This window comes from Frankia sp. CeD (genome assembly GCF_000732115.1).
Lineage (GTDB): Bacteria > Actinomycetota > Actinomycetes > Frankiales > Frankiaceae > Frankia > Frankia casuarinae.
Genome location: NZ_JPGU01000001.1, coordinates 319,914 through 377,584, shown reverse-complemented (window position 1 = coordinate 377,584; position 57,671 = coordinate 319,914). Strand labels below are relative to the sequence as shown.

44 protein-coding genes and 1 pseudogene (1 of these 45 only partly in view) are annotated in these 57,671 nt (G+C 69.8%); 21 read left to right on the top strand and 24 right to left on the bottom strand.

The annotated features are described in order from the left end of the window. Nucleotides 1-685, bottom strand: the beginning of a protein-coding gene (locus CED_RS01455) for a serine/threonine-protein kinase (protein ID WP_035908363.1). 1,529 nt of this gene lie to the left of the window's left edge; only the first 685 of its 2,214 coding nucleotides appear in the window; the start codon lies at nucleotides 683-685; the stop codon falls past the left edge of the window. Between the two features lie 76 nt (nucleotides 686-761). Between CED_RS01455 and CED_RS01450 the strand changes: the two genes are divergently transcribed. From CED_RS01450 to CED_RS01435, 4 genes are all read left to right on the top strand, one after another. Continuing rightward, nucleotides 762-1,241 carry a cytidine deaminase gene (locus CED_RS01450; protein WP_011435137.1) on the top strand — a complete coding sequence of 160 codons (480 nt, stop codon included), beginning with the start codon at nucleotides 762-764 and terminating at the stop codon, nucleotides 1,239-1,241. Then, entirely contained in the window at nucleotides 1,238-2,542 is a 1,305-nt protein-coding gene (locus CED_RS01445) for a thymidine phosphorylase (RefSeq protein WP_011435138.1), read from the top strand. Before CED_RS01450 ends, CED_RS01445 begins: the two co-directional genes overlap by 4 nt. 87 nt (nucleotides 2,543-2,629) lie before the next feature. Then, the gene (locus CED_RS01440; protein WP_011435139.1) at nucleotides 2,630-3,730 is read left to right on the top strand and encodes an adenosine deaminase; all 1,101 of its coding nucleotides are present in this window, start codon (nucleotides 2,630-2,632) and stop codon (nucleotides 3,728-3,730) included. 197 nt (nucleotides 3,731-3,927) lie between these two features. After that, nucleotides 3,928-4,497, top strand: a complete 570-nt coding sequence (locus CED_RS01435) for a DNA-3-methyladenine glycosylase I (protein WP_083503379.1) — start codon at nucleotides 3,928-3,930, stop codon at nucleotides 4,495-4,497. 102 nt (nucleotides 4,498-4,599) lie between these two features. Here CED_RS01435 and deoC read toward each other — a convergent pair whose 3' ends face one another. Then, nucleotides 4,600-5,379 carry a deoxyribose-phosphate aldolase gene (gene deoC, locus CED_RS01430; RefSeq protein ID WP_108913196.1) on the bottom strand — a complete coding sequence of 260 codons (780 nt, stop codon included), beginning with the start codon at nucleotides 5,377-5,379 and terminating at the stop codon, nucleotides 4,600-4,602. Nucleotides 5,380-5,419: 40 nt separating this feature from the next. Between deoC and upp the strand changes: the two genes are divergently transcribed. Then, nucleotides 5,420-6,058: a uracil phosphoribosyltransferase gene (gene upp / locus CED_RS01425; RefSeq protein ID WP_011435142.1), complete on the top strand. Its 639-nt coding sequence runs from the start codon at nucleotides 5,420-5,422 to the stop codon at nucleotides 6,056-6,058. Here upp and CED_RS01420 read toward each other — a convergent pair. Beyond that, nucleotides 6,004-8,064, bottom strand: a complete 2,061-nt coding sequence (locus CED_RS01420) for a phospho-sugar mutase (RefSeq protein WP_035908233.1) — start codon at nucleotides 8,062-8,064, stop codon at nucleotides 6,004-6,006. The genes upp and CED_RS01420 overlap by 55 nt on opposite strands. Nucleotides 8,065-8,082: 18 nt before the next feature. After that, a complete protein-coding gene (locus CED_RS01415) occupies nucleotides 8,083-8,895 on the bottom strand; it encodes a purine-nucleoside phosphorylase (protein WP_023839882.1) in 813 nt (270 codons plus the stop codon). A gap of 39 nt (nucleotides 8,896-8,934) precedes the next feature. On the opposite strand from CED_RS01415, the gene CED_RS01410 reads away from it, so the two are divergent. The 4 genes from CED_RS01410 (at nucleotide 8,935) to CED_RS01395 (ending at nucleotide 14,031) form a co-directional block, all read left to right on the top strand. Beyond that, complete coding sequence (locus CED_RS01410) at nucleotides 8,935-9,321, top strand: hypothetical protein (RefSeq protein WP_023839883.1); 387 nt, start codon at nucleotides 8,935-8,937, stop codon at nucleotides 9,319-9,321. A gap of 190 nt (nucleotides 9,322-9,511) precedes the next feature. Continuing rightward, entirely contained in the window at nucleotides 9,512-11,368 is a 1,857-nt protein-coding gene (aspS, locus tag CED_RS01405; RefSeq protein ID WP_051868617.1) for an aspartate--tRNA ligase, read from the top strand. 221 nt (nucleotides 11,369-11,589) lie between these two features. Then, nucleotides 11,590-12,738, top strand: a complete 1,149-nt coding sequence (locus CED_RS01400) for a glutamate--cysteine ligase (RefSeq protein ID WP_035908232.1) — start codon at nucleotides 11,590-11,592, stop codon at nucleotides 12,736-12,738. 75 nt (nucleotides 12,739-12,813) lie between these two features. Beyond that, on the top strand, nucleotides 12,814-14,031 hold the full coding sequence (locus CED_RS01395; protein WP_035908358.1) for an amidohydrolase: 1,218 nt from the start codon (nucleotides 12,814-12,816) through the stop codon (nucleotides 14,029-14,031). A 124-nt stretch (nucleotides 14,032-14,155) separates the two neighbouring features. Here CED_RS01395 and CED_RS01390 read toward each other — a convergent pair whose 3' ends face one another. After that, a complete protein-coding gene (locus CED_RS01390) occupies nucleotides 14,156-14,596 on the bottom strand; it encodes a gamma-glutamylcyclotransferase (RefSeq protein ID WP_035908230.1) in 441 nt (146 codons plus the stop codon). A gap of 193 nt (nucleotides 14,597-14,789) precedes the next feature. On the opposite strand from CED_RS01390, the gene CED_RS01385 reads away from it, so the two are divergent. Next, nucleotides 14,790-16,271, top strand: a complete 1,482-nt coding sequence (locus tag CED_RS01385; RefSeq protein WP_011435149.1) for an NAD(P)H-quinone dehydrogenase — start codon at nucleotides 14,790-14,792, stop codon at nucleotides 16,269-16,271. 190 nt (nucleotides 16,272-16,461) lie between these two features. Here CED_RS01385 and CED_RS01380 read toward each other — a convergent pair whose 3' ends face one another. The 4 genes from CED_RS01380 to CED_RS01365 all read right to left on the bottom strand — a co-directional run bounded on the left by CED_RS01380 (nucleotide 16,462) and on the right by CED_RS01365 (nucleotide 20,790). Continuing rightward, nucleotides 16,462-16,872 carry a DUF5313 family protein gene (locus CED_RS01380; protein WP_011435150.1) on the bottom strand — a complete coding sequence of 137 codons (411 nt, stop codon included), beginning with the start codon at nucleotides 16,870-16,872 and terminating at the stop codon, nucleotides 16,462-16,464. Between the two features lie 71 nt (nucleotides 16,873-16,943). Then, nucleotides 16,944-18,701, bottom strand: coding sequence for a biotin carboxylase N-terminal domain-containing protein (locus CED_RS01375; RefSeq protein ID WP_035908355.1), 1,758 nt, complete (start codon nucleotides 18,699-18,701; stop codon nucleotides 16,944-16,946). A gap of 116 nt (nucleotides 18,702-18,817) precedes the next feature. Next, the gene (locus CED_RS22035; protein WP_084588374.1) at nucleotides 18,818-19,069 is read right to left on the bottom strand and encodes an acyl-CoA carboxylase subunit epsilon; all 252 of its coding nucleotides are present in this window, start codon (nucleotides 19,067-19,069) and stop codon (nucleotides 18,818-18,820) included. A 125-nt stretch (nucleotides 19,070-19,194) separates the two neighbouring features. Further along, complete coding sequence (locus CED_RS01365; RefSeq protein ID WP_035908229.1) at nucleotides 19,195-20,790, bottom strand: acyl-CoA carboxylase subunit beta; 1,596 nt, start codon at nucleotides 20,788-20,790, stop codon at nucleotides 19,195-19,197. A gap of 201 nt (nucleotides 20,791-20,991) precedes the next feature. Here CED_RS01365 and CED_RS01360 point away from each other — a divergent pair, with 201 nt between their 5' ends. Then, nucleotides 20,992-21,924, top strand: coding sequence for a biotin--[acetyl-CoA-carboxylase] ligase (locus CED_RS01360; RefSeq protein ID WP_035908227.1), 933 nt, complete (start codon nucleotides 20,992-20,994; stop codon nucleotides 21,922-21,924). Between the two features lie 49 nt (nucleotides 21,925-21,973). Beyond that, a complete protein-coding gene (locus CED_RS01355; RefSeq protein ID WP_035908226.1) occupies nucleotides 21,974-22,483 on the top strand; it encodes a PH domain-containing protein in 510 nt (169 codons plus the stop codon). Nucleotides 22,484-22,521: 38 nt separating this feature from the next. Here the strand turns inward: CED_RS01355 and CED_RS25965 are convergent, their stop codons facing one another. Then, nucleotides 22,522-23,235: a hypothetical protein gene (locus CED_RS25965; RefSeq protein WP_011435156.1), complete on the bottom strand. Its 714-nt coding sequence runs from the start codon at nucleotides 23,233-23,235 to the stop codon at nucleotides 22,522-22,524. A gap of 2,169 nt (nucleotides 23,236-25,404) precedes the next feature. Further along, nucleotides 25,405-25,857: a hypothetical protein gene (locus CED_RS22030; RefSeq protein WP_049760828.1), complete on the bottom strand. Its 453-nt coding sequence runs from the start codon at nucleotides 25,855-25,857 to the stop codon at nucleotides 25,405-25,407. 327 nt (nucleotides 25,858-26,184) lie between these two features. Between CED_RS22030 and CED_RS24575 the strand changes: the two genes are divergently transcribed. Next, entirely contained in the window at nucleotides 26,185-26,676 is a 492-nt protein-coding gene (locus CED_RS24575) for a hypothetical protein (protein ID WP_235186849.1), read from the top strand. A 216-nt stretch (nucleotides 26,677-26,892) separates the two neighbouring features. Here the strand turns inward: CED_RS24575 and CED_RS01335 are convergent, their stop codons facing one another. Then, complete coding sequence (locus CED_RS01335; RefSeq protein WP_035908225.1) at nucleotides 26,893-27,489, bottom strand: TetR/AcrR family transcriptional regulator; 597 nt, start codon at nucleotides 27,487-27,489, stop codon at nucleotides 26,893-26,895. Nucleotides 27,490-27,847: 358 nt separating this feature from the next. After that, on the bottom strand, nucleotides 27,848-28,420 hold the full coding sequence (locus CED_RS01330) for a GtrA family protein (protein ID WP_011435160.1): 573 nt from the start codon (nucleotides 28,418-28,420) through the stop codon (nucleotides 27,848-27,850). Between the two features lie 335 nt (nucleotides 28,421-28,755). Between CED_RS01330 and CED_RS01325 the strand changes: the two genes are divergently transcribed. After that, nucleotides 28,756-29,373, top strand: coding sequence for a carbonic anhydrase (locus CED_RS01325; RefSeq protein ID WP_011435161.1), 618 nt, complete (start codon nucleotides 28,756-28,758; stop codon nucleotides 29,371-29,373). Nucleotides 29,374-29,451: 78 nt separating this feature from the next. Here the strand turns inward: CED_RS01325 and CED_RS01320 are convergent, their stop codons facing one another. The 4 genes from CED_RS01320 to CED_RS01305 form a co-directional block, all read right to left on the bottom strand. After that, complete coding sequence (locus tag CED_RS01320; RefSeq protein ID WP_035908223.1) at nucleotides 29,452-30,786, bottom strand: UDP-glucose/GDP-mannose dehydrogenase family protein; 1,335 nt, start codon at nucleotides 30,784-30,786, stop codon at nucleotides 29,452-29,454. Nucleotides 30,787-30,945: 159 nt separating this feature from the next. Then, nucleotides 30,946-31,851 carry a TIGR03089 family protein gene (locus CED_RS01315; protein ID WP_011435163.1) on the bottom strand — a complete coding sequence of 302 codons (906 nt, stop codon included), beginning with the start codon at nucleotides 31,849-31,851 and terminating at the stop codon, nucleotides 30,946-30,948. Then, entirely contained in the window at nucleotides 31,848-33,428 is a 1,581-nt protein-coding gene (locus CED_RS01310) for an LCP family protein (RefSeq protein WP_035908349.1), read from the bottom strand. The genes CED_RS01315 and CED_RS01310 overlap by 4 nt, the downstream gene beginning before the upstream one ends. 275 nt (nucleotides 33,429-33,703) lie before the next feature. Then, nucleotides 33,704-35,389, bottom strand: a complete 1,686-nt coding sequence (locus CED_RS01305; RefSeq protein ID WP_035908222.1) for an LCP family protein — start codon at nucleotides 35,387-35,389, stop codon at nucleotides 33,704-33,706. 284 nt (nucleotides 35,390-35,673) lie between these two features. Between CED_RS01305 and CED_RS01300 the strand changes: the two genes are divergently transcribed. Next, nucleotides 35,674-36,750 carry a glucose-1-phosphate thymidylyltransferase gene (locus CED_RS01300; RefSeq protein WP_035908221.1) on the top strand — a complete coding sequence of 359 codons (1,077 nt, stop codon included), beginning with the start codon at nucleotides 35,674-35,676 and terminating at the stop codon, nucleotides 36,748-36,750. Here CED_RS01300 and CED_RS01295 read toward each other — a convergent pair. Continuing rightward, nucleotides 36,734-38,563 carry a DUF2142 domain-containing protein gene (locus CED_RS01295; RefSeq protein WP_035908347.1) on the bottom strand — a complete coding sequence of 610 codons (1,830 nt, stop codon included), beginning with the start codon at nucleotides 38,561-38,563 and terminating at the stop codon, nucleotides 36,734-36,736. The two genes, CED_RS01300 and CED_RS01295, sit on opposite strands and share 17 nt — an antisense overlap. Before the next feature lie 305 nt (nucleotides 38,564-38,868). Between CED_RS01295 and rfbD the strand changes: the two genes are divergently transcribed. The 4 genes and pseudogenes from rfbD (at nucleotide 38,869) to CED_RS01275 (ending at nucleotide 44,178) form a co-directional block, all read left to right on the top strand. Continuing rightward, on the top strand, nucleotides 38,869-39,765 hold the full coding sequence (rfbD, locus tag CED_RS01290; protein WP_011435168.1) for a dTDP-4-dehydrorhamnose reductase: 897 nt from the start codon (nucleotides 38,869-38,871) through the stop codon (nucleotides 39,763-39,765). Between the two features lie 297 nt (nucleotides 39,766-40,062). Further along, nucleotides 40,063-40,923: a TetR family transcriptional regulator gene (locus tag CED_RS01285; protein WP_051868613.1), complete on the top strand. Its 861-nt coding sequence runs from the start codon at nucleotides 40,063-40,065 to the stop codon at nucleotides 40,921-40,923. A gap of 49 nt (nucleotides 40,924-40,972) precedes the next feature. Continuing rightward, entirely contained in the window at nucleotides 40,973-42,667 is a 1,695-nt protein-coding gene (locus tag CED_RS01280) for an MDR family MFS transporter (protein ID WP_035908220.1), read from the top strand. 98 nt (nucleotides 42,668-42,765) lie between these two features. Beyond that, nucleotides 42,766-44,178 (top strand): annotated as a pseudogene (locus CED_RS01275) (hypothetical protein). Between the two features lie 1,821 nt (nucleotides 44,179-45,999). On the opposite strand, the gene CED_RS22015 reads toward CED_RS01275, so the two are convergent. The 5 genes from CED_RS22015 to CED_RS01250 all read right to left on the bottom strand — a co-directional run bounded on the left by CED_RS22015 (nucleotide 46,000) and on the right by CED_RS01250 (nucleotide 52,626). Next, nucleotides 46,000-47,226 carry a glycosyltransferase family 1 protein gene (locus CED_RS22015; RefSeq protein WP_084680652.1) on the bottom strand — a complete coding sequence of 409 codons (1,227 nt, stop codon included), beginning with the start codon at nucleotides 47,224-47,226 and terminating at the stop codon, nucleotides 46,000-46,002. A 45-nt stretch (nucleotides 47,227-47,271) separates the two neighbouring features. Further along, nucleotides 47,272-48,876, bottom strand: coding sequence for a glycosyltransferase (locus CED_RS01265; RefSeq protein WP_035908218.1), 1,605 nt, complete (start codon nucleotides 48,874-48,876; stop codon nucleotides 47,272-47,274). Beyond that, nucleotides 48,873-50,291, bottom strand: a complete 1,419-nt coding sequence (locus CED_RS01260; RefSeq protein WP_035908217.1) for a glycosyltransferase family 2 protein — start codon at nucleotides 50,289-50,291, stop codon at nucleotides 48,873-48,875. Before CED_RS01260 ends, CED_RS01265 begins: the two co-directional genes overlap by 4 nt. Beyond that, nucleotides 50,288-51,727 carry an ABC transporter ATP-binding protein gene (locus tag CED_RS01255; protein WP_369807762.1) on the bottom strand — a complete coding sequence of 480 codons (1,440 nt, stop codon included), beginning with the start codon at nucleotides 51,725-51,727 and terminating at the stop codon, nucleotides 50,288-50,290. Before CED_RS01255 ends, CED_RS01260 begins: the two co-directional genes overlap by 4 nt. After that, the gene (locus tag CED_RS01250; RefSeq protein ID WP_035908216.1) at nucleotides 51,670-52,626 is read right to left on the bottom strand and encodes an ABC transporter permease; all 957 of its coding nucleotides are present in this window, start codon (nucleotides 52,624-52,626) and stop codon (nucleotides 51,670-51,672) included. Before CED_RS01250 ends, CED_RS01255 begins: the two co-directional genes overlap by 58 nt. A gap of 514 nt (nucleotides 52,627-53,140) precedes the next feature. Here CED_RS01250 and CED_RS01245 point away from each other — a divergent pair. Both CED_RS01245 and CED_RS01240 read left to right on the top strand, forming a co-directional pair. Further along, on the top strand, nucleotides 53,141-55,729 hold the full coding sequence (locus CED_RS01245) for a haloacid dehalogenase (protein WP_035908215.1): 2,589 nt from the start codon (nucleotides 53,141-53,143) through the stop codon (nucleotides 55,727-55,729). Then, nucleotides 55,726-57,156, top strand: a complete 1,431-nt coding sequence (locus CED_RS01240) for a class I SAM-dependent methyltransferase (RefSeq protein ID WP_035730760.1) — start codon at nucleotides 55,726-55,728, stop codon at nucleotides 57,154-57,156. The genes CED_RS01245 and CED_RS01240 overlap by 4 nt, the downstream gene beginning before the upstream one ends. On the opposite strand, the gene CED_RS24945 is transcribed toward CED_RS01240, so the two are convergent. Further along, on the bottom strand, nucleotides 57,138-57,671 hold a 534-nt coding region (locus CED_RS24945; protein ID WP_035908214.1), incomplete at its 5' end, for a WD40 repeat domain-containing protein. The two genes, CED_RS01240 and CED_RS24945, sit on opposite strands and share 19 nt — an antisense overlap.

Genomic DNA, 57,671 nt, shown 5'->3' with positions numbered 1-57,671 from the left:
CACCGCCGGTGAAGGGCGGGTAACCTTCGACGGTGGTGAACAGCGTGGCGCCCAGTCCCCACCGGTCACCCGCGGCGCTGCCGGCATCGCCACGGGCGCGTTCCGGCGGCAGGTAGGCGGGGGAGCCCATCACCATCCCGGTGCTGGTAAGCCGGGGATCCCCCTGGCTGACCGCGATGCCGAAGTCGGTCAGCCGGGCCCGGCCGTCCGCGGTCACCAGCACGTTGCTCGGCTTGACGTCGCGGTGCACCACGCCGAGCCGGTGCGCGGCCTCCAGGGCGTAGGCGAGGCTGATGCCGATCCGGCACGTCTCCTCGACCGGCAGCGGTCCGCGATCGTTGATGATTGTGGCGAGGGACCGGCCGTCAACGTATTCCATGATGATCCAGGGCAGCTCGCCATCGTCGATGACGTCGAGGACGGCGACGGCACCGGGATGATGCAGCCGACCGGCGGCGCGCGCCTCGCGCAGGACCCGCTCGCGGGTCAGGCCGCGTTCGTCCGCGTTCTCCCCGAGCGGCAGCCGTACTTCCTTGACTGCAACCACGCGCTGGAGCAGCTCGTCGGTGGCCCGGTGCACGACGCCGAATCCGCCGCGTCCGATGACCCCGTCGAGCCGGTACCGTCCCCCGACGAGGGTCACCGCCCTGGCCGAACCCGGATTGTCCGGGGACTCGCCTGCCATCCCGTCGTCCCTTCCGATCGCCGGTGGGGCCCGCGTCCATGGGATCACATCGTGGCCGGATCGTGGGGGGTCGGGCATGCTGGCGACAGCGACCGAACGGACCACGGACATGGGGTGGAGTGTGAACGACAAAGACTGGGAGCGGTTGCGGAACGCTGCTGTCCGTGTCGCACAGAGTGCCTACGCGCCCTACTCGGGTCTGCGGGTTGGTGCTGCCGCACTGGTCGTGGATCTGCCGGACGCCGCCGGACGTACCACCGGTGACGACCCGTGGATCGTCGTCGGCTGCAATGTCGAGAACGCGTCCTACGGCCTCGGGCTGTGCGCCGAATGCGGTCTCGTCTCGGCGCTGCACGCCAGAGGCGGTGGTCGGCTGCTGGCGTTCGCTTGCGTCGACTCCGACGGTGCGCCGTTGGCGCCCTGCGGACGGTGCCGTCAGCTGCTCTACGAGCACGGCGGGCCGGATCTGCTCGTCGCCATGGGCGACGGCGTGCGCACCATCGCGGACCTGCTCCCCGCAGCGTTCGGACCGCACGATCTGCCGGGTGTCGCGTGAGCGGAAGCTTCGACGTCGTCGATCTGATCCGGGCCAAGCGGGACGGTCGACCCGTCGATCCCCGGGCCGTCGACTGGCTCGTCGACGCCTACACCCGGGGTCTGGTTGCCGACGAGCAGATGTCGGCGTACCTGATGGCGGTGGTGTGGCGCGGGATGACTCCCGCCGAGCTGGACCGCTGGACCGCCGCAATGATCGACAGTGGGGAGCGCCTGGATCTGACCGGTGTGGGACGTCCCACCGTCGACAAACACTCCACCGGAGGGGTCGGCGACAAGGTCTCGCTCGTGCTGGTGCCGCTGGTCGCCGCCTGTGGGGCCGCGGTCCCACAGCTCGCCGGGCGGGGGCTCGGTCACACCGGTGGAACGCTGGACAAGATGGAGGCGATCCCCGGCTGGCGGGCGGATCTGTCGGCCGCCCGGATGCGTGAGCTCCTCGCCGAGGTGGGTGCGGTGATCGCCGCCGCGGGTGCCGGCCTCGCCCCGGCCGACCGCCGGCTCTACGCGCTGCGGGACGTCACCGGAACCGTCGAGTCGATCCCGCTCATCGCATCGTCGATCATGAGCAAGAAGATCGCCGAGGGCACGTCGGCGCTGGTCCTGGACGTCAAGGTCGGCTCCGGGGCCTTCATGACGTCGGTGGATGAGGCCCGTGAGCTCGCCCGGACGATGGTTCGGATCGGCGTTGCCGCCGGGGTCCGCACCGAGGCCCTGCTGACCGGGATGGACCATCCCCTCGGCCGGACCGCCGGGCATGCGCTGGAGGTGGCCGAGGCCGTGGAGACCCTCCGTGGTGGTGGGCCGGCGGATCTGGTGGAGGTCACCGTCGCGCTGGCCAGGGTGATGATCGACCTCGTCGCCGCCGAACTCGGCCACCGGTCCGGTGCTCTTCATGATCCCGCGCAGGTACTGGCTGCCGGGGACGCTTTTGCGGTGTGGCGGGCGATGGTCGCGGCCCAGGGCGGCGATCCGGACGCGCCGCTTCCGGCGGCGAGCCATGTCGAGACCGTCCCCGCGCCGGCGACCGGCCATCTCCACCGCCTGGACGCCCGAGCGGTCGGCCTGGCGGCCTGGCGGCTTGGCGCGGGCCGGGTCCGCAAGGAGGACGCGGTCTCCGCGACGGCGGGCGTGCGGTGGCGGGTGGGAATCGGTGACCCGGTCACGGCCGGCGAGCCGTTGCTGGAACTGCACACCGATGACCCGGCCAGCGTCGAGCGGGCCCGGGAGGCCCTGGCGGGAGCGGTGGAGGTCGCCGCGACGCCGCCCCCGAGCACACCGCTTGTCCTCGATCACATCAGCTGAACCGGTCCCGGCGGTCCGGGTCGTCATCGTGCCGTCGCTGTTCTGTCGTACCCGTGGCCTACCGTCGAGACGATGACGGAGGACATGATGACGAACGACGCACGGTCCCCGACGATCACGGTCGAGGATATCCGCCGGGTACCGAAGGTACTGCTTCATGATCATCTTGATGGCGGGCTCCGGCCGGCCACGGTGGTAGAGCTCGCCGACGAGACCGGTTACCGCGATCTGCCGACCACGGACGTCCACGCCCTGAGCACCTGGTTCCGTGGCGGCGCGCACAGCGGTTCGCTCGTCCGCTACCTGGAGACGTTCCGGCACACGGTGGGGGTGATGCAGACCCAGGATGCGATCATGCGGGTGGCGCGGGAGTGCGCGGAGGATCTCGCGGCCGACGGCGTCGTCTACGCCGAGGTACGGTTCGCACCCGAGCTGCACCTCGAGCGCGGGCTGTCCCTGGACGCGGTGGTCGAGGCCGTGCTTGACGGGTTCCGAGCCGGTTCGGCCGGCACACCGCTGCACCTTCGCGCCCTGCTCACCGCGATGCGCCATCAGGCCCGTTCGCTGGAGATCGCGCAGCTCGCGGTCCGGTGGCGCGATGCCGGCGTGGTCGGGTTCGACATCGCGGGCGCCGAGGCGGGTAATCCGCCCACCCGTCACCTGGATGCCTTCCAATACATCCAGCGGGCGAACGGCCACTTCACGATCCATGCGGGCGAGGCGTTCGGCCTGCCGTCGATCTGGGAGGCCGTGCAGTGGTGCAACGCCGATCGGCTGGGGCACGCAGTGCGCATCGTCGATGACATCACGGTCGATCCGGACGGTAAGGCGATCCTCGGTGATCTCGCGAACTACGTGCGCGACGTCCGGGTGCCGCTGGAGATGTGTCCCTCGTCGAACGTGCACACCGGAGCCGCGCCAAGCATCGAGCGGCACCCCATCGGGCTGCTTCGCCGGCTGCAGTTCCGGGTCACGGTCAACACGGACAACAGGCTGATGAGCGGCGTGTCGCTGTCGAGTGAGTTCGCGACCCTCGTGGACGTCAACGGCTACGGCTGGTCCGACATCCGCTGGCTTACCCTCAACGCGATGAAGTCCGCCTTCCTGCCCTTCGACCGGCGGCTCGATTTCATCAACGACGTCATCAAGCCGGGCTATGCGGAGCTCGTCTCCGCGGAGTCAGCCTGATGAGCGGTGGTCCGCTGAGCGGTGGTCCGCTGAGCGGCGGTCCGCCGGGCGCTGAACCCGATCTGCTCGGTAGCGGGATCTCCGGGTCCGGGACGTCCGGGCCGGTGAGGCCCGCCTCGGATGTCCCGGTGAGGCCCGCCTCGGATGTCCCGGTGAGGCCCGCCTCGGATGTCCCGGTGAGGCCCGCCTCGGATGTCGTGGTGGGAGCCGATGGTTGCCCGCGATGCCCGTGGGGTCTGTCCACGCCGGAGTACGTCGCCTACCACGACTACGAGTGGGGGCGTCCGGTCAGGGACACGGTCGGTCTGTTCGAGCGGCTGACCCTGGAGGCGTTCCAGTCCGGCCTGTCGTGGTTGACGATCCTGCGCAAGCGGTCGGCGTTCCGGGCGGCGTTCGCCGGATTCGACCCGGCAGCCGTGGCCGCGTTCGGTTCCGCGGATGTCGACCGGTTGCTCGCCGACGCCGGCATCGTCCGAAACCGTCGCAAGATCGAGGCGACGATCGTCAACGCCCGCGCCGTCCTTACGCTCGACCATCCTCTGGAGGAGCTGATCTGGTCGTTCCAGCCGGAGCCGACGGGGCGGGCGGCGCCGGCCACCCTCGCCGACGTGCCGGCGAAGACCCCCGAGTCGGTGGCGCTCGCCAAGGGGCTGCGCGCGGCCGGGTTCGTCTTCGTCGGTCCGACCACCGCCTATGCTCTGATGCAGGCCTGCGGGCTCGTTGATGATCATCTGTCTGGCTGCTGGGTGGCGGGGGGCGTGGGCTAGCCGTCAGATCTCGGCTGTGGCCGTCGGCGGCGGTTCAGTCCGTGGCCGTGAACCGGCCGGATGGGCTGGGTGGAGCTCCGGCGGATCATCCGGGGAAGCCGGTCACCTGGGAAAGCCGGCGAGCACATCCGCGGAGGCGGACAGCCCGAGCCGGGTCGCGCCGGCCTCGATCATCTCGATCGCCTTCTCGGTGGTGCGGATGCCGCCCGAGGCTTTGATGCCGAGCCGGCCACCCACGGCCGCCGCCATCGCCCGCACTGCGCGCACGCTGGCCCCGCCGGCCGGGTGGAAACCGGTGGAGGTCTTGACGAACTCGGCGCCGCCGGCCTCCGCTGCCCGGCAGGCGGCGCCGATGCTCTCGTCCGGCAGCAGGGCCGTCTCCAGGATGACCTTGAGCACGACGTCCGGCGGCACCGACAGCCGGACCTCGGTGATTTCGGTCTCGATCGCTCGCCAGTTCTCGTCCATCGCGTTGGCGATGTCGATGACCATGTCGATCTCCGTGGCGCCGTCCGCGACCGCCCGCCGCGCCTCCTCGGCCTTGATGACGGTCAGGTGCGTGCCGTGCGGAAAGCCGATGACAGAGGCGACGCCGAAGGCCGGCCTGACCTCACCGCGGTCCCGTCGGGTACTCGCGGCGGCCAGGTAGACATGGGTCGGCGCCACACAGACGGCACCGACACCCAGCTTGGCAGCCTCCCCGCACAGCGCGAGTATCTCCTCGCCGGTGGCGGACGGCTGTAGCAGTGTGTGGTCGACCATCCGGGCCACCTCGGCGCGCCGCAGGGTGGGGCGAGCGCCGGCGGCCGGTCGGGAGGGGGACTTCTCGGGTTCCTCGCCGGGACGGTCCGATCCTGCCGGAGCCGTTGTCATACGTTGCATCATTGCCGATCGCCCGGCTTCGCGTACGAGGAGTCCTTCCGTGCAGCTGCACATCGTCGACCATCCCCTCGCGGCCTCGTCGCTGACCGTCCTGCGGGACGAGCGCACGCCCCGGTCCCGGTTCCGGCCCGTCCTGTACGACCTGGCGATGATGCTCGTGTACGAGGCGACCCGTACGCTGCCGACGATGCCGGTCGCCGTCACGACTCCGCTGGCCACGACCTCCGGGGTGCGGCTGGCCGCGGAGCCGGTCGTCGTCCCGGTGCTGCGGGCCGGGCTCGGCATGCTGCCGGCGGCGCTCAACCTGCTTCCCGACGCCCACACCGCGTTCATCGGGCTCTCCCGCGACGAGACGACCTTCGAACCCACGGTCTACCTGGAGGCGGTGCCCAGCGATCTGGCCGGCCGCCCGGTGCTGCTGCTCGACCCGATGCTCGCCACCGGCGGTTCGGCCCTGCACTGTCTGCGGCTGCTCGCCGACCGCGGGGCGCGGGGCGTCACCGTGGTCTCCGTGGTGGCAGCACCGGAGGGCCTTGCGGCGCTGGAATCCGGTGGCCCTGCGGTCGGCACGGCGGACCTGACCGTTGTGACCGCCGTGGTCGACGAGAGATTGAACGAGACGGCCTATATTGTGCCCGGGCTCGGCGACGCGGGTGATCGGATCTTCGGCGAGATGTGATCTCCGTCGCGTCCGTCGAGCAGATTGCCCGCGGCCGTATGCAGGTGGAGCAGGCGTGCCGCGGCCTGGTCCCGAGCCGCGGGCACCGCGTCAACGGCATGCCCCGGCACCGGCTCCACGGTCTCGAGGTACACCNTCAGTTTGGGTTCGGTCCCGCTCGGGCGGAAGATCACCCGGTCCTCGTCGAGGAACAGCATGAGCACGTCGGCGGGTGGCAGAACCGGATGCGCCGCGTCGGCGCGGTCCACGGGGCGTGCGGGTCGAGGGGGAATGCCTCCCGCCGGTGCGTCCCCGTCCCGCGGACCGGCCAGCAGGTCACGGACCGCGGTGACGGGACGCCCGGCGAGGCTGGTCGGCGGCTGGGCCCGCAGGCGGTGCATCGTCTCGTCGATCTGGGTGACGTCGTCGAAGCGCGCCGAGCGTTGCCCCGTGAGATGGACACCGAGTCGTGCGGACAACTCGTCGAGCAGGTCTGGCAAGGTCCGGCCTCGTTGCTTCGCCCGCGCGGCGACCAGGGCGATGGCGAGGGCGGCGGTGATGCCGTCCTTGTCGCGGACCAGCTCCGGGGCGACGGCGTAGCCGAGTGCCTCCTCGTAGCCGAAGACCAGCCGCGCGTCCGCACGCATGATCCACTTGAATCCGGTCAGCGTCTCGGCGTAAGGAACGCCGACCTCGGCGGCCAGCGCACGCAGACCGGAGGAGCTGACGATGGTGGTCGCCACCGGACCGGGGCAGGAGTGCAGGACATGATCGGCGAGAAGCAGACCGACCTCGTCGCCGCTGAGTACCCGCCCTCCGACGGCGACGGCGCACCGGTCGGCGTCGGGATCGTTGGCGAGTACCAGATCGGCGTCGATGCGCTCGCCGAGCGCCAGAACCCGGTCCATCGCCCCCGCCTCCTCGGGGTTCGGCCACTGGACTGTCGGAAACTCCGGATCGGGTTCGGCCTGCTCGTGGACGACCCTGGGTGCGGCGAGACCCGCGGCGGTGAACACGGCGCCGAGAACGCCTGCGCCGACACCGTGCAACGGGGTGTACGCAACGGTCAGGGCCGTCGGGTCTGTGGTCACGTCTGTGCGTAGGTCGGTGGCTGTGGCTGTGGCTGTGGCTGTGGCGGTGGCTGCCCNGCCNGCCNTGGNCGCCGCGTGTATGTAGTCGTCGACGACATCCGCATCGAGCCTCCGCCAGGTCTCGGCGAGTGGGATCGCCCGGGCGGGGCCGGCAGCCGCGATCATTCCTTCGATCTCACGGTCCGCCGGAGCCACGAGCTGCGCTCCCCTCGCGGCGTCAGAGGAAGCATCACCCAGGTAGACCTTGTAGCCGTTGTCGGTGGCCGGATTGTGGCTGGCCGTGACCATCACGCCGGCGTCCGCGCCCAGCCTGCGCACGGCGAAGGCCAGCACCGGAGTGGGTAGCGGCCCGGGGAGTACCAGCGCCCGCAATCCGGCACCGGCGAACACCCGGGCGCTGTCGAGGGCGAACGCCTCGCTGCGATGCCGGGCGTCGTAGCCGACGACGACGGTCGCCGTCGAGGAATTCGGGGCCGCGGCCGAGCCCGGTGCGGCGTTCATGGAGCTCCCGGCCGTGGCCGGATCCGGCTTCGGTGCCGCCGGTGCTGGTGGTGCCGGTGCTGGTGGTGCCCTGCTCGTGAGCCAGGTGGCGAGTCCGGCGGCGGCGCGGCGCACCACGGCAGTGTTCATGCCGGCTGGACCGGCGCGCAGTGGCCCGCGCAACCCGGCTGTGCCGAACCGCAGCGGTCCGTGGAAACGTGTGGTCAGTTCCGCGAGCAGCGTGGCATCGTGACCCGCGCCGTCGCGCAGCCGGGCCAGTTCGGCCCGGTCGGCGGGATCCGGATCATCGTTCAGCCAGGCCTCGACCTGCTCGGCGAGCGGGCTGGGCAGGGACGTCGGGCTGGGCAGGGACGTCGGGCTGGGCAGGGACGTCGGGCTGGGCAGGGACGTCGGGCCGGGCAGGGACGTCGGGCCGGGTCGGGACGCGGATGGCATCGCGATTCCGCCGCGGTCCTACAGCCGGGTGACGATGTCGGCGAGCAGGATACCCAGGCGTTCCGCGGCGGCGGCTCCCGCGGTCAGCACCTCGAGATGATCCAGCGGCTTGCCGCTCATCCCCGCCGCGAGGTTGGTGACCAGGGACAGGGCCAGCACCTCCGCTCCGGCGGCCCGCGCCGCGATCGTCTCGTGCACGGTCGACATGCCGACCAGGTCGGCTCCCAGGAGCCGCAGCATGCGGATCTCCGCGGGTGTCTCGAAGTGCGGACCGGGCAGTCCCGCATACACCCCTTCGGTCAGGGTGGGATCGACCTCGCGGGCAAGCGTCCGTAGCCGGGGGGAATAGGCGTCGGTCAGGTCGGTGAACGCCGGGCCGACCAGGGGCGAGCGGCCGGTCAGGTTCAGATGGTCAGCGACGAGGACGGGCTGGCCGACGTACATGTCCGCGCGCAGACCGCCGGCGGCGTTCGTCAGTATGACGGTCGACGCGCCGGCCGCACAGGCCAGGCGGACCGCGTGGACCACCCGGGACAGGTCATGGCCCTCGTACGGATGCACGCGACCCAGATAGATCAACAGGCGACGGTCGCCGAGCTGGACGGAGCGTGCGGTCGGCTTGTGCCCGGGAACGTCGGTGTTGGAGGGGAAGCCGCCGAGTTGGGTAAACGTGACCTCGGTGACGTCGGTCGCCTGCCGGGACAGTACATCGGCGGCCGGGGGCCAGCCCGATCCCAGCACAATCGCGATGTCGTGCCGGTCGGCTCCGGTCAGCTCGGCCAGGGTGGCGGCCGAGGCCGCCGCATTCGGTTCGTCCGCCTGTGCCCTCACCCGGCGACTGTACGGGGTGTGTGGAGGACACTGACGCCCGTGCCCCTGATACCGTCCCACCGTCGTCTCCCGGCAGTGCCCCTGGAGTCCGGCGAGTTCACCGAGGTCGTGCTGCGCGGTCGGCTCACCGACCCGAGCGGACCCGGACGGTTCACNGCGAAGGTCGAATCCTTCGTCGGACACCGGTTCGGGGCCTCGCGCTGGATCGTGCTGACCGATCGGCGGCTGCTGGTCCTCGCCCCCTTCCCGCGGGAGGGCGACTGGTTCGACGTCGTCTTCGACCGTCGTGAGGTGACGGCGTCCCGAGGCGTCAAGCACGGAGATGTGATCACCGTCGAGCTCACCACTCCCCGCGGCCGTCAGGTTCTGCGCATCCCGGCCCGGCTACGCGGGGAGGCGAGCCGTTTCATCCGCGCGCTGCGCTAACAGTGAACGATCTCGCCGTGCGGCCTGTGCGGCCTGTGTGGCCCGTGCGGCCGCCGGGAGCGGCGGTCTCGCGGTTACCGGCCGATAGGGTCAGGACTGGATCCCGCGACGGGCGCGGTGACATCGCCACACATCTGGCGAGAAAAGTACCCGGCGGGCCGGACCAGACTGCGATGGGAACAACGGATCGATGACTACGACCCAGTCGACCACCGGCGAGCTACCGATCCCGGTGGCGGGGGCCGCCACCTCGGGCGGGCGGCAGCGCACGGCCATGCGCACACATATGTGCGGTGATCTGCGATCGGATCACGTTGACCAGACCGTGACGGTGTGTGGCTGGGTGGCGCATCGCCGTCAGCATGGCCAGTCGCTGACCTTCGTCGACCTGCGTGACCATTCCGGGATCATTCAGGCGGTCGTCGACGGCTCGGTCGACGTCCGGACCGAGTACGTATTGCGGATCACCGGTACCGTCGCCGTCCGCCCGGAGGGGACCGCGAACCCCGCCCTGGCCACGGGCGAGGTCGAACTACGCGACTGCGAGGTGCAGGTGCTCTCGGTCGCGACACCGCCGCCGTTCCCGCTGGACGATCGAGCCGACTCCGTCGATGAGGCCACTCGTCTCGCCTACCGCTATCTCGATCTGCGCCGTGACCGGATGCAGCGCAACCTGCGGATCCGCTCGGCGGTTCTTGCGGCGATGCGCTCGGCGCTTGCCCCGCTGGACTTCGTCGAGGTCGAGACGCCGCTGCTGATGCCCTCGACCCCGGAGGGAGCACGGGAGTTCATCGTTCCGTCGCGCCAGTTCCCAGGCAGTTTTTACGCCCTCCCGCAGTCACCCCAGCTTTTCAAGCAGCTGCTCATGGTGGGTGGGACGGATCGCTATTTCCAGTTCGCCCGGTGCCTGCGCGACGAGGACCTACGGGCCGACCGGCAGTACGAGTTCACCCAGCTCGACCTCGAGATGAGCTTCGTGGACCAGGACGACGTGCTCGACGTGACGTCGGCGGCGGTTTTGGCCGCGGCCCGGGCGGTGACCGGCGGCCCCGTGCCGCCGATCGAGCGGATGTCCTGGCACGAGGCGATGAACCGCTTCGGGGTCGACAAGCCGGACCTGCGGTTCGGCATGGAACTCGTAGAGCTGACCGCGGTCTTCGCGGGTAGCGGTTTCAAGGCGTTCGCCGGGGCCGAGGCCGTCAAGGGAATCCGCGTACCCGGCGGATCGGCCTCGCACAACCGGCGCAAGCTCGACGATCTCACCGCGCGGGCGAAGGGACTGGGCGCGAAGGGCCTGGTCTGGATGCGGGTCGGTCCCGGCGGTGAACTGGAGTCCCCGGTGGCGAAGTTTCTCTCCGCCGAGGAACTCGCCGGCATCGTCGCGGCAACCGCGGCGGTGGCGGGAGACCTTCTTCTCCTGGTCGCCGACGAGTGGGCGACCACCTGCGAGGTACTCNGCCAGCTTCGCAACGATCTGGGCCGCCCACCGGCCGGCGAAGGTCCGTTGCGGTTCGTGTGGGTCGTCGACTTCCCGCTGTTCGNCGGGGTGGACCCTGGCACCGGACGGCCGAAGCCGGGGCATCACCCCTTCACCCGTCCGCACCCCGACGATGTGGACAAGCTGGAGACCGATCCGCTCGCGGTGCGTAGCCGGGCGTACGATCTGGTGCTCAACGGCTGGGAACTCGGATCCGGTTCGATCCGGATCCATGAGAGCGGTCTCCAGCAGCGCATCTTCGGGATCCTCGGAATCTCGCCGGCGGAGGCGAAGGCTCGATTCGGCTTCTTCCTCACCCCTTTTGGCTACGGGGCACCACCGCACGGCGGATTCGCGGTGGGGATCGACCGGTTGGTGGCGATCCTCGCCGGTGAGGAGAACATCCGGGAGGTCATCGCCTTTCCCAAGACCCAGTCGGGACTCGACCCGTTGACGGGCGCCCCGACGCCCGTGACCGATCGTCAGCTGCGTGAGCTGGGGGTGCGGGTGGTCACGGCACCGGCACCGGCACCGGCACCGGGACAGGGGCAGGGCCCGGTAGCCGTCTGAGTGCGTCGGGCCTGGCCGATGAGCGGTGCGGTGGTCGGGGCCGGGCATTGCCGCGACCAGGCCTTTGGCCAGCTTCCCCGGTGGGGTGGTGGGGTAGGAACGGGCCGAATGGGGTAGTCNCCTTCTGCTGCCCGTGAGCCGAGCCGGTGGGTGACGGCTGTCTGGTGCTGTTACCGACCCCGAGCTGTTACCGACCCCGAGACCCGACCCCAGGAGGCCAGGTGCAGATCCCTTTCTCGTCGTCGTCGAGCACCAGTCTCGGCATCGAATGGGAGCTGCAGCTCGTCGACCAGCAATCGCGCGAACTTCGCGGCGAGGCCAGCGGGATTCTTCACGAGCTGCGGGCGAAGGTCGGGGAGTGCGAGGCGGCCAAGGCCAAGCACGAGCTGTTCGAGTCGACCATCGAGGTCATCACCGGGGTCTGCGACTCGGTGGAGGAAGCGACCGCGGACCTGTCTGGAACCGTCTCGCTGCTGCGCGATCTGGCGGAACGGCGCGGGATCGGGCTGATGTGCAGCGGCACGCACCCAGCCAGTGACTATATGGGACAGCGCATCACCGAGGATCATCGCTATTTCCGGTTGGTCAGCCAGATGCAGTGGTTGGCCCGGCGGCTGCTCATCTTCGGCGTCCACGTACATGTCGGAGTGCGGTCTGCGGACAAGGCCATGCCGATCGTGAACGCTCTGATGGCCTATGTCCCACATTTTCTCGCCTTGTCGGCGTCGTCGCCCTACTGGCTGGGCGGAGACACCGGGCTGGCCTCATCGCGATCACAGGTCTTCGCGAGCCTGCCCACCGCGGGGCTGCCGTACCCGTTGGAGGACTGGCCGGGTTTCGAGTCGTTCATGGAGACACTGATTGTCTCCGGCACCATCGAGACGATCCGCGAGGTCTGGTGGGACATCCGTCCACATCCCAACTTCGGCACCGTGGAACTGCGGGTCTGCGATGGTCTGCCGTCCCTGATGGAGGTGGGGGCGGTTGCGGCTCTCGCGCAGTGCCTGGTTGACCGCATGAACACCCAGATCGATCGTGGGTATCGTCTCCCGACCCCGCAACGATGGCTCGTGCAGGAGAACAAGTGGCGGGCGGCCCGGNACGGTCTGGACGCGCAGATCATCGTCGATGGTCGGGGCGGNATCCGGCCGGNCCGGGATGACATCACCGATCTCGTGGAGGATCTGCTTCCGGTCGCCCACCGTCTCGGTTGTTCATCCGAGCNCTCCGACACGCTGACCATCCTGCGGACGGGCGCGAGCTATATCCGGCAGCGGGACGCCGCCCGGCGGGCCGGTGGAGATCTCACCCGGGTCGTCGATACCCTTCTCGAAGAGATGAACACCGGCCGTCCGGTAGTCGACGGCTAGACACGCCGGCGAATACCCCGAACCGCCTGCGTTCAGGGCCCGCGTGGCGTGTGCAGGGAGGAGCCCGGCCGGCAGATGAAGGTTGACGAGACCGCGGCGGTCGCCGGGTGGGTGGCCGCGCACGAATCCGAGCTGATCGCGTTGCGTCGCGATCTCCACGCTCACCCGGAGCTCGGCCGGCAGGAGCACCGCACCGCCGAGCAGGTCGAGGCGCGGCTTCGGGCCGCGGGACTGTCGCCGCAGCGCCTGCCGGACCTTCCTGGCCTGTGGTGTGACATCGGTGCCGGCGTCGATCATGATCCAGGCGCTCCCGTGATCATGCTGCGGGCCGACATGGACGCTCTTCCGCTCTCGGATATCAAGGACGTGCCGTACCGCTCCACCGTTCCGGGTGTGGCTCACGCCTGCGGACATGACGTACACACGACCGTGGCGCTCGGCGCCGGACTCGCGCTTGCCGAGGTCGCACGCGTGTCCACGCTGCCCGGGACCGTGCGCCTGGTGTTCCAGCCCGCGGAGGAGCTCATGCCGGGCGGCGCGTTGGACATCATCGACGCGGGCGTGCTGAAGCCGGTGACCACGGCGATCGCGCTGCACTGCGATCCGGCGCTCGACCTGGGCATGATCGGTCTGCGGACGGGTCCGATCACCTCTGCCGCCGATGCCGTCGAAATCACGCTGGCCGGGCCCGGCGGTCACACCTCCCGGCCACAGAACACAGTCGACCTGGNGTACGCGCTCGTCCGCCTTGCGGCCGATCTCCCTGCCGCGTTGGGGCGACTGGTCGATCCCAGGTCGGCGCTCTCCCTGGTCTGGGGTCAGGTGCAGGCGGGAACCGTTGCCAACGCCATCCCTCGTACCGGTCAGCTTCGAGGCACGGTCCGCACCCTGTCCCGGGAGACCTGGGAGAGCGTGCCGGCGCTGGTCACTCAGGTTGCCGAGCAGCTCGTCGCACCGTACGGAGCACAGATCGTGGTCGACTACCGCCGTGGCGTGCCGCCCGTGGTGAACAGCGTGGATGTCGTCGAGGTCCTTCGGACCGTCGTCGACCGCGTGTTTGGTCATGGGGCCTCCACCATGGTGGCNCAATCGCTTGGTGGCGAGGACTTCGGTTGGTATCTGAACCACGTGCCGGGGGCCTTGGCCCGATTGGGCACTCGGACACCCGGCGGCCACACCTACGACCTTCACCAGGGCAGCTTCGACGTGGACGAGAGGGCGATCGGTGTGGGCGTGAAGCTGCTTGCCGGCGCGGCTCTCGATCTGCTGACCCATACGCCCCCGGCGCCGTGACGCTACGTCCGCCTCTGTCCGGATCCGCGGCCGCGCCTCATGGTGTGATGCGTCACGCTGCCGTGATGCGTCACGCTGCCGTGATGCGTCACGCTGCCGTGATGCGTCACGCTGCCGTGATGCGTCATGCGGTCGGTCGCGAACGGAGTTCGGCCACGTAATCGGCGGGTGCCCCGGCCTTCTCCGCGGAATCGGCGATCATCTCGAGGTACCGGCGCGACGGGAGTCCTCCCTCGTAGGCGTCGAGAACATAGGCCCAGGCGAGGGCCTCCCCATCAAGGGTGGAGACCCGCACCCGGATGCGGGTGTACAGGCCGGTGTCCGCGCCCTCCCAGACGTCGAGCCGTTCCAGGTCGTAACGGTCGAGGTCGTACAGAAGGACGTACGCGTGAGCACCCGGAGCCTCGACGATGGTCGGCAAGGCTCCATCCCAACCGACGTTTTCACCGCCGAACGTGAGACGCCAGCCATTGATCCATCCAGTGCCGGTCACGGGCGAGTGCGGGGCCCGCTCCTTCATCTGCGCCGGGTCGAGGTTGCCGGCGTAAGCCGCGTACAAGGTCATTGTGATCTCTCGGAGGGTTACGGTGCGTGATTGTAACTGTAATTTCCGCTCATGAAAGGAGGAAGATGGCCCTACCTGACATCGCCGATGTCGGACTCCGTCTGCGATCCTACGGAGCCTCCCGCACCGGCAGGAGAGCGGCCGCGGCGGCGGGGCAAGATGATAAGGAAGCGATACCGGATCGGGAGGGCACGTGACTCGCATCGTCATTCTTGGTGGAGGGCCCGGAGGCTACGAGGCGGCTCTCGTCGGCGCCTCACTCGGCGCGACGGTCACCGTCATCGACTCGGAGGGGGTCGGTGGTGCCTGTGTGCTCACCGACTGCGTTCCCTCCAAAACCTTGATCGCAACTTCGGAGACCATGACGAACCTCGCTCTAGCTCCCGGCCTGGGTGTCCGCCCGCATAGTCTTGGCTCTGGGCCGGAACCGGCGTTGCCCCCCGTGGCCTGGGGGATCAGTACCGGCACGGACTCGGGCACCCGGCCGCTCACGCCCCCGGAGGTCGTCAATGTGGATGCGGAGCAGGTGTACGAACGGGTCCGTGATCTAGCCAAGGCCCAGTCCCTGGACATCGAGCGCCGGCTCGAGCGCGAGAAGGTCGATGTCGTGCACGCCTCTGGGCGCCTCGTCGGGCCGCACGCAGTCGAGACCAGCACCGGTGAAACCTTCGTCGGTGATGTGATTTTGATCGCGACCGGCGCCTCACCACGCGACCTCCCCACGGCCCGGCCAGATGGTGAGCGGATTCTCACCTGGCGCCACCTCTACGACCTCAAGGAGATACCCGAACATCTGGTCGTCGTCGGTTCCGGCGTCACCGGAGCCGAGTTCGCCAGCGCGTATCGGGCGCTTGGCGCCGAGGTCACGCTGGTTTCCTCGCGCGAACGCGTGCTGCCGGGGGAGGACCCGGATGCCGCCCGGGTCATCGAGGATGTGTTCGTGCGGCGTGGGATCGAGGTGCTCAACCGATCGAGGGCGGCGTCGGTACGGCGCATCGGGGACGGTGTGATCGTCGAGCTGACCGACGGCCGGACCGTTACGGGAAGCCACGCTCTGATGGCGGTTGGTTCGGTACCACGCACCAAGGGCCTGGGACTGACTGACGTGGGGGTACGGCTTGGGCCTGGTGGGCATGTGAACGTGGACCGGATGTCGCGGACCTCGGTGCCGGGTGTCTACGCGGCCGGTGACTGCACCGGAGTCCTCCCGCTCGCATCGGTCGCCGCGATGCAGGGGCGTATCGCCATGTGGCACGCCCTCGGCGAGGCCGTCACACCCTTGCGGCTCGGGACGGTGTCGTCCAACATCTTCACCGAGCCGGAAATCGCCACCGTCGGAGTCACGCAGGTGATGAAGGACACCGGGGCAGTCGCAGCCGAGGTGACCACAGTTCCACTCTCGCGGAATCCGCGGGCGAAGATGATGGGTATTGAGGACGGCTTCGTGAAACTGTTCTGCCGTCCGGGGAGTGGAAGTGTGCTTGGCGGTGTCATTGTCGCGCCGCGTGCATCCGAACTCATCCTCTCTATCTCGCTCGCGGTCGAACACGGTCTGACCGTCGATCAAATCGCACATACGTTCTCGATCTACCCGTCGCTCTCCGGATCGATCACCGAGGCGGCTCGCGTCCTGCGTACGCGCGACTTCTTCGCGGGATTCGACAACCCAGAGTGAGCAGGGGCCCGGCAGGGCCGCGCGCGGCACCTCCTGCCATCTTGGGCTGCCGTGTTGGGCCGCGGACGGCAGTCGCCGCTGCCGGGCGCTGCCCGCAGACGCAGACGAGTGGCGCGGGCACCGACCCGTCCCGACTCTCATGACGAAGGTCGGCGCGGCGAGTACTGCCGACGCCTGCCTGTGGAGAAGGCTACGAGTTGTCCCCGTCTCCCTCGTCCTCATCGTCGCTCGTGGGGAAAATTGGAGGAAAGCCATGCTGTTCCAGCCGGCGGTTCCGGAAGAACCCGCTGGTGGCGAAGCCGAGCCCGATCCCAGAAATCAGAAGAAACGCGACGACGATGGCTCGGACTTCGAGCTCACCGGGCAGCAGGGCAAAGATCAGCGCGAAGGGCAACATCAGCAGGAAGGGCCGTGTCGCCTGGCGCAGCCTCCAGCCGGGGCCGGTGAGGTCATGCGAGACCCAGTCGTTGTAGGCCGGAGGAAGGGTCCCCCCAAGCAGGTAGTGCACTCGCCCGGTCAGCGGTGGTCGCTGAACGACCGGGCGGGCCACCGCCAGCTTCCGGTCCTGGCCGCTCACCGTCGGGCTGTCGTTACCGTCCATACCTCGCAGCCTATGAAGTCTGCGGTGGAGAGGNGGCAGTCGACGGTGGGCAGGTCGAGCTTCAGTGTGCTCTAGTCTTTGATCTCACAGAGCACGGTGCCGCTGGTGACAACGGCGCCGACGGTCGCAGCCAGTCCGGTGACCGTGCCATCCCGATGCGCGTTGATCGGCTGTTCCATCTTCATCGCTTCCAGAACAATGATCAGATCACCCGCGGAAACGGTGTCGCCGTCGTTGACCGCNACCTTCACGATGGTGCCCTGCATGGGACTGGCCAGGGCGTCGCCCGTGACCCTGGCCGCCGCCGTGCCGCGAGCGCGCCGCTTGGGCGCCGCTCCCCGGGAAGCGGCGACGGGGGCAGAACCGAATCCGGCGGGTAGCACGACTTCGAGGCGTTTGCCGCTCACCTCGACAACCACGGTCTCCCGCGGCTCGGGGGTGGTGTCGGCCTCAGTCCCTCCCGCGAAGGCCGGGATGGTGTTGTCGAACTCGGTTTCGATCCAGCGGTTGTGGATACGGAAAGGCTCTGCGGCGTCCTCCGGGGCGAAGGCGGGATCCCGTACGACCGCGCGGTGGAACGGCAGCGCCGTCGCCATTCCCTCGATGACCATCTCATCGAGGGCACGCCGAGCCCGCTGCAGAGCTTCCTGCCGGGTTGCTCCGGTGATGATGAGCTTTGCGAGCAGGGAGTCGAAGGCGCCGCCGATGACGCTGCCGCTTTCGATGCCGGTATCGAGCCGGACGCCGGGGCCGGCCGGCGCGATCAGCTTGGTGACCGTGCCGGGTGCGGGAAGGAAGTTACGGCCGGGATCCTCACCGTTGATGCGGAATTCGATGGAGTGACCGCGAGGAGCCGGATCGGTGAAGTCGAGTGCCTCACCCTCGGCGATACGGAACTGGGCACGAACCAGGTCCACTCCGGAGACCTCTTCGGTCACCGGATGCTCGACCTGGAGGCGGGTGTTGACTTCAAGGAAGCTGATCATGCCATCGCGGGCGACGAGGAACTCGACGGTCCCGGCCCCGACATAGCCGGCTTTCTTGCAGATCGCCCTCGAGGCGTCGTACAGCGAGTGGAGCTGAGCCTCCGAGAGAAACGGTGCCGGCGCCTCCTCCACGAGCTTCTGGTAACGGCGCTGGAGTGAGCAGTCGCGGGTACCGACCACGACGACGTTGCCGTGCGTATCCGCCAGGATCTGGGTCTCGACGTNGCGCGGCTGGTCCAGATACCGCTCGACGAAGCATTCCCCGCGACCGAACGCCGCGACCGCCTCCCGGACGGCACTGTCAAACAGTTCGGGGAGCTCCTCCGCGGTCCAAGCGACCTTCAGTCCGCGCCCTCCGCCACCAAAAGCGGCCTTGATGGCAACCGGAAGGCCGTACTGCCCGGCGAAGGTGACAACCTCATCGACGCCGGCCACGGGGTCTGCGGTGCCGGGCGCGAGCGGCGCGCCGACCGCTAGTGCAATATGCCGGGCCGCGGTCTTGTCTCCGAGACGGCGGATGGCCTCCGGCGGCGGGCCGATCCAGGTGAGGCCTGCGGAGATCACGGCCTCCGCGAAGTCCGCATTCTCCGAGAGAAAACCGTATCCCGGGTGGACGGCGNCGGCCCCGGAGGACTCGCAGGCATCGAGAATTTTGTCGATGCGCAGGTACGAATCACCAGGGGTCGCGCCTNCCAACGCAAATGCCTCGTCAGCAACGCGTACGTGCAGGGCATTGATATCTGGTTCCGCGTAGACTGCGACGCTGGTGTATCCGGCGTCGCGGCAGGCGCGGGCCACTCGAACCGCGATTTCTCCCCGATTGGCGATGAGGATCTTACGCACGTCGCTCCCGTCCTCGTCCGGCCTGCCTGCGTGTAGGTGAGTCGGGCCGCACATTTTGCTGTCATTGTACCCAGATGTGATGCTGCAGACATCCCGACGTCATGTCTATCGGTTGATCACCAGTCGGCTCGAGTGCGCGCACCCGGCGTCATCCCGGACCTTTGCCACGCCCCCGGTCCGGTGGTGAGACTGCCACGGAGCGCCAGCGTCGGGCTGGCCCAGGACGAACGGCGGGNGGCCGGNGCCGACGAGGGAACGGCGCGAGCCGTCAGGAGCGCCACCACGGCGGCGATCTCCTCCGGCGTCGCCTCACCGCGGATCAGCTGCAGCCGAGGCTGACTCGCCCGCCTGTCATCGTCCTGAACCACGTTTTTCTCCTCGGTACCTCGAGTAGCTGGTGCGTCGTACGTATGCCGTCCGTGGGCCCGCGGCCCGGGAGATCTCCGCCGCGGGCGGATTCCCCTTCCGGCGAGCCGGCGACGGCAGATCCCGCCTATAGCGGGATGTTGCCGTGCTTCTTCGGTGGCAGGGATTCACGCTTGGTACGCAGCAGACGCAGTGCTCGAATGAGCTCGCGCCGCGTTTCCGACGGGCTGATGACCGCGTCGAGATAGCCCCGTTCCGCCGCGATGTAAGGGGTCGCGAAGTGATCGGTGTAGTCTTGGATCAGCTCGGCCCGACGAGTCTCCGGTGACTCGGACCTGGCTAGATCCCGTCGATAGATGATGTTGACGGCACCCCGGGCGCCCATCACCGCGATCTCGGCGGTTGGCCAGGCAAGGTTGATGTCCGCCCGCAGGNGCTTGGACCCCATGACGTCGTAGGCACCGCCGTAGGCCTTCCGAGTGATCACCGTCACTTTCGGTACGGTGGCCTCTGCGTAGGCGTAGATCAGCTTGGCGCCACGGCGAATGATGCCGTTCCACTCCTGGGAGGTGCCGGGAAGGAAGCCGGGGACGTCGACCAGAGTCAGCACCGGGATGTTGAATGCGTCGCAGGTCCGGACGAACCGGGCGGCCTTCTCGCTGGCGTCGATGTCGAGGGTGCCGGCGAACTGCATCGGCTGGTTGGCGACCACCCCGATAGAACGTCCATCCACCCGGCCGAATCCGACGATCATGTTCTGGGCGAACTGAGCGTGGACCTCGAGAAAGTCACCCTCGTCGAGGACCCGCTCGATGATCTGGTGCATGTCGTACGGAGTGTTCGGGGAGTCGGGGATGAACGTGTCGAGATCCGGGTCGATCTCGGCGTCCAGATCGTCCACGGCGTCGTAGCTCGGGGCGTCGTCGAGATTGTTCGACGGAAGGAACGACAGCAGCGCACGGGCGAGTTCGAGGCACTCCGTCTCGTCGGCCGACTGGAAGTGCGCGACACCGCTGCGGGAGTTGTGGGTGTGTGCGCCACCCAGTTCCTCCATGCCCACGTCCTCGCCGGTGACCTCCTTGATCACGTCGGGGCCGGTGATGAACATGTGGCTGGTCTGGTCGACCATCAGGGTAAAGTCGGTGATCGCCGGGGAGTACACGGCGCCACCGGCGCATGGCCCCATGATCAGTGAGAGCTGTGGGACGACGCCGGAGGCCATCACGTTGCGGTAGAAGATTTCGCCGTACAGACCGAGGGAGACGACACCCTCCTGGATACGCGCTCCGCCGGAGTCGTTGATGCCCACGACGGGGCAGCCCGTCTTCAACGCAAGATCCATGATTTTGACGATCTTCTCACCGAAGACCTCACCCAGGCTGCCACCGAAAACGGTGAAGTCCTGGCTGAACACGCAGACCTGCCGGCCGTCGACAGTCCCGTACCCGGTCACCACGCCGTCGCCGTACGGCCGGTTGGCCTGGACGCCGAAGTCGTGCGCGCGATGGCGGGCGAAGGCGTCGGTCTCGACGAACGACCCGGGGTCGAGGAAGGCCTCGACCCGTTCGCGGGCTGTCATCTTGCCCTTGGCATGCTGCGCGTCGACCGCTCGCTGGGACCCGGCGTGGACGGCATCATCGTTCACGCGCCGCAGGTGGGCGAGTCGGCCTGCGGTGGTGTGCGGGTCGGGAGCGGAATCCTCTGCGGACGCGGGAAGAGCCATAACCGGCAGCGTACGACCCCCGTGGGTCCACGCGTGTGATTGATGTGCAGCGGATCTCACCGGATAGGCGAGATTCGTGGGCCTCCGGCGAGTTGACCGTATCCCGGATCAGCTCGCCGATCGTCCGCCGATCGTCCGCCGATCGTCCGCCGATCGTCCGAGTCGCCGACGGGTGACCGGACGGTCTGGCAGGGTGGACCGGTGCCACCCTCGAAGGAGCCCGCACCCGCGGGACCCTCTCCCGAGCAGCCCGCGTCCGGCAAGCTCCCGTCCGGCAAGCCCTCGCCGGCGTCCCCTCGGGCCCGCCCTGCCGGAGAGGGGCGATTCTCGTCCGTCGGAACACGTGAACCGCTGGACGCCGCACGCCTCGCGGCCCGTGCCGCCGCGGTCGGTCTCGACCTGACGGTGGTAGAGGAGACCGACTCGACCAACGCCGCGCTGGCGCGCATCGCCCGGGGCGAAGACACCGCCCGGGGCGAAGACACCGCCCGCGGCCGGGGACGGGTTCTCGTCGCCGAACGGCAGACGGCGGGTCGTGGTCGGCTCGACCGATCATGGGAGTCTCGCCCTGGTGCCGGGTTGACGGTCTCGCTGCTGCTGCAACCCCGGCTACCGATGTCACTGTTCGGCTGGCTGCCCATGGTGGTCGGAACCTCGCTTCTGGCGACGCTACGCGAGGTGGCGGCGGTTCCCGCAGTCCTGAAATGGCCCAATGACGTTCTCGTTGACGATGCGAAGCTCGCCGGCATCCTGGTCGAGGTCGTCCAGGTCCCACTATCGTCACCCTCGGTGATTATCGGTTTTGGGTTGAATGTCATGGCGGAGCGTGACGAGCTCCCGGAGCGGTCGACAAGCCTGCTGCTCAGCGGCGCGCTTCCGGCGGCTCTGGACCGGACCGAGCTGCTCGGGGTGGTACTCGCGGATCTCGTCGGGGCGATCACTGGCTGGGAGGCCGACCCGCAAGCGGCTCGCGCGGAGTACCTACGGGTGTGCGCGACGATCGGCAGGCGGGTGCGCGTCGAGCTGCCGGACGGTTCGGCGGNGCTCGGGACCGCCACCGACGTTGACCCCGACGGCCGGCTCGTCGTCAACGGGCGACCCTACAGCGCCGCCGACATCGTTCACCTGCGGTGACGAGGGACCCGGCAGTGATCTGTCCGCCCGAGATGCGACGATCGTTGCCGTGGCGTTTCCCGACGATATCCTCACCCAGGACGAAGAGGTTGTCCTTCATGTGCACCCGCACTGGGTCAGCCTGGTAGTCCCGGCGTTCTGGACGGTTGCCGCCCTCCTTTTCGCCGTGCTGGGGGTTTTCTTCGCACCCGGAGGGGTGTTGCAGAAGCNCATCCAGTATCTCGTGCTTCTGGTCGCCTTCGGTGCGATCGGTTACCTGAGTGTGATGCCATGGTTACGTCGGATGACGACCCATTACGTCGTGACGAACCATCGACTGGTGATCCGCGAAGGGGTCGTCACGCGGGTCGGGCGTGACGTCCCGCTCGCCTGGTTGGTTGGCGCGACGGTGCAGCAGAACGTCATCGACCGGCTTCTGGGCTCGGGTGAGCTGATCATTGAGGCGGTGGGGCAGCGGGGCCGGGTCAGCCTGTCGTGTATGCCGCACGCCGAGCGGGTGCAGGAAACCCTCGCCGATCTCTCCGCGCCCTACCAGTCACGGGGCTATCCGGGGGCCTGACGCCGGGACGGCCGGAGGCGGTAAGCACGGCAGATCCGTCACACCGGATCGAACTCCCGCCACCATGCGAGCAATTTGTCGGCCTGCGGATCCTCCGTGGCGAAGCCGAGACGCTCGTCGTCAACCGTCCAGAACACCGAGAACCGGCCGGGTCTTGCATCGCACAGGAAGGTGCCACGGCGTCGGGAGCCGCGTGCCCAGCGTTCGATGCCGGTCTGTCCCTGATAACAGTCGCCGACGTCGGCGAGGGCTGCGGACCGGCGGGCGATGTCGCGGGTCAGGGCCGAGGCGTCCCGGTAACGCAGGACGAGGATTCGAGCGGGGGCTGGAGCGTCGGTCGCCACCCCNGGGACGCAGCTGAGGGCCGCCTCCACGCCATCGGGTACCGCCTGTCCCTCGCTGGGCGGCGCACTCGTGCATTCGTCGACCGCGAACGGCTTGAGCGAGGACCGCAGCCGGGCCTCGGCGGCGTCGAGCGTCGGGCCCGGCGACGGTCCGACGCCGGGCCCTCCGGAGGCCACGGTGCCTGCGGTGCCCGTCGTGCCGGACGCCGACGGGTGGCGACCGGCGGGGCTGTCGCTCGGATCGTGGGTCACGGCGAGTCCGATGGTGATGCCACTCGCGATCAGAGCCGCGATGATCAGGACGATCGCGGTGAGGGGTCCACGACGCCACCACGAGCCGGTTCCACCGGATGGATCCTCGTCACCGTCGGCCGGATTCCGCGGGAATCCGTCTTCGGAACCGTTCACAGGTATCCGGCCTCCCGAGGAAGGTCAGCTCAATGGCGGAGTGGATCGAACGACTTCCACCATCTGTTGAGGTTACCCGGATCTTGATCATCCGCGGAGAACGCGATTCGATAGTCGTCGTAGGTCCAGAACTCGTAGAAACGCTTCGCGAAGAAGTAGCACAGCCGGGTGCCACCGGTCGACTCGGCCGGCGAGCTCCACTGCTCCGAGCTCTGCTGGCCATCGTCGCAGTTCCCCTCGTCATAGTAGTACGTTTCACGGGNGCCGATCTGCCGGTCCATGGCGGACTGACTCGGGAAGTGGAAGGCGGTGACCTCGATGCCGCTGGAATCCTTGCAGACGAGGGCGGCGTCGGCGTAGGCGCTGTCACGGTGTGCGGGGACGGCGCATCCCGTCATGACGACCGGGTTCAGTAGTGAGCGGAGGATCTCCTGTGGATTGCCGGCCGGCTGNCCNCCGCNCCCCGACGCTTCGATGGTCGATGTTCTGGCGACGGATTGTCCGCTCGTCGTGTCGGCGCCGTCCCCGCCGGTGAAGACGACGACTCCGAGCAGGATCACCAGGGTCAGGAGGAGACCGCCGCCCGCGAACAGCAGGCGTCGATCCACGCTGACCTCGTGCCGGGAGGCCGTGCCGCGCTTGGCCATGGGGGCCAGGGGGGCCACGGCGCGCTCGGTGAGCCCGGGTCCGGCCGCGCCGGCGGGGATTCCCGTCGGGTGGACGGGCGGCTCCGGCGGAAGTCCCGGCAACAGCCCCGGTAACGACGAGGGCCGTCTGGAATCCGCAGGCGCGCCGAGCCGCACGGCGGTGGCCGTGTCGACCGAGGGGGCGGACGTGCCGAGGAGATTGACGGGCGCCGACGCTGGAAAGCCGCCGGTCGGGACAGGCGTCCCGCCCGTCAACGGGTGGTCGGCGGGTGATACGGGAAGCGGAGATGCGCCGGATGTGACCGGAGTTCCGCTCACCGAAGGGAATCCGTTCGGCGGGTTGACACCGATTGTCGCTCCGGGAGTTGGCGCCGGATAACCGATGGGCGGTGCGGACGGCTCGGCCTGCGCGTCAACGCCGTTCGTGGACCTGCCCCGGGCCTCGAAGGCTCCGAGGAAGGCCGTGTCACCGTTCGTGCCGAGCCCGGTGCCGGTTTCGGCCGCGAGGGTTCCGGGCTGGTTCGCGAGGGTTCCGGGCTGGTTAGGGTCGCCGCCCTGGATGCCGGGCCGTCCGGTGGGCGGGGTCAGGCGATAGGTGAGGTCGCCGTCGTCCGGCCACGGTGACGATGGGGTGTGGTGTGGGGACATCGACACTCCGGAGGACGTCTGAGGTCCCGAAGGCAGGGGGGGGCCGAAGGCCACCGGGGAGTCAGAGCTGCCGGATCTGGTTGGCGAGCCGTAGTAGAGCGGACCGGGCGGGCCGGCCATGCCTGTGGGTGGCCCGGGGGGGCCCGGGGGGCCGGGAGGTCCCTGCGTCCCCGACCGAGCCGGCAGGCCAGGCGGTCCCTGCCCGCCCGGACCAGGCTGGTCCGCCCGGGCGGACCAGGCGGGGGGGCCGGTGGGCGGGGCGGAGCCGGGCGGGGCGAGAGATTCGGGTGGCCCGGGGGGAGCGGGAGGCCATGACGGAGTGGAGGGCGCGGGCGGCCCCGGCAGGCCACCCGGACCGGGCAGTCCCCCGAAGCGGGGGGGAACCGTGGGAACCGCGGGAACCGGCGGGCCCGGTGGCAGAACCGGGCCTTGCGGTATGGAACCCGGCGGCGGTCCCGAGCCCAGGGCCGACGGCGGTGGGACCGGATTCGTGTATGGCGGAGGCGACAAGGCATGCCCCGGCTCCACCCCTGGTCCCCGGTGCAGTGGATACAGGATGGTCCGGTCAGGCCCGTCCGGGTCTGCATCGGGGCCGCTCCCTGGCCGCGGCAAGTCCGGCGGTGGCTCGGACACCTGCGACGCTTCGTTGTCGCCTTGGCCGGGGCTGGGCACGGTTCCTCCCGAGATGGGTGACAGGTGCGACCCCAGCGTAGGCCCCTCACCACCCGGATATGGGCGATGTCAGGCTACTGCGTCACAAATACTGCTCTATCACCACCCGCCCGGCCGAAGGCAAGCAGGCAAGATCGAATTCACAGCAAACGGCGCCCCGCCGTGTGGACGTGGCCGCGTCCCGGCGGCGTCCACCGCGACGTCAGGCCTTGGGCACCGGATCGAAATTACTCCACCATTCGTACAGGGCCGCCCCGTCGGGGCCGGTCGCCATGAAGGAGACCAACGTGGAGTTGTAGGACCAGAAGATGAAATGATCACCGTCACGTACGTTGCAGACGGCCGTGCCCTGGGTCGCACCCTCGTGGAAGTTCCAGGTAAAGACCTCGTCGCCGCCCTGCTCGCATTTGCCTCCGGTGGTGGTGACCAGGGACTTGCGCACCTCGACGTCGCTGTTCAGATCACTGGTGGTCGCGTAGGAGTAGGCGGCTACCACCTTCCCATCATCCGAGTTGCAGAACAACGACGCCTTGATGTGGCCGCCCTCGGCTTCGCTGTTGGGCTCGCAGTCCATCATCACGGACGAGTCGAGCTTGGCCAGCAGGGCGTGCTGCGCCGAGGTGAACTGCGCCGAGGGACTCACACTCGGACTCACACTCGGACTCGGACTCGGACTCGGACTCGGACTTGGCGAGGGCGATGACGATGGGCTTGTCGAGGTCGGCGAGGCGCTGGGGCTTTCGGACGCGGCCACCGTGCCCGGGTTGTCGGAACCTCCGGAGAGGAGCGCAACCGAAACAACGATCAGGAGGAGTGTCGCCGCCACCGCGGCAGCGATGATGGTGTTACGCCGACGTTGAGAGCCGCCGGGCCGGGGGGGCGCCCCCGGCGGCGGATAGCCTCCGTAACCGTCCGCCGCGGGGTAGCCCTGCTGCTGATAGCCCTGTTGGTAACCCGGCTGATAGTTCTGCTGATATGCCTGTTGCGGATAACTCTCCGTGGGATAGCCGCCGACGGGATAATCCTGGCCGTAGCCCTCGCCGGGTGGGTAGCCCCCACTGGGTGGGTGGACCGCCGTCGGGGGGTACTGATCGGTGCCGCGGTACGGATTCTGTGCGTACTGGTGCTGGGGGTGCTGGTGCTGGGGGTACTGGTGCTGGGGGTGCTGGTGCTGGGGGTGCTGGTGCTGGGGGTACTGGTGCTGGGGGTGCTGGTGCTGGGGGTGCTGGTGCTGGGCGTACGGATTCTGTGCGTACTGGTGCTGGGGGTGCTGGTGCTGGGAGTACTGTGCCGTGGGCGGGTAGCCGCCGGGCTGGTTGACGCCGGGTGCGCTGTCGCCGATCAGGTGGGTCTCGTCTTCGTCGCCGAACGGTGCCGAGCCCGCGGAGTACGGCGAGGCGGAATAGGAACCACCAGCGTTGCCGTCAACCCCTTGGGTCTGGGCGTCCGGGTCCTGGGGGCCTGGGCCCGGTGACTGCATGACGTCCTCCTGCGCTGCGCGAAGAGCGGCCCCTGCCCGCACTCGTGATCTTGCTGATCCCGCCGTGGTGCCGGGCGGTTCTCGCAACCGTCCATCTGTGTTAGAGCGGGACGGATCGCCCCGTTCGGCCCAGGTCGGGCTCGATGCTCGATGTTAGGAGCTTTGTGTTCGGAGGGGGATCCCGGGTCGTCTTGGAGACAAGGTGTCGGATCAGGCCGCGTAACGGATCACGATGTCGTCGACGATCATCTCCAGGAACGTCTGATCGACCGGGTCTCCGGTCAGCAGCACCCGTTGGAGGATGACGGCGGTTCCGAGTTCTATGAGTACCGTGCGGTCGNCGTCCGGGCGGACCTCGCCGCGGGCGATCCCGCGTTCGATGATGGCTTCCGAGCTCGCCTGGCGTTGCATCCAGAGGCCGCGGCGCAGGGCGTCGCGCAGACCGGGATTGCGCGGCATCTCCGAGATCAGTTCCGCGAGGATCCGTCCCCGATCGCCGCGGATCGCGTCATGGAACGAGGTCAGGAACTCAAGGATGTCCAGGCGGAGGGAGCCGTTGTCGGGTGCCGGCATCCGCTGCTCGGTGAAGGCGTTGACCGCGTCCATCACCAGGGCGAGCTTTGACGGCCAGCGCCGGTAGATGGTGGCCTTGCCGGCTCGCGCCCGGGTGGCCACCCGGTCCATCGTCACACCGTCGTATCCGACCTCGGCCAGAAGGTCCAGGGTGGCGGTGCGGATCGCCTGGTCCCGGCTCTCGTCGCGAGGTCGGCCGCCGGGGTGCGACGACGCGAGCGAGAACGGGGTCACGACACACCCTCCAGGTTGCTGCGGACTGGACGGCGCTCCACGCGGCGTTCCCGGTAGCCGATGTGTCTCGCTGGATGGAGGGCTGTGGGCGCGCGGCGCCAGCCTGGCCCGCCGAGCGTAGCCCACCGGCGAAGGTTCGGGAACCGTTCGGTATCGGAACTGGGTTGTTCCCGACTTGTCCGCCGGGGACGGTGAGAGGGCGGAACGTCCTGTTCCGCTGTCGTGCCGTGTCGGCGGGCGTGTTGGGCGTCCGGGGTGGCGGCGATGCGCGGTGCGCCTGAAACGGCCGGTCCGGTGCCGGAGCAGGTGGCGGAATGCGCGCCGGGCCGGGGTGTCGGGCCGGTGGCCGCTGGTGCGGTCAGATCCGGCCCGCATGCTCCGGGATGTGCCGACGACCGTCCTGACGGGCTCCGCAGCTCGTGGCGGCCTTGGGGTGGTCCGGGTGGAGGAAGACCCACTTCTTGTAGGCCCAGAACCGGAATACGGTGCCCAGCCCGGTGCCGATGATGTTACCGAACAGGTTGAACGCAAGTACGCCCTTGAGATCGAGTACATAGCGTGCGAACCCGAGGCAGCCGAGCGCGATCAGCAACCCGACCGTATTCAGGATCACGAAGAGTGTGTACTCGCGACGTAGACCGGTTCGGGCGCGATGGTTGAACGACCATTGCCGGTTCCCGATGTAGGAAAAGGTGGCGGCGACCACCGTGGAGACGGTCTTCGCGCTGAGCGGACCCATTCCGAGAAGCGTGTGGCACAGGTTGGAGACGAGAAAGTCGATGGCGTAACACGCACCGCCGACCAGCCCGAACTTGCCCATCTCGTGGACGAGTACCTGCACCGGTGAGCGGGTCTGTCGGTGTCTCACCACGGGCGACCCCGATCGATATTTACCACCCAGAGAGAGTACCGGCTGCTCCCGGCCGCCCACCGTGCCACCCCCGTCGACGGTGGCGTGGTGGACATCCGCGGCGAGGCCGGCTCACCGGACATGATGCCGGACGTAGCGGTGAACGCGCCGGCGCGTGGTGGAGTCACCGGGTAGCTGTTCCCATCTCTACGCTAGGTGATGCCACCAATCCGGTGCGGCGGGCAACGTGAGTGGCACAACTTCGGCAAAAACTCGGGAACGTTGGNGAAGCTGGGCCCATGGACGGCATCCTGGCAGTTGGAGAGTGGGGACCATTGATCGGAAGGACGCATCATCATGATCCGCTCGAGTCGTTGGCCGAGCCGTTGATGCCGACGTCAAGGACCGATGACCACGTGGACACCGATGACCACACCGCTGTCGACCCCGTTGCCGATGTCCATGCAGACGATGTCCATGCGGACACCGTGCGCCCCGCGGATACGGTGAGCCCGGTGAGCGGCGCTGCCACGGCGACCGAACTCCTGCTGAGCTACGCTGCAGGTCACCCCGCCCGGCGGCGGGAGGCCGGGCTACCTGCCCTGCCCGGCGCGCGGCCGCGCCTGGGCGTCGCGGTGGTTGCGTGTATGGACGTGCGGATCCAGGTGGAGGCCTTGCTCGGTCTTGTCGAAGGTGACGCCCACATCCTGCGCAACGCCGGTGGTGTCATCACCCCGGATGTGGTCCGCTCGCTCGCCGTGAGCCAGCACGTGCTGGGAACGACGGAGATCATTCTTTTGCATCACACCGGGTGTGGTCTCGAAAGGATCACCGACGACGGGTTCCGGGACCAGTTGGAGTGCAAGACGGGCGTTCGTCCCGAATGGGCCGTGTATTCCTTTCCCGATGTCGAGGAGGACGTGCGCAAGTCCGTCAGGGTGCTGCGTTCGTCGCCGTTCCTGCAGTCCACCACCTCGGTACGCGGGTTCGTCTACCAGGTGGAGACCGGGGCACTGGTCGAGGTTCTGCCGTAGAGCGGTCCACGGCGGCGTGGGGATAGGCCGCATTGTCGGATCGTCGTCGGACCAAGCTTGCTCGGTCCGGTCGGTGGGTCACGCGAGTGGCCGTCCGAGCGCGTGGTAGATCCAGCCGGCATCCCGCCAGACCGCGGGATCCAGGACGTGCCGTCCGTCGATGACGATGGGTCTGCTGACGTGCGGCCGTAGGGCGGCCGGGTCGATCTCGCGGAACTCACTCCATTCCGTCAGGACCAGGACGATCTCCGCGCCTGCCACGGCCCGTATCACCGAGTCGGTGTAGTGCAGGTACGGATAGTGAATGCGGGCGTTCGGGATCGCCGCGGGGTCGTAGACGGACACGTGGCCGCCGGCGCGGTGCAGCGCGGTGGCCACGTCGAGGGCGGGCGAGTCGCGGATGTCATCGGAATTCGGTTTGAAGGCGGCACCGAGGACCGCCACCATCCGGCCCGTCGGCGAGCCCCCCAGCGCCTTGGTGGCCAGCGCCACCGTCCGCGTCCGGGCCCGCGTGTTGACGGCGTCGACCTCGGTGAGGAAGGCCAGCGCGGAGCCGACTCCCAGCTCGTCCGCACGGGCCTGGAAGGCACGGATGTCCTTGGGTAGGCAGCCGCCGCCGAAGCCGATGCCGGCCTGGAGGAACCGGGGCCCGATCCTGGGGTCGTGGGCCAGGGCGGCGGCGAGTTCGGTCACGTCCCCCCCGGTCATGTCGCAGATCTCGGCCATCGCNTTGATGAAGGAGATTTTCGTCGCGAGGAAGGCGTTCGCGGCGACCTTCACGATTTCGGCCGTGACGAAGTCGGTGACGATGACGGGTGTGCCTTCTTTGATCGTTCTGGCGTAGACCGTCCGCAGCCGTGCCTCGGCGGTGCCACCCGGGACGACCCCGAAGACCAGGCGGTNCGGCCGCAGGGTGTCGTCGACGGCGGACCCCTCCCGGAGGAACTCGGGATTCCACGCAAGTTCCGCGCCCGGGGCGCCGGCGGCAAGTCGTCCGGCCAGCCGGGCCGCGGTGCCCGTGGGAACCGTCGACTTGCCCACCACCAGCGTCCCGGGCCGCAGCCCGGCCGCGATCAGACCATTCGCCGCCGCCTCGACGTGGCGCAGGTCCGTCGCGCCGGAATCGGGCCGTTGCGGTGTTCCCACGCAGATGAAATGCACCTCGGCCCGGTCAACCGCCTCGGCGAGCGAACTCGAGAAGGTCAGCCGTCCCGCCTCCAGGTTCTTGCGGAGTAGCCCTTCCAGACCGGGCTCGAAGAAGGGCACCTCACCCGCGGCGAGCCGCTGCGTCCTGGTCGCGTCGATATCGACACCGATGACCTCGAAACCCAGTTCCGCCATGCACACGGCATGTGTCGCGCCCAGATAGCCGGTGCCGATGACGCTGAGGTGAAGAACCGGTGACGTGCTCACGTCTGAGTGACCTCCGCTGCACGTGGTAAAGACGGCCGCCGCGCTGCCCCAATTCTCGTTGGCCGTCGCGCCGTTCGATGGTCACGCCGTCTGTGAGCCGCCCGGATGTCGGGTATGGTCATTCCCCGGCCGCGGCCCGATACGGGGGTCGTACGGGTTTCACCCGAGGCGGGGGAGCGGCAGCGACCGGACCCCCGCGGGCAGTGGGCTGGGCGCGTGCCGCAGGACTGATCGGCCGACGGCGGTGATTTTCTCCGTCTCGATGCGCCGCGGGAGCGCGGCGCTGTCGAGATGCCGGCACAGCACGATCGACGAGCCTGCGACCAGGGGAGCAAGCAGCGAACCGACCAGGCCCTCGGTCGTGGCGAGCGGCGCGGTGAACAGCACCCGGTCCGCGGGTCCCAGGCCCCACGCCCCCGCGATCGCGGTACCCGCGCGCAGCAGCGCGGCCTGCCCAGGCGGCGCTGCCGGGGCGGCGAACCGATCGCCGTGCGGGGGCACCTCCGCGGCGTAGTCGAGAACCCCGGCGACGGGCCTGCGCATCCGACCACCCAGCGGGCGCAGTGACAGGGCCACGATCTCGTCCACCATCAGGCCGAATGCCTCGTCGAGCCGGTCCTCGGCCACGAACAGCGCGTCGAGGGGGGTCGCGACCGGGAGCTCCCCGCCGGCCTTCTCGGCGTCCCCGCCGTCCTGCTCGCCGGCTGCGTCCCGGACGAGGACCGCGTCCATCCCGGCCGACCAGGTGGCGAGCAGGATGACCGAACTGAGCCAGTGCGTCGGCAGGTGGACGCCGACCCGGTCACCGATGCCGAGGCCGAGCGTGTCGACCAGCATGTTCGCGGTCTTCGCCACCCAGTTGTCGAAGGTGGTCGCCGAGAATTCCACGCGTTCGCCGGTCGCGTCGTCGTAGAAGGTGACCAGCGGGCGGGCGGGATCGGTGGCCAGCCGGTGCGCGAGGACGGACGCGATGCCGCGAACCCCCGCCGCGGGTGCGGCGTCGGCGTCCGCGGCCGGGCCAAGCAGCGTCCGTGCGGCGACCAGCCGCGGCACGGAGGCGCTCATGGCGTGCACGAGGGGTCGGAGGGAACGGGACCGACCGGAGCGGCCGCGGTGCCTGTGGTGCCGCCGACGCCGGCCCCGCCGGCCGCCGGGGTCGGCGTCGCGGTGCCGCCGATCGTGGTCGCCCGGGTGTCACCACCGGCGGCGGTCGAGGTCGTCGAGATCCTCGTGCCGACGGTTGCCGCCGCGCCCGGCAGCCCACCGCTGGGCAGGCCGGAGCTGGGCAGGCCGGTGAAGGTGGATCCGAGGACGAGGACGAGGCCGGCCCCGGAGCGGCCGGCGTCCGCGACGATCCGGCTGCCGGGGATCGTCGCCGCCAGGGTGCGTGCCGCAGCCTCCTGGCCCGGGGGATGGCGTACCTCGGTCAGAGTCTGGCGGGTCGATGTCGCGGCGGTCATCGGCCCAGTGAAGCCGCGTGCCCGCAGTCCGTCGACCGTGCCGGTGGCGAGTCCGGCACGTCCCGAGGCGTTGCGGACGGCGGCGATCGAGACCTGGGCGGGGTCGAGAGTTCGCTGTGCGGGAGGCTTGGTGCCCGCGGGCAGCAGCGGAGCGAGGACCTGGTCGAGGCCGGCCTGATCGACGATGAGTACGGCCCCGTGCGGGGGAATCGAACCCAGGTCGTCAACCGCGCCATCGGAGCGCAGCGCGATGTGCGTAGGGACTGTCACGAAGTGAATTCTTCCCGGACCCAGCTCGCTGACCCGCTTCGCGAGCTTGAGCATCGCGGTCTGGTCGAGACCCTGGTCGATCCGCAGCGCGCTGCCGACCGCACCGATCAGTGAAGTGATCTTGGCTGGGTTGGTGAGCACTCCGCTGCTGGTCGCTGTCGCCAGCAGCTTGGAGAGGAACTGCTGCTGGCGCAGAATGCGAAGGCGTTCGTCCCCGAGCGCGTAACGGGTCCGGACGAAGGCCAGCGCCTGATCACCGTTGAGACGGTTCTCGCCGAGCCGTCCGCTCCATCCCGACATCGAGTCGTGCAGGTTGCGGGTGCTGCCGTTCGGTAGGGGCGTCACGCACACGCTCACGCCTCCCACCGCGTCGGTCATCGTCTTGAAACCGGCGAGATTGATCGAGATGGTATGGTCGATCTTCAGGCCGGTCAGGGACTCCAGCGTGGTGACGAGACCGGGGACGTCCGCCAGCCCGAGCACCTCGGTGAGCTTCGACCGGCCGTCGTGGGCGGTGGCCTTCTCCCGCGGCACCACCGGGACGAGCATGTCCCGGGGGAAGGACAGTAACGTGGCCGAGCCGTCCTTGCCGAAGTGGGCGATGATGGTGGTGTCGGACCGGACGCCGTCCACCACGCCGTACTCACCCCCGGNGCCCTCCCGGCTGTCGTCGCCGAGCAGCAGGACGTTCTCCTCGCCGTCCGCGCTCGCCGGGCGGGCACCCTCGATGTCCCAGTCGACGCGCGTGACGGCCTTGTCGAACTGTCGGTAGGCGGCCCACCCGATGGTGCTCAGACCGAGAACCAGCACGGACAGCAGAGCGACGGCTCCAACGGACAGCCGTCGCAGCGGGGAGCGGTGGCGACGGGGCCCACGTGGGTCCAACGCGGACGGCAGGGCCGGCGGGCGCATGGTATCGGGGCTCACCTGAGTCGAAAGCCCTCCTCGTTCAGGCGGCCGGGGCGGGAGAACCCCCGCCGGAACGCATGCCGCGGCCGTCGTGGTCGTGATGTGGCAGCCGTGTCCGTCTAACTGGACGTTCCGGACGGCCAAGACGTTGCCATGACAAGCACGGATGTTCGCGGCGGGGTTGATCTCGTCTCCGGCCGTAGTGCGGACGGCGCGGAATGTGATCGGACGGTCGGGTGAACGATCAGTCAGCCGGCGGTGAGTCAGACGGCGAGCGGTTAGTACGTGCACCCCGAGGTGAGATCCGCGGCCGTTGACGGTGAGGCGGGAGGCGGGNCCGCCGTAGCGGNCCCNCCGGTCGCCCCGGCGGCTGTGCCGGTACCACCGGTCGATCCGGCGCCCCCGGCCGCTGGACTCGGGTTCACCCCGTTGTAGGACGTGCCCAGGACGAGGGCGATGTGGCCGGCGGGGACGGAGGCGTCCGCGCGCAACCGGCTGCCGGGCACGTCGGCCTGCACGGCATGGGCGGCGGCCTGTTCGCTTGGGCGGTAGCGCACCTGCGTCGTCTCCACCACGCCGGCCTGCCACGTCTGCGGCGGGCCGACCCGGAAACCGGCCTGCCGCAGCGCCCCGGCGGCCTTGGCGGCGAGGCCCCCCACTCCGGCGCCGTTGTAGACGTCGATCAGCACCTGCGCCGGGTCGACCGTCGGAGTCGGTGCCGGGGTAACGGAGGACTCCCGCGTGTCACGGGCCCGCCCGCGCAGCGGAGCGAGGAACTTCTCCAGCGTCTCGGGGTCGTAAAGCTGCACGGAGCCGAACCTCGGCAGCTCCCCCACGGCGTTGCCGCCCTCGGCCGGCGTCGGGGNGTGTACGGGGATCGTCTCGAACCGGATCTGATCGGCGGACATCCCGCGCAGCCGTGTCGCGAGCGCGCGCATGTCGTTCATGCTGGTGCCGTCATCGACGGTGAGCGCCCTGGTCGCGGCCTGGAGCAGGTTCTCCAGCCTGACCGGGTTGGCGAGCACCCCGGTCGTGGTTGCCTGGGTGAAGACGGCGCCGATGAACTGCTGCTGACGGCGGATGCGATCAAAATCGTTGTCGGGTAGGCCGTGGCGTTGGCGGACGAAGGCGAGTGCCTGCTCTCCGTTGAGATAATTCTTGCCTACCGTGCCCCGCCACTGTGACCACGGATCGTACAGATTGGACTTTCCGCCGTTTGGTAGCGNTTTTACGCAGACGGTGACACCGCCGATGGCGTCGGTCATCTCCTTGAAACCGGCCAGATCGACCGAGACGTAGTGGTCGATCTTGATGTCGGTGAGATTCTCGATCGTTCTGATCAGGAGACTGGGACCGCCGAGGGTGATCGCCGAGTTCAGCTTGCCGAGGCCGTGCCCCGGAATGCGCACGAGGGTGTCCCTCGGAAAGGAGACCATCGTCGTGGTCCCGTCCACGTCGAGGTGGGCCAGCATCGTCGTGTCCGACCGTTCGTCGGTCACCGCTCCCTGGCTCTCGTACTCGCCGCCGGTGCCCGCCCTGCTGTCCGATCCGACCAGCAGGAAGTTCCGGGTGCCCNCCGCGGCCTCCGCCGGCCGGTCCCCGCCGAGCCCGAGGCGGATCCGGTTGATCTGGGCGTCAAAATACTCGTAGGCGGTCCAGCCGCCCACCGCGGCAAGGAGTACCACGGCGGCGAGCATCGCTGCGACTACCGTGAGCAGGCGGGACGTCAGAGACCGCTCCCGGCGAGTGTCGTGTTCGTCGTCGCGTGCCTGGTGGTCGTCGCGTGCCTGGTGGTCGTCGCGTGCCTGGTGGTCGTCGCGTGCCTGGTGGTCGTCGCGTGCCTGGTGGTCGTCCCGGGTCGGAGACGGGCCTCGATACGCACGGGCGGTCGGATTCAGACGATTTCGTCGCCGCGGGGGCGGGCCCTGGGACCCCGCGGACAGACGCGGCGGCGCGTCGGTCACCGTGTCCCCCTCCCAGGCGGCCCGAGATGTCTGCTGAGTCTGGAACGATCAGATGCGCGGTAAGGTTTCCCGCCGACTGGCCGCCCCGAACCCTGCGACTACCCAACGTACCCGTATTGGGCGGGGTGTGCCTGTCGCCGGCCCGGTGCGCCTGGAAATACCCGTTGCACATGTGGGTGTTCACGGTGACGGGCGGGCAAAGATGGATCGAGCCGTCATGTGATAGGAATCACATCGGCGGTTACTTTNTNTNAGCTCAAANCGGCACGATAGGGTTTCGGATCATGAAGGCCCTCGTCCTTGCTGGTGGTTCGGGAACCCGTCTGCGGCCGATCACCCACACCTCGGCCAAACAGCTTGTTCCAGTGGCGAACAAGCCGGTGCTTTTCTACGGCCTGGAGGCCATCCGTGACGCCGGTATCACCGATGTCGGGATCATCGTGGGGGAGACGGCCGGCGAGATCCAGGCGGCGGTAGGTGACGGCTCGGCATTCGGGATCCAGGTCACCTACATCCGCCAGGACGCGCCGCTCGGACTGGCACATGCCGTGCTCATCGCCCGCGACTTCCTCGTCGATGAACCGTTCGTCATGTACCTCGGCGACAACCTGATTATCGGTGGGATCTCCAGCCTGGTCGAGGAATTCCGACGGACCACTCCGGACGCCCTGATCCTGCTGACCAGGGTCGACAACCCCTCCGCCTTCGGTGTCGCCGAGCTCGGTGCGGATCGGCAGATCATTCGACTGGTCGAGAAGCCGCTCGTTCCGCCGAGTGACCTGGCGCTCGTCGGCGTCTACATGTTCGGCACCCCCATCCACGACGCCGTGGGGGCGATCAAACCGTCGGCCCGCGGCGAGCTGGAGATCACCGAGGCGATCCAGTGGCTCGTCGACGGCGGATACGAGGTCGCCTCCCACCTGGTCGAGGGTTACTGGAAGGACACCGGCCGACTCGACGACATGCTCGAGACGAACCGCCATCTCCTCGAGTCGATCGAGCCGGCGATCCGTGNCAGCGTTGACGAGCACAGCACGATCGTTGGCCGTGTGGTGATCGAGGAGGGCGCCTCGCTGGTCCGGTCCACCGTGCGCGGGCCGGCCATCATCGGCCGGGACACCACCCTCNTCGATACCTATGTCGGCCCGTTCACCTCGATCTTTCACTCCTGCGTCATCGAACGGACCGAGATCGAGTACTCGATTGTGCTGGAGCGGGCGACGATCCGTGGGATCGGGCGGATCGAGGACTCGCTGATCGGCCGGGATGTCGAGGTCGTCCCCTCCGCGGCCCTGCCCAGGGCGCATCGGCTCATGCTGGGCGACCACTCCCGCGTCTCGGTGGCTACGACGGGGACCTGAGGCCTGCCCGGAGCGGATGTCCCTTGCGCATCCGTGACGGACTNCGTGGGGCGGGCGTCGGCCGGTGACCGCCCGATCCCGATCCCGATCCCGATCCCGGACCCGATCCCGGACCCGTGATCGCGGCCTCCCGCGTGCCCCTGGCTCCGCCCGCCCGCACCGCGACGGCGAGGCAGAGAACGACGAGCACCGCCGACAGCGCGAAGACCGTGATCGTGACGCCGATCGGGAACGGCGCCCAGCGGCCGGCCCCCGCGACGATCTCGGGAACGCGGGCCGGGGTGAAGGACACCTGGCGCGGCAACCAGTAGTACGAACAGACCGCCAGCAGCCCCAGACCCTGCATCAGCAGCGCGCCGACCAGCGTGACGGCGGGTGCCAGTCGCTCCCGGCCGCGCAGCGCCGCGCGCAGGCCCAGAGCGAACACCACCCCCAGACCGACCAGCCCCAGGTAGAGATACCGGCCCTGGACGGCGATGCCGCGGGTGTACTGCTGGTACTCCGCCCAGCTGCGCTGCCCGACCATCAGATAGGCGAAGGCGACCGGGAGCAGCAGTACCGCCGGCCCGGCGGTACTCGCCAGCCGGTCCGGCCGCGCGGCGCGGCGGGGTCCGGCGGCCAGCGCGGCCGCGCACAGTCCGACAACCGCCCCGGTCGCCACGACGATGGCGACCGGGGAGAGCTGGGGCGGCTCGAACAGGCCAAGCCCGCCCCAGAAGCGGCTGATCATAGTCCGGAAGAAGTACCAGAACCAGGTGAGGAAGGAGTCCGGAAGCAGCAGTGGTTCCCGCCGCGGCGGGTTCGTCGCCCACCCGTTCGGCTGGACGGAGTCGTACAGGACGTAGTTCCTGATCCACCACCAACCTCCCAGGGCGAGCCCGAGGCCGACCGCCAGCGTGGCCGGCGTCCATGGCAGGGAGCCGATCGCGCGACGCGACGCGAAAAGCCGGCCGGCCGGATACGCGGACCGTTCCGGTGCCTGCCGCCCCGCACGCCGCAGGCGCCACCAGCCGACCAGATAGGCGGCGACGATCATGGCCGGCAGGGCCAGCGCGAACGCCTTGGTCAGCAGGGCGATTCCCAACCAGATCCCGGCCCGGGCGGCGGTGCGGCGACGCATGTCGCCGCGCAGCACACCCACGAGAGTGACGGTCAGCCCGCCGGTGGCGAGCATCAGGAGGCCGTCATTGTTGAAGGTGGCACCGACCCTGGTGAACCCGGGCACGGCGAGTGGCAGGGTCGCCGCGGCGAGGGCCGATGGTTGATCCAGTCCGAAGCGGCGTGCCGCCAGCCATGCCAGCAGGGGCAGCGGCGCGACCACCAGGATGTTCAACAGACGCAGGACGAAGACCTGCTGGTCATAGGCCCAGTGCTTGGAGCCCGGCAGGGCGTCGAGCAGCCTGGCGCCGACCACGTAGATCAACGGTGGATGCTGCACCATCTGGTTGGAGAGACGGCCGTCGCCGACGGGGGCAACCCCGCCGAGGGCGTCGAACGACTGGCGCTGGCCGCGTGGCGTCGGATCGATCTCGGCGAAGGACGGGGAGCCCCGCCGTTTCCCACCGGCCTGGAACATGTCCTGGAAGCGGCCGCGGTCGAAGTCGTCAGAGGTCGCGGCTACACCCGTCGAGATGATCTTTTTGCCTGGTGCGGGCCAGCCGACTCCGTGCTGCAGGCCGTAGACCATGTCCACGTGCTGAGCCTCGTCGTATCCCGTCCAGGTCGGATACACGAACGCGTAGCTGAGCAGCAGGCCGAGGTGAACCGCCGTGATGAGGAGCAATAACACCGGCACGCGCCGCGGACCGGGCATCGACACCGCCTCGGCGGCTGGCCTCGTCCCTGCCGGCCTCGTCCCTGCCGGCCTCGTCCCTGCCGGCCTGGTCTCCGCCGCGGGATCGGGCGTGGAACCGGTGGTGTAGATGCAGTCGATGATCGACGGCTCTGGGGCATCCATGGTTGACGCCAGCGTAGACGACCGATGTGAGAGGTTGGACGAGCTCGGCGTGGGGTAACCGTTGCCTGTCTGTCGCACTCTTCTCGACACGGGCTGATCCTGGGCGGATCCTGAACCGGGCGGGTCACGGTGTCTGCGACACTCGGAAGGTGCGTTTTCTCGTGACCGGTGCCGCCGGTCAGCTCGGGGCCGACCTCTGCCGGCTGCTCGAGGCCCGAGCCGCGGAACCGGGCTCCCCGGTGTCCGGCTGGGCCGGTCTGACTCGGGCGGAATTCGACATCACCGATCCGGCCCGGGTGCGCGCCGTCCTGCGCGACCAGGCGCGTCCTGCGAAGATCCAGGGTGGGCTGGTCGTCTTCAACACGGCGGCCTGGACAAACGTCGACGCGGCGGAGTCGGACGAGGCCGGCGCCTATGCGGTCAACGCCACGGGGCCGGCGCACCTCGCCGCGGCCTGCGCCGAGGTCGGCGCGACCCTGATCCATATTTCGACTGACTACGTCTTCGACGGGCGGGCCGCCAAGCCCTACGAGGTCAACGATCCTACCGGTCCCGTCTCGGCGTACGGCCGGACGAAACTGGCCGGGGAGGAGGCTGTCCGAGCCCTGCTGCCCGATGCCTCGTATGTGGTGCGCACCGCATGGGTCTATGGCCGGACCGGCAGCAACTTCGTGAAGACGATCTCACGCCTGGCCCGTGAGCGGGACACGCTGTCCGTTGTGGACGATCAGGTGGGCTCGCCGACCTGGTCGGCCGATCTCGCGTCGGGGCTGCTCGAACTCGCTTCCTCGACGGCACCGACCGGCGTCTACCACTGCACGAACGCCGGCGAGACCACGTGGTTCGGCTTCGCCCGCGAGATTGTCGCCGCTCTGGGCCAGGACCCGGCCAAGGTGACGCCGACGACGACGGAGGCATTTCCCCGTCCGGCCCGGCGCCCGGCCTACGCGGTGCTCTCCGGGCGGTCATGGGTGGACGCGGGACTCACTCCTCCGCGGGCCTGGGACGCCGCGCTGTCCGCGGCCTTCGCCGCGGCGGGCGACGCGCTGCGCGGCTGATCGTTCTGCCGGGTACCGATCTTTCTGTCGATCGTTGCGCGACCGGCCAGCGTCGACCCACCGCACCCCGGCCGTGGGCGGGGGCGCGCCTGACTCTCGCCTGATGTCCGGTCCCCGCCCGGCCCCGTCNTCCCGATCTACCTGGCCCGATCTACCTGGCCCTTCGGCGACNGTTCCCGGTGGGCGCCGATCGTGTTGACTGTCACAGTAGAATTTTGCACGATGAGAATAAGTGCGCGTGCTGCAAAGTTATCGAGAAAGAGGATATCGAGGGAGCGGATCGAGATCGGGGAAGCGGTGACGGGGAAGGATCCGACGGCGGCACCCGCGGCGACCGTCCCGGGTCGGGCTGGCGAGCCCGGGAGGTCGTCCGGGCCGGGGCTGCGGGAGCGCAAGAAGCGGCAGACCCGCCGGGCCCTGCGGGCCGCGGCCATCCGGCTTGTCGCGGAGCGTGGTCTGGAGAACGTTTCGGTCGACGAGATCGCCGCCGCGGCCGAGGTTTCCACCCGGACGTTCTTCAACTACTTCCCGACGAAGGACGACGCGATCGCCGGCATCGATCCCGAGGACATCACCGAGATCAGCACGGCGCTGGCGGAGCGTCCTCCCGAGGAGGAGCCGCTGGCGGCGTTGCGGGCGGTCATGCTGGACCGGGCCGCCCTCGTCGCACCCGATCAGGTCGAGCTGTGGCGCGTCCGGCTCGCGATCATCCGTGCCCATCCTCATCTGACCATGGCCTACGCGGCCAGTTGGAGTTCCTACGAACGTGCTCTCGCCGAGGCNATCGGCCGGCGTTGCGGGCTCGATCCCGATCGTGACCCCTACCCCGTCGTGCTGGTCGCGACGACGTTGGCCGTCGTGCGGACCCTGACCGTGCGGTGGCAGGAGTCCCCGGATGACGCTTCGTTGCCCGACACTCTCGGCCGCGCCTTCGACATCCTGGCCCGCGGCCTGGCTCCGCCCGGCCCCTCCGGCCCCTCCGGCCCCTCCGGCACCTTGGGCGGGTCCGGCGCCCCACCCGAGTCCGGCGGGTCGGACGGATTCGACGTGGTGGGCACCCCGAACGCGCCGATCATGTCGTCCCACCGGGAGCACCGGGAGCACCGGGAGCACCGGGAGCACCGGGAACGAGAACAACGAGGACAGCGACCCGAATGAGATCGACCGAGCACGTCGACGTCAGCGACGACCATGAAGGGAGCCGGTCATGACGCAGGCTCGATCAGCGGAGTCCGCCGAGCCCGTGGACTCCGTGGACTCCGTGGACTCCGTGGACTCCGTCGAGTCCGCCAGAACCGGCGCCGGCACGTCCCCGGCGCCCCGCGGCGGCGCCGTGATCCCCTCGCCGGTCTCCGACCAGCGCCGGCTCTGGCTGATCATGGGAGCGCTGCTCCTCGGAATCCTGCTGGCCTCGCTGGATCAGACGATCGTGTCGACGGCACTGCCGACGATCGTCGGGGATCTCGGCGGCGCCACCCATCTCTCCTGGGTGGTGACTGCCTACCTGCTGGCCTCCACGGTGTCCACACCGGTCTGGGGCAAGCTCGGTGATCTGTACGGCCGCAAGATCCTGTTCCAGGTGGCGATCGTCATCTTCCTGGTGGGCTCGATGATCGCCGGTGCCAGTACGTCGATGGGGCAGCTGATCGCCTTCCGTGCCATCCAAGGGCTCGGCGGCGGCGGGTTGATCATCAGTGCGATGACGATCATCAGTGATCTCGTTCCGCCGCNCGATCGAGGCCGTTACCAGGGGCTGTTCGGCGCGACGTTCGGTGTGTCGTCGGTGGTCGGTCCGCTGCTCGGCGGCCTGTTCGTCGACCATCTCTCCTGGCGCTGGGTCTTCTACGTGAACCTGCCGGTGGGCGCGGTCGCCCTGGTGGTGACGGCGTTGGCGCTCCNGGCGACGAGGAACCGCATCAGGCACGTCATCGACTACCTCGGCACCGTGCTCCTGGCCATGGCAACGACCAGCCTCGTGTTGCTGACCAGCCTGGGCGGCACCACCTACGCCTGGGGATCACCGGAGATCATCGGGATGGGCGTCGCGGGAGTCGTGCTCCTCGTCGGGTTCGTGTTCGTCGAACGAGTGGCGGTCGAACCCGTGCTGCCGCTGACGCTGTTCCGGGTCCGGGNGTTCTCGGTGGCCGGCGCGGTCGGCTTCGTCGTCGGCTTCGCGATGTTCGGCGCGATCGTCTTCCTGCCGCTGTTCCTCCAGGTGGTGAAGGGAGTCGACCCGACGGACTCCGGCCTGCAGATGCTGCCGGTGATGGGTGGGCTGCTGCTCAGCTCGATCATCTCCGGCCGGCTCATCAGCCGGTGGGGCCGTTACAAGATCTTCCCGGTCGTCGGTACCGCGATGATGTCGATCGGCCTGTTCCTGCTGTCGTTCATCAGTCCCGACATCTCCACGCNGCAGCTCACGTTGTCCATGTTCGTCCTCGGGGTCGGGATCGGCGCGGTCCTGCAGGTCCTGGTCATGGCCGTGCAGAATGCCGTCGACTACCGGCAGATGGGCGTGGCCACCTCGGGTGCGACCTTCTTCCGGTCCATCGGCGGGTCGTTCGGTACCGCCGTGTTCGGCGCGATCTTCGCGAACCAGCTCAGGGGNAACCTCGCCGAGCGGNTTGCGGGCATCCCGTTGCCATCCGGTCTGTCCGCCTCCGGTTCCAACCTCAGCCCCCAGGTGCTCCACAGGCTGCCCCCGACGATCCGGGACGGATTCGTCCAGGCGTTCTCGGACGCGATGCAGACCGTCTTCCTGGTGGCGGTGCCGATCGGTCTGTGCGCCTTCGCGCTGGCCTGGTTGCTGCCCGAGATCCGCCTGGGAAACACCGTCGGCGGCCCGCGGCCCGCGGCGCCGGGCTCGGCGAAGGCGGATGAGACCGCGGAGGTCCTCAAGTAGCCGCGATTTCGACCGCGCGTCGGCGTCTGCGCGGGACGCCCCGTCGGCACGCGGTCTTTCTGCTGCTGGTCGCCGCCGGGATCGCCGCTCGGGTCCTGGTGATCGTCACCTACCCGCCCGCGCTGATGTACCTCGGGGATTCGGCGGCCTACCTCGACCAGGCGTGGCGGGACATTTGGCCGGGCGACTGGCGGCCGTCGGGCTACCCGATGTTCCTGCGGATCCTCGACGGCCAGGCCCACCTGACGCGGGTCGTCGTCGTCCAGCACCTGCTCACGCTGGGCGCGGCGGTGGCGCTCTATGCGGTGGCGCTGCGGGTCGTCCGCCGGCCGTGGCTCGCCNCCCNCNCCNCCNCCCCCNCNCNGCTCTCCCCNNGGGTGCTGGACCTCGGCCAGTTCGTCCTCGCCGACAGCCNGTTCGGGGTGCTCGTCTCGGTCGGCGTGGCGTTGCTCGCGTTACCGGGACGCCCTCGGCCCGTTGCCTGCGCCGCCGCCGGCCTGCTGCTCGGCGCAGGCCTGTGCGTGCGGACAGTGGGCTACGGCCCGCTGGCGGTCGGCCTGGTCGTCCTGCTCGGCACCGTGGTGGCCGACCGGCGGCGCGCGACTTCCCGGGCCGGGTCGGTTGCCGCTCCTCGGGCGGCCCGACCCGTCCTCGCCTTCGTGCTGGCCGCCGCCGCGCCGATCCTGGCCTACTCCGGGTGGAGCGCCTCGGCGGGAGGGGGCTTCGCCGTCTCCGCGCACTCCGGGTTCTTCCTGTACGGGCGGGTGGCGCCGTTCGCGGATTGTTCCGCGCTGTCACGAGCGGACCTGCGCACCCTGTGCGACCCACGGCCGGTCGACGAGCGTGGTTCGCCGGTTCGCTACCTGTGGCCGGCCGGCTCCCCTCTGCGTCAGGGGCACCGGCACATCCCACCGGGGCGGGAGGACCTCGCGGCCGAGTTCGCGGACGAGGNCGTGCGTCACCAGCCGTGGATGCTGGTGACGACGTCGGCCCGGTACCTCGTCGGCTATCTCTCCCCGGTCCGGCATGAGACGACGAAGACCTCGCGGGCGGACACCTGGGAACTGCCGTCCGGCGTGACCAACGTGCTGACCCCGGACGATCCGCATGCCGACGACGGCTATTTCGTCGCGACCGAGGTGCACAACCCCACGGCGGGCTGGCTGGCCGGCTACTCTCGCCTGGCCTACGCTCCGATGCCGCTTGTCGGCCTGGGTCTGCTGGCGGGTCTCGCGGCAGTACTGCTCGAGGCCGTTCGCCGGGNACGCAGGAGNGGGGNGACGGCGGCGTGGCCGGGGCTCGGGCGGCTGTTCTGGCTGGCCGCCGGGGCCGGCCTGTCGACCCTCGTGCTGTCCGCGCTGACCTCCGGATTCGACTACCGCTACCTCGCCGCGGTCATCGGGCCGATCGGATCGGCCGCGGTCCTGGGCGCGGCCGGCTTAGTTGCCGCGCTCCAAAGCCGGACCGCCGGACAGCGCCGACCGCCGGATAACAGCCCGCCGGACAGCTGACGCCAAGCGGACGATACCGTCGTATCCGCCAAACGATCGTCGCTGATGTTCGATGGGCTGACCGGCGTTGCGGCGTGGTAGTCGGGGCGACACTACCCGGCCGAGGCGGAGAGGGTTGCCGACGTGCCTGGCGGGGATGCGTGGCAGGCGGTCGAGACCTCCATGCGGGTGCCTGGGACCGGTGCGGCGCCGGAGGCTTGGCGGGTGGCGGATCCGGGGCGGCGCTGGCTTGTGATCGGGGTGGTCGCGGCCGGCATGGTTTTCTCCGCGCTCGGCGTGCTCGTCGCCGCGGTCGTGCCTCCCTTCACCTCGGCCGACGAGGCACAGCACACCGCCTACGCGTTCGACGTCGCCGACGGCTCGTTGCCCGTGCTCGACTCGCCCGTGCACTCCCGCATCCCGAGCATGCCGGGACTGCCCGCCGACTGCGTGGTGCCGCCGCCGCAGGCGCGGGCCGCGGTGGCCTCCCACGTCGATCGGCTCTGTGGGGTGCGCCTCGGCCGACCACTGGCGAACGTCGACCTCACCTACACCGCGAACCATCCACCACTGTTCTACGCGGTCGAGGCCGTCCCGCTCCGGACGGGCGTCGCGCTGGATCATCCGCTGGCCGGTTTCCGGGCCGCCCGCCTTCTCAACGTGGCGTTTGGGATTACCGCGGTGATCGCGACTGCGGCGCTGGTCCGCGGTGTGCTGCCGGGGCGGCCCGGTGTCGCGGTCGGCGCGGCGGCGATTGTCGGCGTGGTCGGCATGTTCGTCCTCATCTCCGGCCAGGTCTACAACGACACCCTGGCGGTGGCGACCATCACCGGCCTGCTCGCGGTGACCGTTGCGATCATCCGCCGGGGACCGGGGCCGCGGACCTTGGCGGCACTGGCGGTGCTCGGCCCGGCGGCGGCGGCGAGCCGGGCCAGCGGCGCGCTGGCCGTCGCGGTGGTCGTCCCGGCTCTCGCTGTCGCCGTCTCGATGTGGACGTCCGGTGGCGCGCTGCGGCGAGCCGGGCGTGGCCTGACGGCCGCGGTCGTGCTCGTCGCGCTGACCTTCGCCGCGACCGGCTGGTTCTACCTGCGTAACGTGCGCCGGTACGGCGATCCCACCGCCTCGGGCCGGGTCGCCGAGATGTTCCCGATCCGCGATGGGCGGACGTCGGCCTGGCAGGTGTCACGCGACAGCGACTTCTGGTGGCACATCTACCGCGGGTTCTTCGGACGTTCCGTCCTGCTGACCGGTCACGCCCGGACGATCGCCGTCGGGGTCGCGGTCGTGACCGGTGCGGGTCTGGTCGCGGCGGGGATTCGGGTCCTGGGCGCCCGGCTGCGGACCGTTGCGCGGCCGGGCACTCGGATCGCGGATACCACCGATACCCGGCCGGCGGACGACGGGGCGGNCGACGGGCATCCCGAGGCGGATCCACCGGGAGGTCGGCTGGCCGGCAGCGTCGTCATCGGCCTTCTGCTCACCCTGCACTGCCTGCTCGTCGTCGCCACCCTGGTGGGCTACGTCGCCGTCGGAGGCGCGCCGTTCACCCGGTACCTGCTGCCGATACTGCCGATCCTCGCCCTTGTCGTCGCGGCCTGCTGCGGATCGCTGCCGCTGGGCCGTCGCGGCCTGCCGACGGTCGCGGTCGTCGCCGCGCTGGCGGCGCTCACCGTGGTCATGCTCATCCGTGACCTGGCATTCAAGCGGCCCGCGCTCGCCCCGCTGGCGAACCTGGACCGGCTGCGGACCGCCTGGGACCAGACGGCCCCGGGCCCGCCCGACCTCGGGCTGTCGTGCCTGGCGGGATGGGCCGTTCTCGGCGGTGTCCTGCTCGTCGTCGCGTTATGGAAGCTCGCTGACCCGGCGGTAGACGGCCGCGGTGAGCTGCGCGGTGCGCCGCCAGGTGAACGTGCGGGCGTGCGCCCGGCCGGCGTCGGTGTCGCCGGGGGAGTCGAGCAGCTCCAGGATCGCTTCGGCGAGGTCGTCGGCGAACGAGTCGCGGTCGGTCTGCCGAACGAGCCGCACCGGACTGGTGGAGCGGGTGATGGTCAGCCCGGGGGCCTGGCCAGGGGTCTGCTCAGGGGACCGGCAGGCGGGGGCGGCGACGTCGACGAGAGCGGCGGTGACCTCCCNCACGGNCGGGNTGTCGGCGGCGACCACCNGAGTCCCNGCGGCGAGCGCCTCCAGGGGGGGTAGCCCGAAGCCCTCGTACCGGGACGGGAAGCACAGCACGCTCGCTCCGGCGACGGTCATCCGCAGTGCCTCGCTGTCGAGATAACCGGCGACGACGACGGCGTCGGACGGCAGGTTCGCCAGGTCCAGTGCCGGTCCCCACCCCGGAGGCCCGACGAGCACCAACGGCGGAGCGTCGATTTTCGCCGCGTGCAGCCGGCGGACCGCCTCCAGCAGCGCCGGGAGGTTCTTGCGGGGCTCCACCGAACCGACGAACAGCAGGTACCGCTCGGGCAGGCCACGGGCCCTGCGCCAGGCGAGGCNCGGCTTCGCCGTGGTGAACCAGGCGTCGTCGACGCCGAGCGGCGTCGGGGTCACCAGCGCGGGGTCGAGCCGGTAGGCCGTCACCACCTCGTCGGCCACCGCGCGGCTGGGCGTCAGCACGGCGGACGCCCGGCGCAGGCCGCGGGGGACCAGATCGCTGTAGCGGGCGGACGCCGCCGTCACCGTGTCCGGGGTACGCAGGTAGGACAGGTCATGGATGGTCAGCACACCGCGGGCCCGGCGCAGCGGTGGAAGGACGAAGTTCGTCGCGTGCACGACGTCGGCGGGGCCGGNGAGCCACTCGACGGGCGGGNACTCCGAGCGGGCCCAGGCATCCTGCAACAGCCGGGCCGGTGCCCGCCGGGCCGCCGTTCGCACCCCGGCCGGCAGCGCGCCCGGCAGCTCGTCCAGCCCGCGCCAGGTGAACGCCGTCGCCGCGAGTTCCCACCCGGCCCCGGCTTCCCGCCCGGGCTCGGTGGCGAGCCGGGCGAGCCCGGTCAGCAGATGCTCGGTGTAGCGGCCGACCCCGGTGCGTTGCCCGAGCAACGGCGTGCCGTCCAGCACGACCCTCATGCCGGAATCATCCCCTCCTTNCCGGGAGTNCCACGCCCCGCCGGTTCACCGCTCGTACAACCCGTGCCGGATGGCGATCTCCCGCCATTGCCGCGCGAACGCCGCATCGGAGAAGGTCTGGGCGCGTTCGATCGCCGCGGCGGCGAGCCGACCGCGTAGACCGTCCTCGGCGGCGAGCCGGCGAGTGAAGGAGGCAACCTGCTCCGGGCCGGTCCATCGGTAGCCGTCGATTCCGTGCCGGACGATCTCTCGCTGGCCGGCCCGGTCGATGACGACGGGAACGCAGCCCCCGGCCATCGCCTCGACGGTGGTCATCCCGAAGTGCTCCGCCGTCCAGGGACGCCGGTCATCGTCCTCGCCGTACCCGGTGGCCGACCAGAACACCGAGCTGGTCGAGAGCAGCCGTTCGACCTCGGCGCGCGGGGCATTGGGATGGATCTCCACCGGCAGCCCCGCGCCGGCCGCCCGGACCTGTTCCAGGTAGGGCAGTTGAGAGTCCTCACAGCCGCCGACGACGTGCATCGTCCAGTCGGGCAGGTTGCCCGCACGGTACAGGTCGCCGAACCACTGCACCATCTCCAGCTGTCGCTTGGCGTGGCCGAGGCCGGGGGCGAAGAACCGGCCGACGGTGACGACGGCCTTCTCCCGCCGCGGCGCCGGATGCAACCGTTCCACCTGGATGGGGGGGAACAGCAGGTCGGCGTCGCGCTTCCACAACCGGCGGATCCAGCCNCGGGTGAACCGCGAGTTGGCCATGACCACGTCGTAGCCGTCGAGGTAGCCGAGGTCGGCCGGGTCCCGCAGCAGCCAGGGGAAACGCAGCGGGAGCCGGGCGATCGGCCCCTCGCCACCATCGGTGACCCGGGGGCGGCTCACCGCCACGCCGAGTTCGCGCACGTCCGCCGCGCCTGGCGAGAACGCGTCACTGACCAGGGTGAGCTCGGTACCGTTCGCCGACGGCGGCAGCGATACCTCGAACGGGGTGAAGTCGGTGCCGATCCGCAGCTTGGCCAGCACGCCGCCGTCGGCGTCNAGGAGGCGCAACGCCGTACCGACGGGCGCGCCGGGCCGGCCGATATCGGCGCGCAGGGTGCGCCGCTTGCCCGGGCTGACGGCGAGGATGCCCGCCCCGTTCGTCCAGGTCCACTGCCGGCGGCGGCCGCCCTCCGGCGGGTACCAGCCCTGGCCGAAGCTCACCGCTGGGCGAACCCCGCGCAGCAGCGGCCCGGCCGTGCGGACCGCGGCCTTGCGCCAGGCCGCCATGTCGTGGTCGAACGGCGTCGGGAAGAAGCACAGGTACGCCGAGTGGCGGGCCTTCGGCATGATCCGGCTCATGTACGAANCGTTTACGAACAGGTCGTAGCGTCTGGAGAGGACGGCGATGGCCTCCTCGCCCCGGTCCGGCAACCGCACGTACCGGCAGTCGGCGAGATCCAGCCCGAGATGCTCGCCGANCGCCGCGAGGTCGACCTCGGAGTGCCCGAGGAGATCGACCACGGCGCCCTCGGCGGCCAGTACCTGGGCGATCATGCCGTTGTGGCGTTCCCCGCCGCCCATGGAGTGCCAGAACCGGTTGTAGACCGCCGCCCGCACCCCGTCGGCCGGTTGGTCGTTCTCGGCCGGTTGGCCGGCTCTCGCGGGATCGTTCATCGGGACACCAGCCAGCTCTGCAGGCTCGCCCGCCGTTGCGCGGCGCTGCGCCCGATCTCGCGCCGGGCCCGCAGCATGTCGGGCAGCAGCCGCAGGTAGGAGCCATACACCCGCAGCCGCAGCAGGGTCGGTCGGATCGCGGGCTGGCTGCGCGCGCGCCAGGCCTGGCGCAGCGTGCGCACCGCGATCGAGACGGTGGNCAGCGGGTAGCGGATCACGGCGGCCAGCGCCATCGGCGCGGTCGCGTCCTTGGTGAGCATCAGCAGCCGGTTGCGGTCGGTGTGGAAGACGAACAGCGGTGACCATTCGACGCTCGACGCCGAGTGGATGTGACGCAGCACCGCCCCCGGGACGTAGCGGATGCCGTACCCGCGGGCCCGGATCCGCCAGGACAGGTCGGTGTCCTCGTAGTAGAGGAAGAACGCGTCGTCGAACCAGCCGAGCTCGTGGCCGAGCGACGAACGGATCGCCATCCCGTTCCCGCAGGCGGTGAACACGTCCTCCGGCTGGTCGAACTGGCCGACGTCGACCTGCTGGTAACCACGGTCGGCACCGTAACCGTCGGTCAGGACGATGCCGCCGACGTTGTTGATGACGTCCACCCGCGGCGCCTCACCGCCGACGGTCAGCGACACCGTCGTCGACTCGGGGCCCACCGCGAGGTCCGCTCGCCCTCCGGCCGACGTGCCGGTCGGGCCGTCCCAGCTCAGGGTGACCTGTTTGCGCGATTCCGCCGCCCAGGTGAACCCGAGGGTGACCGGGCCGCCGTCGGGGATCGGCACGCACAGTTCGCCGTCCCCTCGGGTCCAGAAGTACGGCGAGCCGCTCGGTCCCTCGGCACCATAGGTGAGGTTCTCCCAGAGCACCTCGCGCAGCGCCTCGCGCCCGTCCACCGTCACCGAGGACACCCGCACCCCCAGCTCGCGGGAGTCGTGCGGACCCGGGACGAAGGTAGGCGTGTGCAGCCTGATCCGCAGGAACCGGGGGAGGAAGACGACCTTGCCGGTGGTGGCGCCGAGATGCCGGCCGCCGGGCTCGTCGAACGGCGCCAGCAGCGCCGCGAGCCAGGTGGGCTCGGGGATCGCGTCGTTGTTCACCAGGACCGCGAACGGCGTCGTGACCTGGCGCAGCGCCAGGTTGTTGCCGCCGGCGAAACCGAGGTTGCATTCCGCGGGCACCACGCGTACCCAGGGGTAGCGCTCGGCGAGCAGCTCCCGCGAGCCGTCGGACGAGGCGTTGTCGACCACCCAGGTTTGGTAGGCGAAATCCGCCTCCTGCTTGGCGATGCCGTCCAGGCAGGCCGGGAGGAGATGCGCGCCGTTCCAGTTGACGATCACGATGGTCGCCAGCGGCTCGACGGTCTTCGACTCGACGGCCGATCCCGCCTCCGGCCGGGTCGGGCGTTCCTCGCTCATCCGCGCAACCTCGCATCGTAGTCGACCTTGAGCAGTCCGTCCGCCTGCGCACCACCGACGCCGAACAGCTCCTCGAACCGGCGGGTGGTGACCGGGACGCCGGTGGCGGCGTCCGAGACGTGCACCTTCACCGCGAAGGCGCCGAGCAGCTCGGGCAGGCGTGGTACCGAGAAGTCGACGATGTGGCGNCCTGGCCCGATGGCGAGCCCGCCGAGTGGCGTCTCCATCATCCAGATCGGCACCTCGTTCTGGCCGACGATGTAGGTGTGCAGGTACACGTGCTCGGGGGCACCCTCGGTGACGTCGAACTCGACGCTGACGGTGAGGGACTCGCCGGGGCCGTACTGCACGGTGGGCGGCCCGCCCGGCTCGTGGCTGAAGGTGACCGACTCCGGCCTGACCGTGGCGTACTGGTAGGAGACCGGTTCCCCCGCGGGCAGGCTGCCCAGCTTCTGCCGCAGCAGTTTGGTACCCACGGCCGGCGGGCCGTCGAAGAACAGCGACCCGGACTCCAAGACCAGGATGCGATCGCACATGTTCTCGATGAGGTCGAGGGAGTGCGTCACGAACAGGATCGTGCGGCCCTGGGCCCGGAATTCGGCGATCTTGGCCAGGCACTTGCGCTGGAACGCCTCGTCCCCGACGGCCAGGACCTCGTCGACGAGCAGCACGTCCGGGTCGACGTGCACGGCGACGGCGAAGCCGAGGCGGACGTACTGGCCCGACGAGTAGTGCTTGACGTCATCGTCGATCTTGTGGCGCAGCTCGGAGAAGTCGACGATGGAGTCGAAGAGCTGATCGATCTCCCGTTTGGACAGTCCGAGCAGGGACGCGTTGAGGTAGACGTTGTCCCGGCCGGAGAGCTCGCNGTTGAACCCGGCACCGAGTTCGAGCAGCGAGGCGATCCGACCGTGTACCGAGACCCGTCCGTCTGTCGGGCGCAGGATCCCGGCGAGCACCTTGAGCAGCGTCGACTTGCCCGAGCCGTTCGCACCGGCGAGACCGACCGTCTGGCCTCGTCCGATCGTCACGTCGATGTCGCGCAGTGCCCAGAAGTCGTCCCCGGCGGGGCCGCCCCGACGGACGAACCGTTCCTTCAGACTGGTCGCCCGGTTGTGGTACGAGACGAATTTCTTGCTCACTCCGGCGGCCTCGATCACCACGGGCGCCTCGCGCGCCGGGTCGGGTGACGCGGCGGCCTCCCTGCCCTCGGGCGGGGCGGCGGGGCTCGGCGGGNACGCGGNCGNGNATCGGGNCNCTACTGCTACTCCTTGCTGGCCGCCTGCGGACGTCCCATCATGATCGCACCGCGGTCGGCGTGCTGGCTCCCGGGGCCTTCGGCGGGCGACGAGGACAGGGCCGGTCCGCCACGGGCCGACTACAGATCCTCGGCGAAGTCCGCCTGCAGGGCGCGGAACACGTGCAGCCCCAGCCACAGCAGGGCGAGGGAGATCACCCCGGCGACGGCGAGATGTTCCAGGTAGAACGTGTAACCGGGGTTCGCCAGGATGGGGGCGGAGCCCGTCGAGTTACCCGGGGGTGGATCGTAGATCGCCCGCTGGAACGTGATGACCACGACGGCCATCGGGTTGAGCAGATACACCCAGGTCAGGTCGGCCAACCTGTTCTGGATGAGGCCGAAGGCGTACACCATGGGATTCAGCCAGAACCAGGCGAGCAGCGCCACGTCGAGCAGATGGGCGGTGTCGCGGTAACGCACGTTGAGCGCGCTGACCAGCAGGGACAGTGCCACGGTGAAGGTGAGGGCGACGGCTCCGGCCGGGACGAGCAGCAGCAGCTCGGGGCCGAGCAGGCTGTAGCCGAGCGCGAGGATCACCACGAACAGGACCAGCAGTTGCAGCAGGAAGTGCACCGCGGCGANGCCGACCGCCGACAGGGGGAGCACGGCGAGGGGAAAGCGGACCTTCTTGACGAGGTTCGCGTTCGCCACGACGCTGCCGCAGGACGCGGACACGCTGCCCGAGAAGGCGTTCCAGACGAGCAGCCCGGACATCAGGTAAATACCGAAGCGGGGGATTCCTGATTTCAGCACGATCTGGAACACGAAGGTATACACGACGAGAAGGAGCATCGGGTTCGCCAGTGACCAGGCGAATCCCAGCGTCGACCCCTTGTACTTGACCTTGAGATCCTTGCGGATGAGATTGCGCAGCAGTTCCCAGCGCACCCTCGTCTGGGCCCGGCTGCGACGGGCCAGCCGGCTCACGTCCAGCGCGTGATGGTGCTCCGGCCCGGGCGGCCCTGGCGGACCGGTCTGCGGCTCCGGGGCGGACGGAGCCACCGGCGGCAGCGCGGCGTCAGCCAGATGTGACACGGCCCGCCCTCCCCGTCTCCCGAACGCGCGGGTACCGCTCGCCGCCATGGCGCGACTGGAGCTGCACCTGTCCGCTCCTCCTCGACACTTCGGCTCGACACTTCGGCTCGACACTCTGGCTCGACGCTTCGGGGACCTGAACACTACCGAGACCGAGGCGCCCCTGGTTCGTCCCACGTCCAAGCGGGTTCCGCGACTCGACCGGCCGTCTTTTCCGGCTACCGAGAGTATCGCCCTGCTTGCGGAAGAATAGTCAATGGTGTCCAGGGTCGAACTGGCCCGCTTCTCGTCAGAATCGGACGGTACCGTGCCATCGCCGGGCGGGCGACGCCACCCACTCCGGTGGCCGACGGCCAGAGCACGGTTCATAGTATTGATCCGTCCATCTGGCTTCGGCCGGCCGAGGCCGCGGGGGAGAATCCCGACGCACGCCGGCCGTCGTGGCTGACCCGGCGGAGGCGGTCGTAACCGGCCGCATGGAGCGGTCGTAACCGGCCGCACGGAGAGGACGGTCGTGTTCACCGACGTCCGGCTACGCGAAGTGTGGTCGCACCTGGAGTCGGGCGGGGCACAGGCCCTGACTCTGGATGTCTTCGACACCCTCCTGTGGCGCATGGTGCCAGAGCCCGCCCATGCCTTCGTGCTGTTGGGCCGGCGGCTCGCGGACGCGGGCCNCCTGCCCGCCAGCGTCTCCCCGGGCGAGTTTGCNCGGCTGCGGGTCCACGCCGAGCAGCTGGCCCGCCTGCACGCCGAGGCCACCCGCGGTACCCATGAGGTGCGGCTGGACGAGATCTGGCAGCTGCTGCTGCCTGCGCTACCCGGTGCCCCCGGCGTCCAGGACCTCCTGGACGCAGAGGTCGCGGTCGAACGCGAGCTCTGCCGCGCCGACCTCGCCGTGGTGGAGCTCGCCGAGCTCGCCATGACGAAGCTCGGCCTGCCGGTCTACCTGCTGTCCGACACGTACTTCTCGGCCGGCCAGCTCGAACGGCTGCTGAACCGGCCGGAGCTGGCCGGCGTGCCCTTCACCCACATCTTCACCTCCTCCGACGCAGGGACGTCGAAGAGTGACGGGCTGTTCCAGCACATGCTCGCAGCGTCGAACCTGCGGCCGTCCCGGGTCGTGCACCTTGGCGACCACCCCGTCGCCGACGTCGAGGGCGCCCGCGAGCACGGGCTTGTCGCCATCCATTACCCGAAGTACTCCGGGGCGCTGGAGCAGACCCTTGAGCTCGAGGGTCTGCGTAAGGCGCCGAGCGACGACCTCCCGATCGACCCGGTAGACGGCGACTACGGGATGACCGCGTTGCGAGCCCGGTCACTGCACCGTGCCGACGCCCTCGCGGTCCCCGCGGGGCTGCGCCGGTACTGGGAGGCCGGCGCGACGGTCTTCGGGCCGGTCTTCACCGGTTTCGCGGAGTGGGCTGTGGAACGGGCCCGTGACTTCGGCGCCGACCACATCCACTGCCTGATGCGGGAGGGCGACTTCCTTTCCCGCCTGCTCGTCGGTCCCGGCGAGGATGTCGGGGTCACCATTTCGACGCTGTGGGCGTCGCGGCAGGTGTGCGCGCTGGCCAACGTCTTCGAGGGCAACCCCGAGGAGCTCAGGAGCTTCCTGGTCCGTCGGCACGCGCCGAGTGTGGGGCAGTTGCTGCGCCAGCTCGGGGTCCGGCTGGAGAACGTCGCCGGCATCTCGGCGCTGGCCGACCGCCGCCTCGACGTGCCCGGCCTGCTCGACGACACCCTCGAGGCGCTCTGTTCCGATGAGCGGATCCGCAGCGAGATCGTGCTGACCGCGTCCCGCCTGCGTGAGCGTTACGTGCGCTACCTCGACAGCCAGCTACCCGAGAGCGGCCGGGTCGTCTTCCTCGACCTGGGCTGGGGCGGGACGATCCAGGCGCTGCTCACCCGGCTGCTCGCCTCCACCGGCCGCGGGCTGGACATCCTCGGCCTGTACCTGGCTACGAACCAGGCGGCGATGACGCACCGGTTGGCCGGTCTGGAGCTGGAGGGATATGTTGCGACAAGCGGTCAGCCCGAGACCCTGGCGAACCAGCTCATGCGTAGCCCCGAGGTACTCGAGCAGCTTTGCATGCCCGACGTCGGGTCACTGGTCTCCTTCGACGAGATGGGTAATCCGGTGCTCAGCATCGACCGGACCTCGCGGACGCAGGTCGCCCAGCGAGCCGCCGTCCAGGACGGCGTCCTGGCCTTCCAGCGGGAATGGCTGCGTTACCGGCGCTCGGAGACCCCGATGCCGTCGCTGGCCTGCGCCGGGGCGCGCCAGGCGGGGCTGCGGACGCTGACCCGCTTCGTCGCCCGGCCGACCGCGGTGGAGGCCGCGGCCTTCGGTGCCTGGGCGCACGACGACAACTTCGGCTCCGACGCCACCGAGGGCCTGCTGCCGCCGGAGCTGGTCCGCCGGATGCCGTATCTCACCCCGGCCGACATCGACCGGATCTCCATGCGCGAGCTTTACTGGCCCGCCGGGGTGGCCGGGGTCGCGAACCGGCCGCTGGCCGTGATCAGCGGGCTGGCCGCCGCCGCGGGCATCCCGCCGGAGGAGGTCTCGCCCGAGGCCGCGGCGGGGCCCGTGGAGGNCTACATCGACACGGGCGGGGACTTCGTCAACGGTCCGAAGGAGACGGCGGTCACCCGGTCGGCCCGCGACGGCCTGTCGATCGTCCGGCTCAGCCTGGAGGCGGTCGGGGTACGCCGGATCCGCATCGACCCGGCGGGTCGGCGCGGTCTGCTCCGCCTGGACTGGCTGACGCTGTCCTTTCATATCAACAACACCCCAGAGCCGGACAAGATAACCATCACCTCGCTGGACGATCCCGCCCAGCAGCTCGCCCTCCTCGGCTGCCGGCTGCTCCAGCCGAACCTGGTAGAGATCACCGGGGACGACCCACAGTTCGTCTACACGATCGACCTCGCCACACAGCCGCAGCTCGCCGGGGTCTACGCCCTCGACGTCGAGCTGGCGTTCGGCTGGATGGGCATCCGGGGTGATCCGCTGGCCCTGCCCGCGGCGGAGCCCGCCCGCGACGGTCTGCCGCTGCGGGCGGCCCGCAAGATCCGGCGCGAGCTCGGGGGATCGCGGTGACGGACCACCCGGACTCAGAGCGCAGCGAGGTTCGGGACAGTTTCGCCGAGCTCGCCGCCGTCGCCGCCGGGATGGACGCCGGAACGGACCTCGAGGCCCGACCAGGCACCGGACCGGGCACCGGNCCAGGCACGGCGCCCACCTGGCAGGGCGATCATGCCGTCGAGGTCGGGGACGCCGCCGAACCCACGCTGGCGCCCCTGCTCCTGCACTCCCTGTCCGATCTGCGCGAGATCTGGGTGCCGCTGCTGGAGACGTCCGGGGCGCGCAGCATCGCGGAGATCGGTTCCGAGAGCGGGGTCACCACCTCGCTCCTCGTCGACCTGCTGCGCCGTGGCGGTGGCGGGCGGTTAGTGGTCATCGATCCCGAGCCCGGGGTGTCGCCGGCCTCCGGCGGGGGCCTCGATGTGCACGTGATCCGGGGGCACAGCCCGCAGGCGCTCGACGGCCACGCGCCGACCGACGCCTACCTCATCGACGGGGACCACAACTACGCCACCGTGCACGGCGAGCTCACCGAGATCGACCGAGCGGTCACCTTGTTCGGCCGGTCCTACTTTCCCCTGGTGATCCTGCACGACGTCGGCTGGCCGGCAGGCCGGCGCGACCAGTATTACAACCCCGACCGCATTCCCGAGGGCGCCCGGCAGCCGCACTCGTGGGACGTCGGTGTCGAGATCGACAACAGGGAGACGGTTCCCGGGGGATTTCGGGGCATGGGAGCCTTCGCCTGGGCGCTGACCGAGGGCGGTCCGCGTAACGGGGTGCGCACGGCCGTCGAGGACTTCGTCGCAGACCACCCTGACCTGCGTTTCTTCACCGTGGCACCGATCTTCGGGTTGGGCGTGGTGATCGACCGGCGGGCTCCCTGGGCGCGTCGCGTCGCCGACCTGCTCATTCCGTGGGTGTCCAACCGGCTACTTTCCCGCCTGGAGCGCAACCGCATCGACCTCTACCTGCACGTCCTGCGGTTGCAGGACACCGCGGCGGCGGTCGCCCGGGCGCGGCAGCGGGAGTGGGCGCGCCTGGACGACGAGCGCAGCCGGCTCGCGGCCATCGAGCTCGAGCACCTGCACCGTATCGCCCAGCTTGAGCAGGAGGTCGCCGAGCTCCGCCGGCGCGAGCAGGAACGCGAGGAGCGGTGGGCCCAGAGCCACTGGGCGGCCGCGGACGTCGACGAGCCCAAGCTGATGCAGGTCGCGCGGATCGCGAACTCGGTGCTGCGGTCCCGGCTGAGCACCACCGGACAGGACCGCCTGGCGAGGGTACAGACGCGGATCGCCGATGCCGGCGCGGGTCGCGGCGCCCTGCCCGCGCTGCGCCGTCGCTCGGCCNCCCCGGTGCCNCCCCCGCCGGCAGCGGCGCCGCCGGGCATGCGGCGACCGCCCTCGGAGCGGACCTCGGATGGTCAGCAGACCGGTTGGTAGGGCACGTCTGAGATGTGGCGCTGCCATTCGGCATCGGTGATCTGCTTCGACGGGTCGGCGCACGCGGCGGCGATCAGGTCGGCGTCACCGATCCGGCTGATGCGCACGGTGTAGTCGTCGCTTGCCGTGGCGATGCTGTGGCTGTCCGGTGTCCACGCCAGGGCCTGCACCCAGTCCCCGTGCCCGGTGATGGTGCCGATCGCCGGCGGCCGGCCCGGTTCGGTGACATCCCACAGGTGCACCGTGGTGTCCCAGCCCGCGGTGGCCAGGGTCCTGCCGTCCGGGCTGAACGCCACGTCGAACACCCATTTCTCGTCGGCCGGGAAGGAAGCGGTGGCCGCCGGCCGAGACGGATTGGTGATGTCCCAGATTCGGGCCGTACCGTCATAGGCGCCCGTGGCGAGGCGCCGGCCGTCCGGGCTGAAGGCGACCGCCCACACGTAGTCGGTGTGCGCGGTGATGGCCGCGAGCGGTCGCGGCCGGCGCGGATCGGTGACGTCCCACAGCCGGGCCGT

What these genes read in the sequence shown, in the direction of transcription:
- CED_RS01450 (WP_011435137.1), top strand. Translation starts at nt 762, where the DNA reads ATGCTGGCGACAGCGACCGAACGGACCACGGACATGGGGTGGAGTGTG.
- CED_RS01440 (WP_011435139.1), top strand. Translation starts at nt 2,630, where the DNA reads ATGACGAACGACGCACGGTCCCCGACGATCACGGTCGAGGATATCCGC.
- deoC (WP_108913196.1), bottom strand. Translation starts at nt 5,379, where the DNA reads ATGCAACGTATGACAACGGCTCCGGCAGGATCGGACCGTCCCGGCGAG.
- CED_RS01390 (WP_035908230.1), bottom strand. Translation starts at nt 14,596, where the DNA reads ATGACCTTGTACGCGGCTTACGCCGGCAACCTCGACCCGGCGCAGATG.
- CED_RS01380 (WP_011435150.1), bottom strand. Translation starts at nt 16,872, where the DNA reads ATGGACGGTAACGACAGCCCGACGGTGAGCGGCCAGGACCGGAAGCTG.
- CED_RS01315 (WP_011435163.1), bottom strand. Translation starts at nt 31,851, where the DNA reads ATGAGCGCCTCCGTGCCGCGGCTGGTCGCCGCACGGACGCTGCTTGGC.